This window comes from Pantoea sp. F_5 (genome assembly GCF_008631595.1).
GTDB lineage: Bacteria > Pseudomonadota > Gammaproteobacteria > Enterobacterales > Enterobacteriaceae > Pantoea > Pantoea gossypiicola.
The window spans coordinates 113,418-169,962 of the sequence record NZ_VWUO01000007.1; the positions used below are offsets into that span (position 1 = coordinate 113,418).

Here is a 56,545-nt window from a genome sequence, read left to right on the forward strand (position 1 = left end):
TTGAATTTTTACCCGGCTTTACAGCCGGGTATTTTTTTGAAATCGATTTCAGCGGTTAGCTTCATAGGCGCGATAGTCACAGATGTCGATTTCAAACGCTTCCGCCAGTTCGGTATACGAGTGAAAAATCTGGCCTTCAACTTCAAGCCGTGGCATCTGGCCCTGCTCCATATACTCCCGTATCTCTCCTGACGTTTTCGCCTGTATCGCCGCCAGTAAACCTTCAACATCCACCTTCAAATCGGACGCTGGCATATCGGTGTGCTGCTTTTCGTCTGTCATTTTCTGACTCCTGAGAGCAAACAGAATAATCAGTATAGAACGCGGGGCAGAAAGAGGGGATTGGGCAGATCGCAGATAAAAAAAAGCCCGCGCTGCGCGGGCAAAATCCTTGTTACTTTAGGTTGTGGCTGCACCTATGGGGGTGGTGCAGTGGAGGAAGTGTAAAGGCCAGGCGCGTAAGAAGTCTTGCGGTGAAATGTTAAGAAATTGCAAAAATGGTCCTTACTCAGATTTACCTGACTTTGCCCCTGAACAAAGCAGATTCGGCTATAGTTGATGATAAAGCTGATTTTATTCAATACCTAAAGGAATGGTTATGGACATCTTAAGAATTATTATCGCAATTCTGCTGCCACCGCTGGGCGTGTTTATGCAGGTCGGTTTTGGGGGGGCTTTCTGGCTGAATATTTTGCTGACGATCTGTGGTTACATCCCTGGTATCGTTCATGCCGTCTGGGTCATTGCCCGCCGCTAACGCGCTGCATCGTGCCGGTTCTTCGTTTAGACTGTACGCAGTAAATAATCAGGAGAACCGAAATGAAGGTAAATGATCGCGTCAGCGTCAAAACCGATGGCGGCCCGCGTCGCGTGGGTACCATTCTGGCTATGGAGCCATTTAATGAAGGCACCATGTTTCTGGTCGCGCTGGAAGATTATCCACTAGGCATCTGGTTTTTTAATGAAACGCAGCAGCCGGATGGCATTTTCGTCGAGCCTTACCACGACGCCTGAGCCTGACGTGCATAAAAAAGCCCCGTTACGTTAACGTAACGGGGCTTTTTTGCATTCAGTGCCGCTGTCGTCGACAACAGCCGCTGACGGTTACCTGGAGGGCGTCAGAAGGTTTCCCAGTTATCACTACCGGTGGCCAGCGCGGGGAGCGGTGTCAGAGCGGATGTTTTGGCTGGTGATGTGACGCGCGCGGCCACACTTTTCGTGGCAGGCGAATCCTGCAGACGGAATGCCGCCACCGCCTGTGTCAGTTTGCCCGCCTGATCTTCCAGCGAGGCTGCTGCCGCTGAGGCTTCTTCCACCAGCGAGGCGTTCTGCTGAGTGACGTTGTCCATCTCAGTGACCGCCTGGCTCACCTGCTGAATACCCCGACTCTGTTCGTCCGATGCCGCGGCGATCTCCGACATAATATCGGTGACGCGGCGTACCGCCTCGACAATCTCACCCATGGTGCTGCCCGCTGCGCCAACCTGATGCGAACCGTCATTAATCAGCGTGACCGACTCAGCAATCAGGGATTCAATCTCTTTGGCCGCCTGCGCACTGCGCTGGGCCAGATTGCGCACTTCGCTTGCCACCACCGCAAAGCCGCGACCCTGTTCTCCGGCGCGCGCTGCTTCAACTGCTGCGTTCAGCGCCAGGATGTTGGTCTGAAACGCGATGCTGTTAATGACGTTAGTGATCTCAGCGATTTTCTTCGAGCTGCCGGAAATGTTGGTCATGGTTTTCACCACGCTATCGACAAGATCACCCCCGCTGCGCGCCTTGCCAGAAGCATCCGCGGCCAGCTGGCTGGCGTGATGGGCATTCTCGGCATTCTGTTTTACCGTGGCGGTGAGCTGTTCCATGCTGGCAGCGGTCTGCTCCAGTGCTGCCGCCTGCTGCTCGGTGCGTGAAGAGAGGTCGGTGTTACCGGCGGAGATTTCGCTGGAGCCCTGATAAATCGCAACGGCACCTTCACGTACTGTCCCGACGGTGGTCACCAGCGCCTGCTGCATCAGTTGCAGATTGTGGATCAATGTACCAATCTCACTGCGGCCATAGGGCAGGGGAGCAGAGGTCAGATCGCCCTGCGCAATGCGTTCAATGCGCAGCACAGACTGACGCAGCGGGTTAATTACCACGCGACGCAGGAAGACAAAGGTCATCAGTACCAGCACCAGTGCGGCACTAAACGCCACGGCCATGGAGATAAAGCCAATGCGCGACTGATGATCGGCTTCGGCAGTAATGGCATTCGCGCGGTCAGTACGGATTTTGATCGCCTTCAGTAACACCGCGTTATAGTCATCATCCAGTCTGCGGGTAACGTCTGTTTCCTGCGCGATGATGCCCTCAAAGCTGCCCTGTTTACCGGCATTAATCATCGGTATCAGGCCTTTATTAATGTAATTATTGAAGCGTGCCTGTAGCGTAGCATCCAGTTCAGTGTCAGCCGGAGACTTCACTTTGCGCGCTTCATAAACTGCAAAGCCATCTTTAGCCTGCTGAATACGTTTTTCAGCAGCCGCCACGTTGGCGCGAAACTCATCCATTTCACCAATACGCGCGGCGGCACCGGCCTGGATAATGGTCAGGCGTGCCGTACGCAGGTGATTGGAGCTGTTAGCAAGGCCCATACGAACCTGGATTTCGTCCGTAGCATCATCGAGGGAGTGGTTGCTTGAAATAAGAAAGTAACTGGCGACACCAATACAGAGTGCGAACAGCAGCAAAATGCCGCCGAAGATCAGGCTAAACAGCGGCACCAGGCGGAGATTCTGCCAGATGCCAGCGCTTTTCTGTCCATCATTATCTAATGCAGTGTTCATATCCTTGCTCTCTTGAGGCTGTTGTTATAAGGCTTAACATCGGCAAAAGAGCGTAAAGGCTTAGCAGCAAGAGTGAGACCTGGCTCCCAATTCAGCGCAAAAAAAACCGGCCATTAAGGCCGGTTCTTCAGGTCTGACGATCAGCGAATATTAACGTAAATACCCGAGGTTACATTATCGGTTAAACGCACCACATGATAAATAACCTGTTTATTATGGGTTTTGATTTTGCGTTTAATATTACCTTTGTGTGACGATACCGTTTTGGCCTTAATTTGCATTTTATCTGAGATCTGAATGGTGTCATGACCTGACATCCACATCTTCAGCATGTTTGACTCAGTCTGGCTCAGCGTCAGCGGGTGAACATCCATGCCCGAAGAGATGCGCGCAGACTGGTTAAGCTTCTTCTGCAAATAGGTGCTGAGTAAGGAATCCAGGGTCGATGTCTTCATCGATTTTGATGTAATAATCAGGTTCTTACGAACGTAGAGATATTCCTCAAAATGGATATTGCTAATCGCCATGAATATAAAGAACAGCGTATCAGGATGCTGCGTAATAATACTGCGGATACGTTCGCTGGAATCTGACTCATGAATGAAACAATCTTCATTAATAAAGACGACACCAGGATTTAATTGCTCACATTTTTGCTGTAGTTGCTCAATATCGGAGACAGAAGAGATATTTTTCTTCTTAACTCCTTTTAAAGACATGTAGTCTGATAATCCCAGGCGTGTGTAGTTGCAGGAATCCATAATAATAGTTGGCATAATAGCGACCCTCACCAATTTGTTATCCGTTTAAATCAACGATGAATACGCGTTGCGGTACGAGAGAGATTTCTTAGGTACTTTTTTATTCTGCTCGTGCAGTGTGGCAACAGGCAAACGCCCGTAAAAGTCTTCATCCCTGACCCGTTCTGCAAAAAATTTGTGCTGCCATGACGTCACACATTCTCCGGCAATGGCGGGGAATGCCAGTGAAGTGCCGGAGATTCAGTAAAGCTCATTTTTTGAGAACTATGTCACTATCCCTGAAAACAGGAAGTTTTCTGATAGGACAATTCTCAAAAACATTTGTTTTACGAAAGTGTGAAGTCTCAGCGTGCGATGACAATGCCGGAAAAAACATTTTTTAACAAGAAAAATCACTTAAAGTTTTTTTCCTTGTAAATTCAGTCCATTGCCGGTTTTGCCTGCACATTCACAGTCTGACCGCTTCTGTGAACCACCCAACTAAAATACGCGAAGCCCGGTTTAATAAGAATTATTTTCAGACTCTCAGCACATTTATCAGAATTTCCTTAGTTGCATTCTGGAAAACATGGTTCGGAAAATGCAGGGATGGTTTTGCGATACTTAAGTGTCGCTGAGCAAAGGTAGTTAGAAACTTAATGTTCAGGGGCGGGATAGTTCTGTCAGGAACAGGGCCAGTAAATCAAATATTTCACTGAACAAATGCTCACAGAACGGGGCCAGCAGGGGCATCAGCAGGCTGATGGTTAAAATTCCGACTGATAAGGTAATCGGGAAGCCAATTGCGAAGATTGATAACTGTGGTGAAACGCGGTTTAACAAACCCAGTACCAGATTTACCATGAGTAACAAAACGATTAAGGGCAGCGCTAACATCATGCCATTAAGGAAAATTAATCCGCCGGATTTCACCAGCGCCATAAATGCGTTGGCATTCAGGGGGTGACCGCCAATCGGCAGCGTATGAAAACTGTCCGCCAGCAGTGAGATCAGCCAAAGATGTCCGTTAAAGGTCAGGAACAGCAACATGGCCAGCATGTCGAGAAAACGGGCCAGCACCGGCATATTAAGACGGCTGCCAGGGTCAAAAAAGGTGGCGAACGAAATGCCCATCTGCAAACCAATGACTTCCCCGGCAAGACGCACAGCTGCAAACGCAAACTGCATGGTAAAGCCCAGCGCGATACCAATCAGCATCTGCTGAATCAGCAGCCAGAAACCAGCAGGGGAAAACAGAGTCACATTGACAGCAGGCAACATCGGCATCAGCAGCCAGGTGATCATCACCGTCAGTCCGATTTTGACACGTTTGCTGACGGATCGTTCACTGAGGATCGGCGCAGTGGCAAACAACGCCATGATGCGCACCAGTGGCCAGAAGAACTGGCTGACCCACTGAACCAGCTGGCTGCTGTCGAGAGTAATCATCAGCCGATGATATAAGGCAGGTTGGTAAAGACGGTGCGGATATAGTCCAGCAGCAGATTCAGCATCCATGGGCCGGCAATGATACCAGTGGTGGCAACCGCCAGGATCTTAGGAATAAAGGATAAGGTCTGTTCGTTGACCTGGGTCGCCGCCTGGATCAGGCTGATCAGCAGACCGCTGACCAGAGCTGCCAGCAGCAGCGGGGCGGCCAGCATCAGGGCGACGCGCATCGCTTCCTGTCCCATTACCATTACTGATTCGGGTGTCATGTCGTGCTCCGGTAAGAAAAGGGGATCAGGAGTAGAAGCTTTGCGCCAGTGAACCGACCAGCAGTTGCCAGCCATCGACCAGAACAAACAGCATCAATTTAAACGGCAGCGCAATGGACGCTGGCGGAACCATCATCATCCCCAGCGCCATCAGCACGCTGGCGACGACCAGGTCAATGATCAGGAACGGGATAAATACGGTAAAGCCAATCTGGAACGCGGTCTTCAGTTCGCTGGTCACATAGGCGGGCAGCAGAATACGCATGGGCACCGCTTCAGGACCGGCAATCGGCGCGGTATTCGCCAGACGGGCAAACAGGGCTAAATCTGCTTCACGGGTCTGACGCAGCATAAACTCGCGCAGCGGCTGGGCTCCTTTATCAATCGCCACTTCCATGCTGATCTTGTCCTGGCTGAACGGCAGGTAAGCATCCTGATAAATCTTGTCGAAGGTCGGTGCCATAATAAAGAAAGTCAGAAACAGCGACAGTCCGAGCAGCACCTGGTTAGGCGGCGCAGAGGGCGTGCCCAGCGCGTTACGCAGTAAACCAAACACAATGATGATACGGGTGAAGCTGGTCATCATCAGCAGCACGGCCGGAATAAAGGTCAGCGCAGTGATAAAGACCAGCGTCTGTACCGGCAGTGACCAGCTCTGACCGCCATTCGGCAGTGAGTGACTCACCAGGCCCGGCAACTGGGCATGGGCAACCGGTGCCAGTAACAGCAGTGGCAATAAAGGAAGCAGTCGACGCATCATTGTGGTTTTCCGGGACGTTTAACCAGATTCTGTAACAGCTGACGAAAATCCTGTGGCGCACGGTCAGCCGGCGTCACAGAGACCGGCTCACCCGGCGGCAGCGTATGCAGATGAGTAATCTGCTGGGCAGTGACGCCCAGCACCAGACGCGCGTCAGCAGTATCGACAATCACCACCCGCTCACGCTGGCCCACTGAGACGCTGGCCGTGAGTTTCAGCTCCTGACCACTGACCTTTTTCGGCGCAAAGCCGGCACGGCGTGCCAGCCAGGCGCAGGCCAGAATCAATAAAATAATCACTGCTAACACGCTGCTGACCTGTGCCAGCATAGAACCGGTCGAAATCGCCTGTGCGTGCGGTGCGGCCGGTTGCAGCGTTTGATTCTGGCTATTCATAATGTGACTCTTAGCGACTCAGACGACGCATACGTTCAGACGGGGTGATGATGTCAGTGATACGAACGCCATATTTGTCGTTCACAACTACTACTTCACCCTGTGCAATCAGGTAACCGTTGATCAGGATATCCAGCGGCTCACCTGCCAGTCCGTCCAGTGCTACCACCGAACCCTGCGTCAGACGCAACAGCTCTTTGATGGTCATCTTAGTGCGGCCCAGTTCGACGGTGAGTTTCACCGGGATATCCATAATCAGATCGATATCCTGCAACGAGCCCGCGACATTGCCGCTGTCGAATGACTTAAAGACGTCATCGGTCTGCGGCGCACTGCTGCTGCCGACCTGCTCGTTCATCGCTTCAGCCCACAGATCGTCCGCAGAGATATCGTCAGACGGTTTATTACTGTCAGTCATGGGGCTGTTCCTCGTTAAGCGAATTCAAAATCGGGTTAATCAGGTGTTCGACACGGAGCGCATATTGCCCATTCATCGTGCCATATTGGCTGGTTAAGACCGGGACGCTATCGACATGGGCGATAATGCGTTCCGGCTTCTCAATCGGCAGCACATCACCGGGTTTCAGCTGCAGAATCCGTGACAGACGCAGTGACGTTTCGGCAAAGTGAGCAATCAGTTCCAGCTCAGAGTGCTGCACCTGTTTGACCAGGTTATCGCGCCAGTGGTTATCTTCCTGGCGGGAGTTTTCGAGCGGTGGGTTCACCAGCAGCTCGCGCAGCGGTTCAATCATTGAAAACGGGATGCAGATGTTAAACTCACCCACCAGGTTGCCAATCTCCACCTGGAACGGCGTGTTAACCACGATGTCGTTCGGTGAAGTGGTGATGTTGGTGAACTTCACCTGCATCTCTGAACGTACGTACTCGACGTCCAGGGGATAAATCGCCTTCCATGCATCGCTGTAACCATCCAGCGCCAGCTTCAGCATGCGGCGGATAACGCGCTGCTCGGTATGGGTAAACTCACGGCCTTCGACTTTCGTCGGGAAACGTCCGTCACCACCAAACAGGTTGTCGACGGCGATAAACACCAGGCTGGGTGAGAACACCACCAGCGCCGTGCCGCGCAGCGGTTTCAGGTGGATCAGATTCAGGTTGGTTGGCACCGGCAGATTGCGGGCAAACTCATGATACGGCTGAATCTTGATCGTCCCGACGCTGATATCCGGGCTACGGCGCAACAGGTTAAACAGCGCCATACGGAAACTACGGGCAAAACGCTCGTTAATAATCTCCAGCGCCTGCAAACGCTCGCGCACCACGCGGCGCTGGGTATTCGGGTCGTAAGGCCGAATATCGCCCTCCGGCCCGTTTTGTTTCTTTTCTTCTTCCGCGCTGCCGCTGTCGCCGTTTAAAAGGGCGTCAATTTCAGCCTGGGAGAGAATGCTATCGCCCATTGATTCACCTCAAAATGAAGGCAGTAAACAGCACGTCGTTTACAGCCTGCGGAGGTTGACCTTTTACCAGCGGGGGTGTCAGCGCCTGTTTGATTTGTTCAACAAGCGCCTGTTTTCCTTGCTCTGTCGCCAGCGCCGCAGCGCTCTGACGCGAGAGCAGCAGCAGCAGACGGCTGCGCACCTCAGGCAGATAGTCATTCATCCGACTCCGGGACTCCTCATCGGCCAGACGCAGGGTAAAGCCTACGTAAAGCACGCGGTCAGGATCGTTGTCGGGATTGACCAGGTTAACCGTAAATGTATCAAGTGCAAAAAAGACCGGAGCGGGAGGCGGTTCAACTTTCGCCACCTCAGGCTTATCGCCCTCGTGTTTATTCATCATTCGCCAGACTGCATAGCCTGCCACGCTGCAAGCGGCCAGCGTCAGAATGATCAACACTGGTATTAAGAGTTTACGTTTGCTGCCTTTTGCTTTCGCGTTATCAGACATGGTGCAGTTACTTCCTGTGAATTATGGGCAAGCCTCTCGGCTCACGGGACAGATTATCCGCGTCTTAAGTCAAACCAATGGGTAGAAAAGACGCGGGTTTTACGCTTACCTTCAGCGTTTGCCGCTGTCAGGCGAAAGTGTCGACGGCGCTGTTGCCGCTAACGCGAGCCTGAAGGGCAGCGGGAACGGCAATCGGCGTAATGTCGGTGTCACTGTCCTGGGTGAGGGAGAAGCGGCCATGCTGTCCATCGCGGCGCGCCTCCTGCTGTTGCTGGAATTGCTGGCCCTGCGTGGAACTGTCACTGCTCACCTGACTCTCGCCCAGGTTTATACCGCTCTCTGCCAGCGCGCTGCGAAGCTGCGGTATCGCGGCTTCCAGTGCCGATCTGACGTGGCTATGGCTGGAAACCAGATTAATTTGTGCCTGATCGTTATCCAGTTTCAGGCTGATCTGGATAGCGCCAAGGTCTTCCGGATGTAAACGCAACTCCGCGTTCTGCTGGCCGTTGCGGCTGAACATCACAATCTGCTGACTCAGCGCCTGCTGCCACTCGTCGCTGCCCAGCTGTGAATTCAGCATCGGGGTGGACGGGGTGCTGCTGGTCGCGGAGGCGGTCACCGGCGCGGGCAGGCTGCTGGCGCTGGCGAACGGCGTGGCGCTGATCGCGTTGTCGCTGGTACTGGCTTTGATCGCACCCTGATCATCCTGCTTCACCATAGTGCTCAGCGCCTGCTGGAAACTGCTGTCGAGTGTCAGGCTGCTGTTGGTCGCACTTTGCGCGGCAGGCTGATTCTGACTGGCGGTGCTGTTCACGACAGGTGAGTTCAGTGCGGCACCTTTAGCGTCATGCTTCTCATCTTTACCCGGCACAGGGTTATCCGGTGCGTGGCTCTGCTGCGCACTGTTCAGCAGTTGCGTCAGCGAGGTCTGACTTTTCCGGCCGGTGTCGGTCTGGGCAATCAACTCACCTGCTTCACTGCTGACCGGCGTCGAAGGCGTCGCTGTCGGCGTCACCGCAACCGGTAACATGGCGAACAGTGCCTGCACATTCTGCATGTCACTGGCGCTTAAGGTTGCGGCCTCCGGCTTGTCTTTATCATCGGCTGATTTTATACCAGCTTTAATATTTTCCGGTTTAAACAGGGCGGTCAGTTCAGCAGGATTATCCAGCGCGGCCATCAGCGCATTCAGCGGCGCTTTTGGTCGGGCGTCATCGGCAGTTTCTGCTTTAACGTCAGCGGATTGCGCCGCTTTTCCCTGCTGTTTCGCCAGGCCTGCCAGCTGGTTTCCCAGCGTGGTCAGAAAGTCCTGCGGCAGGGCATCAGCCCCTGCTGCAAGGTCCGTCGCGCCTGATGGTTCCGCGTCGGTTTTAGCCGCCGCTTTTATGCCAATGTGTGGCAGCGTAATCATTCGCCTCTCCTCGATGCGGCCCGTTGGGCAAATTCATCCATCCGTTTCTGGTCGAGACGGTTTTCCTGTCGTAAAGCATTTTCCGCTGCCCGTGTTATCAGAGTCTGATAGGCGTTCAGCCGCTGTTGTTTGTCGCGCCAGTTGATTAGCGCCTGCTCCAGTCGCTGATTCCAGTTATTAAGCTGGTTGCGATGCTGCTCAATCGCTTTTTCCAGCGTCTGAATAAACTGGTGATAGTTCGTCCAGCGGGTGCTGGCGATGCCGGACGACATGTCATCGTTGAGCTTGTTGCGATACTCGTCCTGATAATCGAGCAGCATCGTCAGCTGCTCGTTAGCGGCGTGCTGGCCGCGGCGCATATCGCCTAAATAGATGGCGGCACGTTCGAGATCCTGCTCCGCTAAGTCGCGCAGCGTATCAATGGCATTTGCAGTTTTCATTGCCGTTACCTCGCGTTAATCACTGTGACGAGCCGAACAGCGCATGCAGATGCAGGCTGGCGTCGTCATAATCGCTGCGCTCAAAGATGCCCTGTTGCAGGAAGGCTTCCATCTGCGGATAGAGCCTGATGGCTTTATCGAGCATCGGATCGCTTCCGGCGGCGTAGGCACCGACGCTGACCAGATCGCGGTTACGCTGGAAGCTGGAGAGCAACTGCTTAAACTGGCGCACCTGCGCATAGTGGTTCTCATCGATCAGCGAGGTCATCGCACGGCTGATCGAAGCTTCGATATCAATAGCCGGATAGTGACCCGCTTCCCCGAGCCGGCGCGACAGCACGATGTGGCCATCGAGGATGGCGCGCGCGGAGTCTGCGATCGGATCCTGCTGATCGTCGCCTTCGGTCAGGACGGTATAGAAGGCGGTGATCGAACCGCCGCCGTCGATGCCGTTACCGGCACGCTCAACCAGCGCAGGCAGTTTGGCGAACACGGAAGGCGGGTAGCCTTTGGTTGCCGGTGGCTCACCAATCGCCAGGGCGATCTCACGCTGCGCCATGGCGTAGCGGGTCAGGGAGTCCATAATCAGCAGCACATGCTTGCCGCGATCGCGAAAATCTTCAGCGATACGGGTGGCGTAAGCGGCACCCTGCATACGCAGCAGCGGCGAAACATCTGCCGGGGCAGCTATTACCACCGAACGGGCTCGGCCTTCAGCACCCAGAATGTTCTCAATAAAATCTTTCACTTCGCGGCCACGTTCGCCAATCAGACCGACCACGATAACGTCCGCTTTGGTGTAGCGCGCCATCATCCCGAGCAGCACGCTTTTCCCCACGCCTGAACCGGCAAACAGACCCATACGCTGCCCGCGACCCACCGTCAGCAGGGCATTAATGGCCCGCACGCCGGTATCCAGCACATCGGTAATCGGCGTACGCTGCAGCGGGTTAAACGGCGGGGTGATCAGCGGTGCGCGATAGCCAGTATCCGGTGACGGCAGACCGTCCAGCGGTCGGCCGCTACCGTCGAGCACGCGGCCCAGCAGTTCCGGTCCCAGCATCAGCTGTTTGCCCGCCTGCGGGTTGTCACCATTCTGGCGCGCATAGACCCGCGCACCCGGTAAAATGCCGTCGACTTCTTCCAGTGGCATCATCAGCAATTTCTGACCGTTGAATCCCACCACTTCGCTTTCGATTTCGCTGATGGTTTTGCCATCGTTGCGTTCGATGATGCAGGTCGCACCCAGCGGCAGCTGTAAACCCGTCGCTTCCAGCACCAGACCGGTCGCGCGGGTCAGGCGGCCATAACGGCGCACCGCCTGCACCTGGTTGATGCGTTTTTCAAAGACGTCGAGCGAGCCCAGCCAGCGATTCAGACGGGTGGTCATCAGATTTCTCCCGGCGCGGCAAGGCGGCAGAGTTCCTGCCAGCGCGTTGCGACGCTGGCATCCAGATCGCCATCTTCAGCGCTGAGTTTGCAGCCGCCAGGGTGCAGGGTGCTGTCTGCGATCAGCCGCCAGCCGTGCAGATCCAGCGTCGGACCTAAAGTCTGCTCAATACGCTGTAAGTCGTCCGGGTGAACACGCAGCTGCGGTTTGCCGCTGAACATCGGTTCCTGCTGCAGCAGACCCTGAATCTGGCGGAGCAGGGCGGTACCATCCACCGTAGTGGCCTGACCAATAACCGAGCGAGCCGCTTCCAGCGCCAGCTGCATCAGACGGGCAGCAATTACGCTATCCAGTGACTCCAGCGTGTTCTGGAACTCCGTTACGAGCTGCTGCATCCGCGCCTGAAGCGGTGCCTGCTGCTGCCGGGCATCCGCCAGCCCCTGCTGAAAACCGGCGTCGTAGCCCGCTTTCTGGCCTTCGGTCATACCCTGCTGATAGCCTTCGTTGTAACCCTGACCCTGCGCCTCTTTGCGCATCTGCTGCTGCAGACGTTCGAGCTGCTGTTGCTGCTCATCCACGCCCTCTTCAGCTTCGTAAATTTCTGGCTGCAGCTCCGGTTCAGGCTCATCAAAACGGCCTAAATCAGTGGGCTGCCACAGCTGCCAGGGACGGGCAGAAAATGCATCAGACATAAGTTTCCTCGCCACCACCAATCACCATCTCGCCCGATTCGGCCAGGCGACGGACCACCAGCAGGATCGCTTTCTGTTCGTTCTCTACTGCGGACATACGCACCGGACCCCGGTTGGCCAGATCGTCGCGCAGGATATCGGCCGCTCGGGATGACATGTTTTTGAGGAACTTCTCGCGCAGTGGCTGTTCGGCACCTTTCAGTGCAACCAGCAACTGTTCGGACTCCACTTCCTGCAACAGACGCTGGATGCTGCGGTCGTCCACTTCCACCAGGTTTTCGAACAGGAACATCTCGTCGATAATTTTCTGCGCCAGTTCGCCATCGAAGTCGCGTACCGCTTCGATAACGGCCTCTTCCTGCTGCGTTTTCATCAGGTTGATGATCTCGGCTGCGGTTCTCACGCCGCCCATCTTCGCGCGCTTGAGGTTGGTGCCATCCAGCAGGCCATTCAGCACTTCGGTCAGTTCGGCCAGCGCAGCTGGCTGCACACCACCGAAGGTGGCGATACGCAGCATCACATCGTGACGCAGACGTTCGTCGAACAGCGCCACAATATCGGCGGCCTGACCACGCTTGAGGTGGACCAGGATGGTGGCGATGATCTGTGGATGCTCGTCGCGGATAAGGTCGGCGGCAGCCTGCGGCTCCATAAAGTTGAGCGTTTCCATCCCGCTGGTGGTTTCGCGCGTTTCGAGAATGTCTTCCAGCAGGCTGGAGGCGCGCTCTTCGCCGAGCGCCCGGGTCAGCACCGAACGCAGGTATTCGTTGGAGTTCAGGCTCAATGCAGCAAACTGCTCAGCATCGGTTTCAAACTCACGCAATATTTCAGTCAGCTGCTTGTGTGACACCTGACGCATGTTGGCCATCGCCGCGCTCAGGTGCTGTACTTCGCGCTGGTTCAGATGTTTGAAAACTTCCGCAGCGCGCTCTTCGCCGATGGTCATCATCAGGATGGCGCTTTTTTCGGTTCCGGTCAGACTCATAGCTCTTTACTCATCCATTCGCGAATCACCAGCGCAACAACGCGCGGATCGTTTTCTGACATGTCGCGGATGCGTTGACTCATCACTTCTGCGCTCATGCGGTTGTTAGACTTACGTTCCTGCTCCAGCTCGTCTTTGCTGAGCTGCACACTAAAGGCTTCTTCTTCTGGCTGTTCAGCGGCACGAGCGGCAATGGCTTCTGCAGCGGCTTTCTCTGCGGCCTGCTTACGAACCAGGTGCGGACGAACCAGTTTGCGGTAGAGGATAAAGGCTACCAGGGCAATCAACAGCCACTTACCGGCGTTCATCAGCTGATCAAAGAAGGACTGCTGTTGCCAGAAGGGCAGATCGGCGGTCACTGCTTCAGTGGTGTTGAACTGCGAGTTCACGACGTTGACGCTATCGCCACGCGTCTGGGAGTAGCCCATCGCTTCGCGGGTCAGGTCTTCAATCTGCTTAAGTTGCTGTTCGTTCAGCGCAACGGCTTTGCCTTTGTCATCTGCACGGAAGTTAACCACGACTGCCACCGACAGACGCTGTACGTCGCCGACGTTGAGTTTGGTATGACGAATGGTACGGTCCAGCTCGTAGTTCACCGTGTCATCACGACGTGAGTTGGTCGGCGTCGCGCTGGCTGTGGCAGTGCTGGTGGTCTGACCGGCGTTATTCTGTCCGTTAGCATTCTGTCCATTGGCATTCTGACCATTGGCCGCATTATTGTTTGGCGTCGTGACCGGCGCGGTATTGGCTGGCGCAGGCTGGTTAGAGAGCGCGCCTGGCACGCCACCCGGATAAGGGCTGCCCGACTGGTCGCTGGTGCTGGTCTGACGCGAACGGATCGCCGTGTTAGACGGGTTGGCGTTAGGCTGATATTTCTCGTCGGTCTGCTCACTGGTGTCGAAGTTAATCTGCGCGGTTACCTGCGCATGCACATTGCCCTGACCAAGAATCGGATTCAGGATCGCTTCGATACGTTGCTGGTAGCGCGCTTCCACTTCAGACGAGTACTTCAGCTGCGCGTCGTTCAGATCGCGACCGGCGTTATCAGAACGGGTCAGCAGGCGACCAGTCTGATCGACCACGGTGACATTGCCCGGCGGTAAACCGGCGACGCTGCTTGAAACCATGTGGGCGATGGCCTGAATCTGGCCTTCATCCAGCGCACGGCCAGGCTGCAGAGTTAAGGTGACAGAGGCGGATGGTGCTTTCTGCTCACGTACAAATAAGGTGGGTTTTGGCATCGCCAGATGAACGCGGGCGCTTTTGACCGGACCCAGTGATTCAATGGTGCGGGCCAGTTCGCCTTCCAGCGCGCGCTGGTAGTTAACCTGCTCGCTGAACTGGCTGATACCGAACTTCTCTTTATCCAGCAGTTCAAAGCCCACCGAGCCGCCTTTTGGCAGACCCTGCTGAGCCAGACGCAGACGCAGCTCATGCACATTCGCTTCCGGCACCATCAGTGCGCCGCCATTTTCGGCGAAGCGGTAGGGGATGTTCATCTGCGTCAGCTGGGTGACGATGGCGCCGCCATCTTCATCAGTGAGGTTGTTATAAAGGACGCTATAGCTGGGCTGCTTTGCCCACAGCACCATCGCGATCACGATCGCCACCACGGCAGCCGCCGCGACGATTAAAGGAATACGCGGATTTGCGCGCAGGCGAGCGAGCAGGTCACCGAAGCCTTTCTTTTCTTGTTCTGTTGTGGCGGCTGTGCTCGCATTCATGACCGATTCCTGCCTGACGTAATTGACCGGGTAAGTTGAGATGGCAAAACAGACTCCCTGACCTGCGTAGATAAAATTTCCACTTCAATGCCAGGCATTATTAGGTGATAAGCAAAATTCGATGGCTGGATAAGGTAGGTTTTTTGCTGTCATTTAGCGGCTTTGTCTCATTGACAACGTGCTAACTTTTCCTCACATCAAAAATGTCATCCTCTTTAATAAGGTATCGTTCATGTCTATTCAGGCAATTGACGGCGTACTGCAGCAGCTTCAGGCGACCTCACTGCAGGCCAGTAACCGCAGCAGTGAAGCCACTAATCAGATCGATTTCGGCGCGACCATGAAAGCGGCGCTGGATAAGATCAGCGAGACGCAGACCACCGCCCGCACCCAGGCGCAGGATTTTGAAATGGGGAAACCCGGCATCGCGCTGAATGATGTGATGGTCGATCTGCAGAAATCATCCATCTCTATGCAGATGGGGATTCAGGTCAGGAACAAGCTGGTGTCGGCTTATAGTGAAATTATGAATATGCAGGTTTAGGCGGGTAACTGTCTGAAGATGCTGAAGTTTATCATACTGCCACTTTGGTGAAGCACGTATGTAGCACAAGATCGCTCATTTTCGTGTTGATGAGTGATAGCTGGTCGGTATTGTTCTCTGACATCCAGGCGCCATAAACCCGGTACACCATCTGCGCATCGGAGTGACCCATTTGCGATGCAACGTAGTTCGGGTTTGCGCCTGCTGACAGAGCCCAGCATGCGAACGTATGACGCGACTGATAGGCTTTCCGGTGACGGAGGCCTGCACGCCTCAGTGCGCCGGTCCATATCTGCCCGAATGATTCAGTTGTTGAAATGGCGCTAGTTTAAGTAAATTTATTTTTGGCAACCGTCGCTGGCGGGTTATCAATCCACTTCCCTATAGCCTTCCTGTCGCGAATTCAGAGCAGCACGATACCAATAAAAAAAGCGAACCTGGAGTGAGCTCGCCGCTTGAGATGTTGCGGATATTCTTCATCACTTCTTTATCGCCGTTGACCCAACCTTCTTCATAATCCATCTCTCCTTTTTAACAATGACGGCACACTCAACAACCATGATCCAGTTCATGCTGATTGCCGCCTGGAAACACGTCACTCAGAGTGCGAGAGTGGGAAGGTTACTTCAGTGTCCGCTATGAGTCATTTCTCATTATTGAGTTATATCATACCGATGGAAAAAAGCCCCGTAAGGGGCTTTCTGTTATTTTACGCATCCAATGCTTTGGACATACCCTGAGGGCAACCTTATATACCAGTCTGCAGAAGGCAATATTTTTATCCGACTAAAGCCTGTCCCTTCATCGCTGGCACTGCATAAGGCATTGGTATAAATATAGTCCAGCGGTATACGACGCTTATCCTGTGAGCTTTCAAACGTGTTTTTTAGTCCACAAGCGTAAACGATGATTAATAATAAAACGACAACATATCTGAACCGTCTTTTTTTAAACTGGCCCAGGCAAACTGCAATTAGCACGGATGAGATGATGTTTATTCCCATAAAATAGCGATCGGGATATGTCGAGTTGTAACCGTTGAGCAGGCCCGTAATACCAGATCTGCCTGCTGCCGTAGCGGCATCATAGATGATCAACATGAAAAAGAGCAGCAATATTGAAATGCGTACCTGTGGTTCAGCTTTGATATAAGCGACAAGAATCAGGAGAAAATAACCAAGCGTCAGTATAATTGCAGATGCATTGCCTAATTTATCATAGAAACTAAAGACAAAAGGAAAAAGTATCGACCTGGCAGTTAACATCTCAATAAGATTGCTGCTATTAAATGCCCCTAAAATACCCCCGCTTCCATTCATTCTGGGAACAATAACGATAAAAAGAACCAACATTGCAACTAGCAGGGGGGCAAATCCGATGAGTAACTTCTTTTTATCTTCTGTGCAGAAAAACTTAATGAAGAGATATGAGCCTGTAACGGCAAAATTTACCGGGTTCGTAGCCGCCATCAGGAAGATAAGAATGTCACAGACGGCCCTGCGTTTTTTGCATGATGAGCTGTCACGATAAAGATGGGCGCATATCGACAAAACGGGCATATAGAAGCCAATCTGAACTAACGTTCCAATGGATTCTGCCTGCGAGACGCCAAGCGGTACCAATACAGACATCATGAAAGCAAGCACTGCCATCATATTATTGGCGTAGCGGCGAACAGTAAAATATATGATGACTGAAGTCAGAGCATAAAAAGCATAAGAAATAAGCGCAATACAAAGAGGCAGAAGCATGAGTACGCTGCCGCTAAACACCTTACTAAGGAGTGCAGATGAAAACAGAAAAAATATATTGAAGAAAACAAAGTAGTCAGGACGGGCATGAAGGAAAGTGTATAGCCATCCATTTGACAATGCAGAGCCAATCCAGACTCCGTCCTCAGCATATATCGTGGGGGTGATAACAGGCTGGGGAAATCTGGCAAAAAATATCAGGAATGAGATTACGAAAGTAATCATGGCTACTTTCGAATGGCTTAAAGTTTTAATAGGAACCTCCATAATGCTAAATCAATGTAGCGTAAAAGCGAATATCAGGATGAATGGTATGCTCGGGCATTTAACACATATGACAGATAACGGGCTGTGGATACGTAACTAAACATCTCATTTCACTAACCTTCTTTTATCGTTAGACGATTTTCTGTATGAGCGACTTACCAGTGGATATGCAGGCTGAATGACTATCATTCTTTTCTCGCCATTCATTGCCTGTGGTGTAATCCCTGAGACATGTTAGCAATGACGTTCATGTGCCGTCCCTGAATTATGTATGTTGGCAAATATCACTACTAAAGTGATTTAATCATAAAATTCAGGATGTTATTCATCTCCAGAGCAGGTTGTCAGCTCAGTTGCATCTTATACTAAGTCAGAAGAGCAGGCATAAAAATCTTCATTTTTGTTGTGTTCAACATTCCTGGTGAGCAAAAAGCCGGCCCGAGCTAATGCACATCCATGCCGGATAAAGCTTAATGGATGCCTACAGTGAGATCATTATCTCGTTAACCCGCAGCCTAAAAGAGCGGACAGAAAGATCGGGGACATGTTAGCAGAGTCTGGCACGCTCAACGGTAAAACGGATGCGAGAGTGTGATGTCATATGTAATCGATTAGCCGTCAGCATGGCGTTAATGTCTGTTTGCACAATCCCGAAAATCCGGTCAGAACTTACTGATTCCAGCGTGCTGTAAGATTCATATCCCTGACACTGAGTAGGCAATGCTGGAGCCATCATTAGCTATACTGCAATGCATCCTGAGCCTCGAGTGAGTAGAATATATTCAGCGGATACGATTCTGTACGACACCATTTATCAGCAGGACGACACCTTCATGCTAAAAATAATTATTCTGATAACATCATTAATCAGCCTGTCAGCCCCAGCTTTTGCCGCCACACAGTGCGGGCCGTTCTACCTTAGAGCCGATAAGAGTGGCTGGTTCTCAGTCAACGGAGAACGCGCAAAAACGCAGAAAGTCACGTTTTCAAAAGAGAAGGGTGATTACGACAACGCCACGATAAAGTTGCTGGTTAAAAACAGCAAAGCACCGGGGATGATAGACATGGAGCTGACGAATCCAGAGGGCAAAGGAATGTTAAGGGCGCAAATCGTCCGCACCAGTCAGAGTCAGATCCGCATACGGGGACTCTATGATTGCGAATCCGTTAAATAGCCGGATCTGCGACCAGCCCGGCGATGCCGCTAACGCAATGTTTTGCACGCTGTAATCATCGCTGAAACCAGTGCGTTGATATCCGGCGCTTTAGGATCGTAGTAAAATGTCGCGCTGGTCTGATGATGGCTGAACTTTGCAATTTCAACCCAGGCTACGGTTTCATTATCCTTTTCGAGGTTATATCGCTTCGTGCCATCTGGCAGAGGATCATCCTGCTCCAGGTAAGCCCGCTGATTCTGCGCCATTTCGATAAGGCAGGACTCAACCTGATAAGGATGACCGTCGAACCAGGCGGTCTTCGTTTCCGGGTGCAATCCAACCCGACCCATATCCACGCATCCGCTCAGCAGGCTTACGCTCAGAGCGATGATTAATCTATTCATGGCATCCACTCTCATTATTTATCCGGCTAATCTGCGCCTTTAAGGCATGGTCATGGACCTGTGATTAAGTCAGTCAGAGCAGATGGTACAACACTCAGCGTCACCAATTCATGAACACAATACTTATCCGCCTCACTTTGAGTTAACGGAGGGCGGATGGAAGGATCAATTTATGGGTAATGTACGAAAAATTCGTAAAGCGCTGCTCCAGAATGAACCTTCAGGGTTTAATGAGCAGTCTGTCAGGAGAAGTTGCCGCACATAAGCAGGAAGGTGGCGAAACGGTGAGAAACACGATTACGCAGAAAATTTTTTGCCCTTAAGGCCTGGCGTCCCCATTGCCGAAAGCATTCTTAAGCAACGATAACGGGCGCGCCCGCCGGGCGCGCCTTATGCACATCAACTTGCTTTGTAGGGATCTTTCTTATCATCCTGGCTGTCATCATTTTTGCGCGGTACTTCGCCATGATCTTTCGGCGCGTCAGTGGCAGGATGATCATCTTCTTCATAGGCATTGCCCGCGTTTGGCGCAGCTTCAGGCAGGCTTTTGCTGACATCACCTTCTTTCTTACGTTCTTCATTCGTATTGTGTTTAAACATAACTCACTCCTTTTTTTCCAGTGCCTTAAGTCTAGACCAGCCCTGACATCCCGCATTTACATCGGGATCAGGAGAGCAAAAAAAGCCCGCCAGAGGCGGGCTAATCGGAGTTTCTCTCATACTGAACACGTCATTTTTCGATGTTCGGGTGTGTGCAGCACAACCATGCTAACGGTAAAGGCCTGATGCAGAAATGGACAAACCTGTCATATCACCTGCGGCAGGTCACATTCCCGACGATAAACATCGATTAATAAATTCGATTGAAGAGATTAATAAAAAGCATATAGTGATCTGCGTTACCAGGAGATAGACATTATGTTACGAGACTATTTAAAGATTGAAGCGGAAGACCAGCTAATTGAACAGCGCACACTGAGCCTGAGAAATCGTGGTCAGGAAGAGGTGACGGAATGGATTATTGTCAGCCGTCAGGGTGTCAAAAAAGGTGGCGTGACCCTGTTCGATAAATTCAGCACCCGCCGCTCATGGCCAGTCAACTATCGCATTATGCAGACCGACCTGCAGGGCAAGGTAGTAGTGGATCAACTGGTCGACGCCCTGTAGTTGCAGGGCTATGACTCTGGCTACTGTTTTCCGCTGAAACGTTAACCCGCACCCGGCGGGTTTTTTTATGGCTGCCGAAAGCGGCGCAATTCTACCAGTGTTCCTATCAGCTTCAGGCTGTCGCGGCCTGAATGCAGCTCGGGGAAGTTGATATTGACCGGTGCCAGTTCAAACTGCGCAACACCATTTTCACTGCCGCGCTGACGCCAGGTGCGCAGCAGGGCATTCTGTTGCTGCATTGCCAGCACGCAGTCACCAGGCTGAGGTGCCAGACAGGGATCGATAATCACCACATCCTCCCGCAGAATGGCGGGTGACATGGCCTGTTCTTCCACCCGGAAGGCAAAACTCTGTTGCGACAGCGCCATGTCGTTGTGCATCAGTTTCTCATAGCGGACAGAGCGGGTGTCACTCAGCCATTGCGCCAGATCGCGTTGTGCCAGAAGCGGGACCTGATGCAGGCCAGCCCAGCTAATTTCGCTGAAAACAGGACCATCCCCATCTATCAGATAAGACGGCGCGCAGCCCAGCGCTTCGGCAAGCCGCAGCAGGTTCTCACCGCGCGGCAGCGTCTCCTCTTTTTCCCATTGCGAAATCGCTACATGAGAGACTTTTACCTGTTGCGCCAATTGCTTCTGCGTTAATTGCAGTGATTTACGTCGGAGTCGGATGCGGTCACCCAGCGTTTCGTTTTTCATTAGCTTGACTTTTTGGTTGAGAGTGGCTTAAGTATACTTAACTCTGGTATTTAAGCAATCTTAAATTCAGGGTGGAGGTCGTGGTTGTTCTGCACGCGGTGTGTTCCAGAGACCTTACCGGAAAAAGGGGTGTGGCATGGAAAGTAGTCTGATTACCAGTATGGGTGCGTTAGTTCTGGGTGGGGGGGCTGCAGCACTGTTCTGGAAACCGTTATTGGCGGGTATTGCGTCAATCGTAACCAGTAATCGAGCCGGCGGCGAAATTATTACCAGCTACAAAGAGCAGGTGGAGTTGTTGAAAGAGAGCAACCTGATAATACGGGAGGAGAACGATGAGTTACGTGAACGTCACGACAGAAATCTGCGACGTATCGCGACACTCGAAACAGATCTGCGGTTAATCAAAAATGCCGTAGGCATTTTACTGGCAATGACCGAAACCGGTCAGAACGATAAATTTCGTAATGAAATTGATCGGCTGATCTCAACTCTGGAGGATCGCAGCGATGGCAACGATTAACAGCCTTAAGGCACCTATGTCATACCGGCGCAAAGTTATTCTCGGCTGCATTCTGCTGAGCTGTTCGATGATTTGCATTCTGATGACAATTATTTTTCTTTACGTCAGTAACACGGCAAATAAGCGGGTTGAGGAGATCCGGGCAGATTATCGGATCATTGCAGCGCGGCGTGATGACCGTGTGGATTTGCTGACCAGTCAGGTGTCAGCGTTACAGCATAAGCTTGATGTGATACCGGATCGCATCGCTGACAAAACGATCACAAAAGTAAAAGAAGTCGTGATTGAGAAGGAGGTGCCATCCGCGAAACCCACGGAGAAACCGTAACTTCCGATTATTCTTAGTGCGGCTTCGCTATCATCGACTAGTTTTAAATCTCCGGACGACATTTTGTATCTGAACTGACGTCCGCTGATTGGCCGGTTGATGAACCGCTAAGCCTAATCACTTTTGATAATTGACCAGAAGGAAATTTAGCATGAGCGATTCAACAGAAACCAAAACCAAAAACGACTATCTGCGCGATGTGACTTCGCAGCTGAAGGAGATGCGCCACTACGCGCAGACCAACACCGAAACCCTTTCCAGCCATTGGTTAGCGTTTGATGCCGGTGAATATAAAGATAAGACAAACGCCGATCGTATCGATGGGTTGCTGAATAAGCAGGGTAAACTGCTGGAAGATCTGGATGCCGCTATTCAGGACATCGAGATTGAAATTAATCACAGTGAGCAGGAGAGCTGATTCATCTCCCGCTGACTGATACGGTGGCCGCTAATGGATTAGTCGGCTACCAGCCACATTTCCGCTTCGTCGAACATCTCTTCAACAATACGCGCAACTGTCGCCTTATCGTTCTTACTCAAATCAGTATCAATCGCGTTACGTTCCATCGGCTTAACCTTAACTTCGATGTCAGGAAACACCCGATGCACCCGCTTTTCCAGCTCCTCACGAATCATCTCGCGAGCACCCGGTAAACCGGCAACGTTGCGCTTGTCATAAATCAACTCAACAAACATGATGGCAATCCATTCAGGGCAAAATCGCTGATATATAATACTGTAAATAAAAACAGTAGCAAGGCAGTACGCCTGATTTCGCGTAAATTTTTATCTCGCCCAGACCTCAATCTTCGGCTAGCAAAATGCGCACGCATCACGACATAATGTCGGCTTACTTTTCAGGAGGTCCGCGATGCGACAACTGGTAATTGATATTCTGCTGAAGCTGGCAAAGATGGACGTCGACGCAAAAGAGCTGACGGCGCAGCTTGAAGCGCAATCCCTGCTGGTTGCAGCGCTGCTGGTGCAGGCGAAACAGGACAACTCGCTGACTATTACAGAAACGGTGCAGGATGCCATCATTACCGCTTCGCAATCGTCGACTGAGTTTCTGCAGTCGGATGTTGATCTGCTCCTGACACACATCAATCGTCTGCTGGCGGTTGCAAGCTATGTAGAAGTGAAAGGCAAAGCCACGGAAGAGCGGGAGTAGGGCCATTTATCAATATGCCTCCAGAGAGGGAAGCCCGGCAATCTCTCCGGAGGCAGTGCAGTTGCTTTGCCCACAAGGGCAATCATGACCTGCGGCATGACGCGAAGGTCTCGCGTTTTTGCTTTACTGCTTTATCCGATGCTGCACGACAGGCTGAGAGGTGTAACTTATACCTCTTCAGTGGATTGAACATTACAGCTCGTTTTTGATGCAAAACTCTTCCCAGCTCATCCCCAGAGACTCAGCATGAGATTTGAGATAGGTCTCGATAGCCTCAGCCGCTACCGCTTTATCCGGCTCAGCGAGCTGAATAGAAAAAATCATCCCATCCAGATTCTTCTGCCGTAAAAAGGCTGCATAGATGCGTTCGGCGTGCCATTCACGCAGCTGTCGCAGTGACAGATTAGCGGCACGAGCATCGCTCTCCGTTAACTCATCCAGTGCAGACTGAAAGTCGGGATGCGCGGTAAAAAACATTTCACGTGCCTGAGCATAATAGGCTTCTGGCGTTTTCATATTTATATTCCTGAAAGGCTGATGCAGCGCGTCAGTGTATCGGGTTGTCTTCCGCTTGTCAGGCGTGCCAGAGCCCATTCAGACTGCCAGTTGCCGATCAAAAAGCTGACCGGTCTCCTGGCTCAAGGGTAAATTCTGCTGTAAACAGTCGCTCGCGGGTGTCTGAACAGCCAGATACCTTGCGCTACGCGGTAGAAAAATTATAACGTAGCCGCCATTGACGCGATCTTAGGGATTAAACATGAAAAAGTGGATGCTGATTGCCGCGCTGGCACTGAGTGGCTGTGCGCAAATCAACGATTATGAAAATGCGGTACAGACGCCGGCACCCGCTGATCTGCAGGGGAACTGGCAAACCGTTGGACCACAGAGCAGTCTGATCAGCGGACAGGCAATAGCCAGTCTGATTATCAATGCGGATGGCAGCACGCTGGATTGCCGTCAGTGGATGCGTGTGATTGCGAAGCCGGGCAAACTCACCCGTCTGAACGGTGACTATGTCAACGTCACGCGCAAGATTCGGGTGATGCCGCTGGTCGTTGATAACAGCGAACTTAACTATGACGGGCTGACTCTGCGCAAGGTGGCGCGGCCGACAACAGAGTGTCAGCAGGCACTGGAAGAAGTGGCAAAACAGCCGAAAGCTGCTGTCATTCAGAACATTGAACCGCAGCTATTGCGCACGCCTATTACTGACCATAACGCGCAGTCGTAACCGCAGCCCATAAAAAACGCCCCGGTAGCGCACGCACGCGTCTGCCGGGGCGGTTTTACGTTTACTCAGTCACTTATTCTGCTACAACCCAGACGCTGACGCTGCCACCGTTACAGACAAAGACGGCTGTGCCGTGCTCGTCGGCGGTAATGGTCTCTTCACGGTTGCCCAGATGATCGCGCCAGACCTTACCGGCAAAGCCTTCGCCCATCGGCACACTTTTCTCGCCCGCATCGCCGTTCGACATGATCACCACACAGCCAGGTTGCGTTTCGGTGCCGCTTCGGCTGAACGCCACGCAGTTGGGATGATCAAAATAGTCGGTCTGCACGCCCCAGCCATACTGCTGACGCGCCCGGATTAATCCTTCGAGTTCAGGAATGACCGGCATCTCGATTTTGTGCGCCTCGCCGTCGCCGCCCTCATCTTCATACGTCGCCCCGAACAGGTCAGGATAGAAAATGGTCGGTACGCCCTGCTCACGCAGCAGGATCAGCGCATAGGCCAGCGGTTTGAACCAGGCTTCAACCGGCGCTTCCAGCGACTGCAGCGGCTGGGTGTCATGGTTAGCCACGATCGTTACGGCATGCCACGGATCCGCCACCACCAGCGAGTTAGCGAAAATCTGGCTCATGTCGTAGGCGCTGCCTGCGGTTGAGGCTTGATGGAAGTTCATATGCAGTGGCGCATCAAACAGCATGGTTTTGCCTTCCACCTGATGCACATACTCCTGCAGTTTCTCGGTTTCAAACGACCAGTATTCCGCGACGATAAACATCGGCTCTTCAGCGACTTCCTGAATATGATCGATCCACTCTTTATAGAACCAGGCCGGGATATGTTTTACCGCATCCAGACGGAAGCCGGTGCAGGGCACCTGTTCCATCACCCAGCGCGCCCAGTATTTCAGCTCTTCCCTGACCGCATTGTTGCGAAAATCGATGTTGGCACCCATCAGATAGTCGAAGTTGCCCAGCTCGTTATCAACCTGATCGTTCCAGCCTTCGGCGGTGTAGTCGTTGATGATTTTGAATACGCCGTTTTCGTCCGGGTTTTCGATGTGGTCTACGCCGCTAAAGCATTTGTGGTCCCAGACAAATTTCGAATACTCACCGGCGCGTGCCGGAAAGGTGAATTTCGTCCAGGCTTCACATTCGACGACCTCGTCATAAATTTCATCGCGGTTGTCCGGATTGACGCGATTGACGCTGATCGCCTCTTTCTCGTCCGCGCCCATTTTGTGGTTCAGCACCACATCCAGCAGCACCCCAACGTTGTGGCTGCGCAGGGCTTCCATGGCAGCCAGTAACTGCGTTTTGTCGCCATATTTGGTGGCAACGCCCCCTTTCTGATCAAATTCCCCCAGGTCGAACAGATCGTAGCTGTCGTAACCCACTGAATAGCCGCCCGAACCCCCTTTGTAGCAGGGTGGCAGCCATGCCATAGTGATACCAACTTCGCTGAGCCAGGCCGCGCGATCGGCGACTTCGGGCCACAGTCTGCTGCCATCCGGGTAATACCAATGGAAAAACTGTAATAACGTTGGGTTTTGCATATACCACACTCCAGGGGATGATGAAAATCAAGTATGGAGTAAGCGGCAGAAAAGAGACGCCGCGCAGAAAAATAAATCTGGCGGCGTAGCAGAGCAGGGGTCAGGAGAGGGTTTCGCGCGGCACCATCACAATGCCGCCCTGGCTGGCATAGGCGGACATCACCGATTTCTGACGGCTGTTCTGACCGACCAGCGAGGCCAGCTCATCCATCCGCGCCTGCAGCAGGCGTTTCACTTCGCTTTCGTTATCGAGGATACGGCGCAGCACCGGACGTAACTGCTCCTGCGTCTGGGATGAAGGCGATACCGCCTCTGTCGACTGGGCTAAGTTCTGCACCGCATTGACATACTCCATCTCCCGGCTGATCAATTCATCCCATTCGCCCTGTGCGGCATGACGCAGCATTCCCTGGCTGAGATCGAGTAACTGTTGGTAAACGGTAATCAGATGCGGTGCAGTAGTCATTAAACGGCGTCCTGAATCAGGTTAGGTTGAACCACTTCTTTCCACGCGTCCGCGATGTTGCGCAGCAGGCCTTCGACCTCTTCAACCGCTGCAACATCATTGTGCAGGTTGGCCTGCAACAGGCGACGCGTCATATAGTTGTAAAGATCCAGCAGATTGTCTGCCAGCTCATCACCCCGGTTTTCAGCCAGACCCTCTTTCAGGCCCGCTTCGATAATATTGATGGCTTTGGAAATGGAACTGCCTTTGCCTTCAATATTGCCATCCTGCATAAACAGACGGGCGCGGATTATCGCGCTTAGTGCGCCGTCGAACAGCATCACGACCAGCTGTTGCTGGCTGGCGCTCATCACGGCGCTTTCTACGCCAATTTTTGCATAGGCTTTGGTGCCTGTAGCGGTGTACATGGTCACTCCTATGATTTGTCAGAAGAACTTGACGTATCAAACTGCTGCGTCAGATATGTACTGGTTGAGTTAAGTTTACTGATGGCCAGATCCAGCTGGGTAAACTGTGTTTTGTAGCGTGCGATATCCGCATCAATGCGATCGCTGGTGGTGTTGTAGAGGGTGGTTAAGTTATTCAGCGTTTTGCTGACACCATCAGTAGCCGCCTGAACAATCCCTTTAGTTGCAAGCCAGTCAGTCAGTTTGCTGTCGATTTTCGCGGTAATGCCTGTTTTACCGTCACCCACGATCATCTCTTTCACGCCCGCAGCATCTTTATCCAGGGCGGCGCTCAGCTTGGTCGAATCCAGTTTTAATGAACCGGTAGTAGGATCGGTGGTCACACCAATCTGACCCAGTGATTTATAAGAAGATGAGCTTTGCGCGTTGGTGAGCATGCTTTTCAGCTGAGTCTCAATGGTGCGTAACGTGCTGTCACCCAGCAGGGCACCATTACTGGAGTCCTGTTCGTCACTGTTAGTGTCGACTTTGGTATATTTGGTCAGCGTATTGAACTGATCCAGCAACGTATTGTAGGCATCCACCCAGGCGCTGATAGCACTGGAGGCTTTCGACGTATCTTTGGTGATCGTCAGAGTTTGATCACCAACCGTCTGCGCGGTCAGATTTAAGGTTATCCCTTCCAGTGCATCACTAATCTGGTTGCTGCTGTTCTCAATCGCAACGTTGTTCACAGTAAGTTTGGCATTCTGCGCCGCGACGCTCTGGGTCATTACATTGCTGCTGGCGGATGCGTCAAAGCCTACGATTCCCTGCAGCGTGTCGTCGCCGGTAACGGCAATCGTTGCCACCGCATTGTCACTGCCGGTTTTATTGGCGCTCATGGAAAGACGGAAACTGCCGTCTGACACCTTAATGATACTGGCGGTGATACCCGCATTCGCGCCATTAATAGCGTCACGCATACCGGTCAGCGAGGTCTGATCGGCCGAGAGCGTCACGCTTTTGCTGGTACCATCTTTTAAGGTAATCGCGATGCTACGGCTGGCCACTGAACTGTCACCCAGTGCGGTAGTGCTACTGCTCTGCACTGCTGAGGTCAGAACCTGCGCCTGTGCCAGCTGCGTGACGTTAATCGCATATTTACCGGCGACGGTGCTGCTGCCCGAAGTAGTGGCACTGAACGCCGAAGAGCTACTGGTCGCGGTGGTGGCGGTGAACAGGTCGGCACTGTTCAGCTTGGTGTTGGCGGTCTGAAACGTCGTCAGTGAACTTTTCAGGGTGGCATAGGCACTGAGCTTGGCCGTATAAGCTGACTGTTGTTTTGAAATCGGTGTGAGTGCAGCTTTTTCAGCGGTGGTCAGACTGTCAAGCATGGTACTGAGGGGCAGGCCGGAACCTACACCCAGGTTACTTATACTAGCCATGTTAATTCCTTTATAAGGTCGACAGGGAAATTGATACCTGGGTTATCGGCCTTGAATAAGGAAAGTTTAACGTTATTTGCCTTAGGGTAATGAGGTAAATAAGCCCTATAGAGAAGGGTAATTCAGTGACTAGAAAATTAATGAATCAGGTCTAAAGAAGTTCGGCAGGGTGGCGATAACTTAAAACGTGACAGGCTGAAGCAGAAAAATTCGCCTGGTACTAAAAAAATTCTAAAGGTTGTTAAACGGCAGACGATAACAACTTTGACGGCGCTGAAGCCGGCGGGTTGAAGCCCACACCTTAACCGAAAGACTTGATTAACAGGAAAATTTATCATGGCCCAAGTCATTAATACCAACAGCCTCTCGCTGATCACTCAGAACAACATCAACAAGAACCAGTCAGCTCTGTCTACTTCAATGGAGCGTCTGTCTTCTGGTTTACGTATCAACAGCGCGAAAGATGACGCTGCTGGTCAGGCGATTGCCAACCGTTTCACCTCTAACATCAAGGGCCTGACTCAGGCTGCTCGTAACGCTAACGACGGTATCTCTGCTGCGCAGACTACTGAAGGCGCGCTGTCAGAAATCAACAACAACTTACAGCGTATCCGTGAGCTGACTGTACAGGCTTCAAGCGGTACTAACTCAGATTCTGACAAATCTTCAATCCAGGACGAAATCAAATCACGTCTGGACGAGATTGACCGCGTATCGGGTCAGACTCAGTTCAACGGCGTGAACGTGCTGGCTAAAGACGGCAAAATGAACATCCAGGTTGGCGCTAACGATGGCGAAACCATCACTATCGACCTGAAAAAAATCGACTCCAAGACCCTGGGTCTGGATAGCTTCAACGTGAACGGTCCTGCGGGTACCCCAACTGCAGCTGGCGCAACAGAATTTAAAGCTGCTTACGGTTCTACTACCAACGTAACTGGCGCAACTGTTGCTGAATCAACTGCTGATGCCCTGTCTACCCGTCTGGGTGTGGCAACTTCAGGTGTGACTGTTGACACCGGTACTGTGTACAAAGATGACAACGGCAAAATGTTTGCTAAAGTCACTGTTGCATCAGCAAGCGCTGCTGAAACCAACAACCTGAAAGCAAATGGCTTTGATATCGCCAGCGGCGCGTCTCAGTCCTTCTTCGTCGCAGTTGACCCACAGTCAGCCGATACTGCAACGACTGCAGGCACCGCAGCGTTCAAGCTGGACACCTCTAACATGAGCCTGTCAAGCCTGACCACTGGCGCATCATCAAGCCCACTGGCTAAACTGGATGAAGCGATTGCAAGCGTGGATAAGTTCCGTTCTTCACTGGGTGCGATTCAGAACCGTCTGAACTCAGCCGTGACTAACCTGAGCAACACCACGACCAACCTGTCAGCTGCACAGTCTCGTATCCAGGATGCTGACTACGCAACTGAAGTTTCAAACATGTCTAAAGCGCAGATCGTACAGCAGGCTGGTAACTCCGTGCTGGCGAAAGCTAACCAGGTTCCACAGCAGGTTCTGTCTCTGCTGCAGGGCTAATCGATTCCCTCAGAATCCACGCAAAAACCCCGCCTCGGCGGGGTTTTTTTATGGCTGAAGAATAGTCCTGCGTTGTTGTTCTGGCAGATTAGGCCCTCTTTGCTGTTTTACTTCTCCGATTGAACCCAGGCACAAAGATTATGCTAAAGCAAAATGTGCGCTGCTCTCAGTCGGTCATGACTCAGAGGAATCAGTGAGAGAGAGTAAAATGCATCAACATGATCTTGTCAGCATCATCATTACCTCAGGCGCTTCAGCCTGGTTTACAAACGCACTCGACAGTGTGCTCAGCCAGGATTACCCGCATACTGAAATCATTGTGGCTGATTACAGTGACGCGCCTTTTATTCATAAGAAGCTACAGGGTTATCTTGTCCGATACGGCCATCTTCTTCGCTATTTAAAAATAGATGATGGGACACCGGTTTATCAGGCTGCCGTCAGCGCAGCGCGCGGAAAATATATTAAATTCCTGTCAGATGCCGATCTCCTGAAACCTGCCTGCGTCTCCACACTAGTCTCAGGCCTGATGGCACAGCCTGCGTGCCGTGTGGCTGCCTCCCCTCGGGAACGGGTAGGTCCACAGGGTGAAGTGCTGCCCGAGCTTATCTCAACATCGGCTTTGTACAGTGAAAACAGCATTATCAACGGCCAGGATTTGCTGCGTAATCAGACACTGAAAGCGTACAGTCTGCCGGGAGAAATGACCGCCGCCCTGTTTTACCGCGAAGATCTCACCAGCAGCCTTATCGATCATTCACTGCTCACCTCCGGCGATCCGGCATTGCAGGCGGTTCCGGCACTGGTTATTTTTCACCATTTATTAAGGCACAGCCACCTTCTCTGGTTTGCTACGCCGTTGTGTAGCATTCGTGCTTCAGATGTGGAATTTCAGCCTCATCAGCGTGAAAGTAACGATATTTTCAGAGACGGGCGAGAGGCGTTATATGAAAAGATCCGTAACGAAAGCTGGTTTAATGATGTCGACCATGAGCCACATCTCACGCGCGTTGCTTCCACGGATCGACCTGATCTGTTTGGCCTCAAAAATCTTTCTGAAGAGCAGCAGAAGAACTTTACCTTAGACACGCTTGCGACGTGGAGAGCTTCACGCACCCTGAATCCATTGCAGCATAATATGTTGGTGGATCTTGCCGCGACGCACACGCATCCCGTCAGCGTGCTGGTCGTGATTACGGTTACAGAAGAGACCGTCACCGGTCTGGATACACTTTTAAAATCGATCGGCCAGACAGCGACAGTGGGCATCCGGTTTGAACCGGTTATCGTTGCCATCGACGTAACGCCTGACACGGACGCTGAATGCTATGCCGCAACAGAGCAGAGCCGAATCAGTGTCATCAATCAAATCATCCATGAACGTGAAGACCATTGGGTCATGTTTCTTGAGGCGACCACGATTCTGCACGCATCCGGTATGATCGCATTGAGCAAAATGCTCCTCGTTCAAAACCATTATTTAGCACTCTATGCGGATGAATTTTTTTATATCGATAATGCACCACTTGGTGCCGCTTTCAGGCCCGATTTTAATCTTGACTTACTGCTCAGTTCGCCCAAAACGATGGCGCAACACTGGTTATTCCGGCGAGAGCTGCTGTTAGCGGCGGAAGGACTGGATGCCGATTATCCCGCTTCAGCAGAGTTTGATCTCATTGTTAAGCTGATTGAATCTCAGGGGTTTGAGGGTATCGGTCACCTCGCTGAGCCGTTGTTAACAGGTCATCTGAAAAGCAGAGATATCCTTGAAGATGTGGCGATCATTGAGCGGCATTTGCATAATCGCGGCTACCCCGATGGACGAGCGGCATTAGATAAATTCTTCAATTACCGTTTACGATACAACCATCCCGATAAGCCGGTTGTCTCAATCATCATTCTGGCTAACTGGGATCTCGCTTCGCTGATTAGTTGCGTCACGACCGTGCTGGAAAAAACCACCTGGCACCACTACGAGATGATCATCATCTCTGATAACCAGGGTACGACTGAGCGGGATAAATGGTTGTCAGATATTGCAAAAGTTGATCCTGTCCGCATAAAAACGGCAAGCTTTAACGGCGCATTCAGCCACAGTGCGATGGCTAATCTCGCCGCTGAACAGGCCACAGGAGACTATCTGCTGTTCATGCATTGTGAAATGGCGGTCACGGACGGTGAATGGCTCGATAATCTCCTGAATCATGGACTACGACCCGAAGTCTTTGCTGTGGGTGGAAAGCATCTCTCATCTGACAATAAGATCAGGCATGCAGGTTACGTCCTGGGGGTAAACGGTGCAGTGGGTGAAGTCTTCAGAGGGAATGACGACAAAGACGCCAACTATCTGGGACGCATGAATGTCGATCAGAACTACAGTGCCGTTTCGGGTGATCTGATGCTGATGCGCAAATCGGTATTCGACGAGCTGGGAGGATTTGATCAGGATAAGCGCTTATATGCTGACGTTGATCTGTGCCTGAAGGCACGGGAGCAGGGCTATCTGACGGTCTGGACACCTTATGCCCGTCTGCATCGTCCCGCAGCACGCACCAGCCCGTTCCCGGATGAAAGCGTGCAGGCGTCCAGTAAATTAAAACAGCTGGAAGAAGACAAAATTTATGCTGAATGGATGCCGGTTGTGGCCAGTGACCCTGCGTATAACCCAAACCTTTCAATGCGAAGTCGTCACTTCGAATTACGAAATGACGATGTTAACTGGCTGCCGGTCAGAGCAGAAAATCTGCCCACCTTCCTTGCGCATAATGCCGATATTTACGGTTGCGGACATTACCGTATCACTCAACCGCTTGAGGCGATGATAGCGGAAGGCGTTGCTCAGGGGAAAAGCGGTATGACACTGCTGACTTTGAGTGAAATGGGGCAGTTCAGCCCCGATAGTCTGATTATCCAGCGCCGGTATGCACCAGCATTTCATAACTGGATGGAGCGAGTCAGTAAACTTCACAACGTATTTAAGGTGTTTGAACTGGACGATTACATCATTAATCTGCCCATGAAACATCATGGCCGTCACGCTTATAAGCAGGAGACGACAAAATTAATACGTAAAAGCCTGAGCTTTTTTGACCGCTTTGTGGTCTCTACCGCACCACTGGCCGACGCGATGCGTGATATGCACCCGGACATCGTTGTGATGAAAAATCGCCTTCCTTCAGAGGCCTGGGGCAGCCTTCGTTCACTGCGTCAGCAGGGTAAGAAACCCCGTGTGGGCTGGGCCGGCGGTGTCAGCCATCGGGGCGATCTTGAAATGATTTTCGACATTGTCCGGGAATTTTCGAAAGACGTTGAATGGATCTTTATGGGTATGTGTCCGGATAAACTCCGTCCCTACGTGCATGAAATACACAATGGCGTTGATCTCACACTTTATCCTGCAGCGCTCGCGTCGCTCAATCTCGATCTGGCGCTGGCACCGGTTGAAGACAATATCTTTAACGCCTGTAAAAGTAACCTGAGGTTACTGGAGTACGGTGCCTGCGGGGTGCCCGTTATTTGCAGTAACGTTGCCTGTTATCGGGACGATAATCTGCCGGTTACCCGTGTTAATAACCGTTTCATTGACTGGCGCGAGGCTATCCGGATGCATCTGGCTGACCCGGATGCCAGCGCAAAAATGGGGATGGAATTGCAGGCTGAGATTCGACGTAACTGGATGCTGACCGGTGAGACCCTGCGCCTGTGGGCAAAAGCCTGGCAGCCCTGATTTCTTTCGGCAGCTGTTAACCTTTCAGGCTATCTGATCAAAATTTCAGATGGCCTGAAACAGCGCAGCGCACAGAACGGTTAAGTGATTTCATCAACCTGGCGGGCGGAGTTGCAATGTCTGAATTCAAACATCCTTATTATATATTTTCACCTGATTATCGGGAGTCATCCGGCGGTATTCAGGCTTTGCACAAACTCTGTCATCAAATCAATCTGCATGGCGGCAATGCATGGATGGTAAATAGCGATGTCACCAATCCTGCCTGGACTACGCCTAAGCTGGATGTTGAAATTTATGATCAGCATAAAAAATTGGCGCTGATCCCCATCGCTGTTTATCCTGAAATTTATTCTGGTAATCCAATTAAAGCTGACGTCTGCGTGCGCTACATGTTAAATCATGAAGCGCTGCTCAATGGTAATCGTCTTAATGAAACAGAAGAGGATCTCTTTTTCTGGTATAGCTCACAGCTGATTGTGAAAGAACCTGACGTTGATTTTTTAACGATGGTAGGCCCGGATTTAGAGATGTTCTCGGATGACGGTAGAGTAAAAACGACAAAACTTCTCTATCTGAATCGGGTACCTGAAGAGAAAGTCGATTTTACTGCTTTACCCGACGATATCACGATTATATCGGTTAAAAATCCTCGTCCTCTGGCAGAGCTGGCAGAAATTTTAAAGTCGGCCACGGTGATGTACACCTTTGAATGGTCCGGAACCTGTAACCTGGCTGCGTTGTGTGGGGTGCCGGTGGTTTCTCTGGTCGCCCCGGGTTATGAAAAACTCGCCATCTCCGACGCTTCGATTCGCGATATGGGCGGGGCGGGTGTCTGCTTTAGTGACGATCCCGCGGAACTGGAGAGCACGCGTGCCGGGCTTTTTAACGTTCGCGACCACATGCGAAAATTTGAAGCAAATTTCTCGCAGCAGTTAACGCACTTTTTTAGTAAAACGCAGAAGGCTGCAGAAAAGAAAAGTGAAGAGAGGTTTGTCTCAACGGAAAACTGGCTGGCCCATTATCCCGTGCCTGAAAAATCTCTGGCTGAAGCGAGTGCCGGTCTGTCCCTCAGCGTGGTGGTGCTGGATAACAATCTATCGCAGCAGGCACTCGATATTACACTCACCTCACTTCATACGTTGTGCGTGGATATTAACATCTACGCCACTGTGGAAATGAGTAAAAAGGATCCAAAACCGGATCACTTCAGCCGCTGGTTAAGCCAAATCCTGGCTGAAGACCAGAATGAATGGATACTGTTTCTCCATTCTGGCGACAGAATTTTCCCCAATATATTCAACAGTCTCTCACTTTTCAGCGAAAAAATTACGACATCGCTGGCATTTTATACAGACCGTATCTGGCTGGATCCGGATGGGGAAACTTCGTCACTTTTTCTGCCCGATTTTGATCCTGATTACTTTTTAGCGAAGCCAGAGTGCTTTGCCAGGGGAGCTTTCTTCAGACGTGAATTGTGTATGGAGATAATTAAATCACGTGACATTTCACCCCGGACGGTTGAAATCGATTTTTTATTCCCACTGCTCAATGCGCGAATGATGGCTGATATTCAGCATATCCCGCTGCCTGTGTTAGAGGTGTTATCAGCAGACAATAATAATGACGAGTTAACGCAGGCTTTACTGGCAGAGCACCTGACGCTAAGAGGGTACAGCTATGCTTCAATTGAAAAAAATAAGAACGTGTTTGCTATACATTACAATACGTCAGCAATTAAAAAGCTTACCGTCGTTCTTATCGTAGACAATGAAATTGATCAGGTTAAGCGGACGCTGTCGACGTTTGTCGACACCGTCACTGATACAGACTATGAAATCATTTTTATCGATAATCTGTCAGAAGACGAGAGCGTCAGAGCATGGCTATCTTCACTCTCAGAAATAAATGAAGATATCTTCAGAGTCTATTTCGTTGATGAGAAAATCAGCAGCGTCAGTGCGCTGAATTATGCTCTCTCTGTGGCGCGCGGTGAATTTACACTTTATCTTTCCTGTGGCATTTATTTTAACAATGTAGCGTGGCTTAACGCCTTGTTGAATCATTGCGGGCGTTCTGAACTCCTCGCCTGCGCGCCATTTTTAACAGATAAACGTAACCATCTCTATTCACCTGGCGTGATTGAGGGAGCAGTGCGCTATCACTACGATCCGTCATACACAGGGCATTCATCGAACGGGGTGAACGCCCTGGAACTGATCGTTCCACGACAATATTTACTGCTCAGCAGTGACTGTATCATGCTAAGAACCGTATCCTGCCAGCAGGCGGGGGGCCTGGATGAAGCGTTCCCGACGATAAATGCGGCGATTAGCGACCTGCTGCTAAGGGCTTCTGATCAAGAAACGTTGATGTTAGCCGTGCCTCAGTCACGGGTGTGTTGCGATGACATCCTTTCTGACGCAGAACGCATCCCTGCCACCTCTCTCTTTTATGATAAATGGATTGACCGGTTAGCCCGAGATCCTGCTGTTAATCCTAACCTCTCCTGGAATGGGGAGCATGTAGTCCGCGAGAATAATCGTTCGCTGATAGCCGCACGGCAGGGCTTAAAACCCGATGCGGTATTTTTGTTTAATGCCGAAGACTCTGCGGAAACACAGCGCGCAAAAGAACGCTTCCTGTCAGTTTCACACGCCGGCAATGGCATACATACGTTAATGTCTCAGCGTTTATCTGCTGCTGAACTTTACAGGATAAAGCCGGAGTGTATTGTGCTGAGCGATGTGATGGCTCACAGAAACTTGCTGCTGTTCAAAAAAAGACACCTTTTCCCTGGCACCCGTTTTATTGTTGAGGCGACCAAAGCATCATTCATCATGAACAGTCTTCAGTCTGATCATGATGAGATCCTGCAGAACACCGATCTGCTGGTGGTGAGAAATGACGCTGCCCGGAAACTTTTCAGCCATAAAAACATCGTCCTGCAGGCTGACAAACTCGGCACAGACTGGCAGCAACTTATCCAGCCCCGTCCGTTTCTATCCGTCAATCATGATAAGCCCAGAGTGGGCATCGTGCTGACGGATTTGCACCCGGAAGACTGGCGGCACATTGAGGTGCTTATCAGGGAGATGTGTGAAGATGTCTGCTGGATTATTTACGGAGCCTGTCCTGACGCATGGAAAGCCTTTATCCATGAATATCATCGTAAAGTGCCGCAAAACAGGCTTGCGCAGTTGTTTCAGTCCTTAAATTTAAACCTTGCGCTTGCACCTCTCTCAGATTCGTTACTCAACCAGGCGGAAGGGCATCGTGTTATCGCGCAGTTAGGTGCCTGCGGTTACCCGGTGCTGGCCAGCGATCACGATGCTTATAAAGAGATAATGAGCGTTGAGCGTATTAAAAATAAAACGTCGCAGTGGCGATTTATGATTAACAAAATGATCCGCAATCCGTTTTTAATGCAAAGCCTCGGTGAAAACCTCTATCAGGAAGTTAACAGACGCTGGATTTACCAGCCCGGAGAACTGCCGGTATGGCTTGCCCGTAAAGATCGCTGATACCGGGAAGATGGGTACGTATACGTACCCATTCTGTGCATGGATTTCCACAGCCTGGCACAGTCAGCCAGATAATGACGATCATCCCGTCCGTTACAGTTCCCCTCCAGCCTGCCGATAACTCTCCACAGAACAACATCATTTTTGATTTTAACTTTGTGGAGTGTCTATGCGCTTCAATTATGACCTTTTACCGGGCGAGCGGCTGACCTTCGACGAGATCGCCCGGCGTTATGCGCTGCAATATCCTGATGATAAAGAGCTGACGGCGCGTGCCTTGCTGAGCCCGTCTACCGGCCTGCGCACGCTGAAAATCCGTGCGGTGTTCGCAAGTGAAGAGAGCAACAGTCCGCTGGAAGATTTGCTGTTCATCTCCCATGACAATGAGCGTAAAAATTATCTGCGCCGTTTTGAGCACTACCTTAAGCAGAATCTCTCTTTCCTCTATTTTCGTCGCAGCGACAACGATAAGCGCGACAACCTGTGGAAAGTGATGGGCAGCAGTCAGGTCTTCGCAATGATTGATCCACAATCGGCCACGGCACAGAATCTGTTAAACAGTCGCGGCTACAAACTGGTGCTGATGCATCAGGATGATGAAGACATCTATTGGCAACTCTTTAATCCGCAGGCGGACCCCTGTTTTCCCCAATCGCAGCGTATTCAGTTCATCGTGGTGCTCAGTACGCCGCAGCACAAAGTCCCTGCGGCGGTAATGCCTGGAACTGAAGTCGGACGTCGCGTTAAAGCACGGGTGCTGCAGCGTGCCAGCCAGGCGGAATTCAGCGCAGGTGTCAAAGCGCGCTATGGTGCCTGCGTGATGACCGGCACCGAGCTTACTGAACGGCACAACTGGCCGTGGGTGGAAGCCTGTCATATCGACACGCAGGTGGGCGATGACGGCGTTCTGGCAGACAACAGTATTGATAACGGCCTGTTTTTACGCAGCGATCTGCAGCGGCTATTTATTAACCGACTGATTAGCATTGATGCTGAATCAGGCGCGATCCAGGTGCATCCCGGCGAGGAGGCGCGGCAGCACATTGCGCCCTGGTATCAGGAGCTGGAAGGGCGTATCTGCAGTTTGTGGGCCGAGGTGCCGCCCGCCACGCGGCAACGGCTGCGCGCCCGTCGTTAATTTCAGGAGGCGTGCAGAAATAACTGCACGCTGACTTAACAAAAATCAAATAGCCTCGTTTTACCCCGCCTATTCAGCCAATCAAAAACGCTACAGAATTGGATAATCATGCCGATAACTTCATTAACGCAGGGTAGTCAACGTGAACGATTTCTATACCGCCGAAGGCGTGATGGACAAGCATTCGCTCTGGCAGCGCTACGTGCCGCTGGTGCGCCATGAAGCGTTGCGTCTGCAGGTTCGCCTGCCAGCCAGCGTTGAGCTTGACGACTTGCTGCAGGCAGGTGGGATAGGGCTGTTAAATGCCGTAGAGCGTTATGACGCGCTCCAGGGCACAGCTTTTACCACCTACGCCGTGCAGCGTATTCGTGGCGCAATGCTCGACGAGCTTCGCAGTCGGGACTGGGCACCACGCAGCGTGCGTCGTAACGCACGTGAAGTGGCGGGCGCAATGCACAGAGTGGAACAGTCGCTGGGGCGATCTGCTTCCGAGCAGGAAGTGGCGCAGCAGCTGAATGTTTCCATGGAGGAGTACCGGCAGATCCTGCTGGACACCAACAATAGTCAACTTTTCTCCTACGACGAGTATCGGGAAGAGCACGGCGACAGCGCGGAGCTGGTGACGGAAGGCCATGAAGAGGCTAATCCGCTTCACCAGTTGCTGGAAGGGAGTCTGCGTGAGCGCGTCATTGAAGCGATCGAAGCGTTACCCGATCGTGAAAAGATGGTGCTGACACTGTACTACCAGGAAGAACTGAACCTGAAAGAGATTGGCGCGGTACTTGATGTGGGTGAATCCCGTGTCAGCCAGCTGCACAGTCAGGCGATTAAACGCCTGCGGGCCCGACTTGCGGGAGCGCGCTAGCAGTATCAGTTCCTGGCGATTCAAAATTATAAGAAACCGGGGACTCAGTAATGGGAGCCAAGACCAAGGCCAGACCGTTAAGTCGTTATCTTAAAGACTATAAACACAGCCAGAGCAACTGTTCACACTGTGGCAAGGTATTAGATCGAATGGCGCTCGTTTTTCGTGGCCAGATCATCAATAAAGAGGCCATCGCACGGATGGACCAGATGATTGATGAACAGCTGTGGCTGAAACTTCAGCCCGAACTGACCGCGCTTTGTCGTTTTTGTAGTGATATTTTTTGTAATACCCATCCTAATTACTTCGACATTATGGCGTTTAAACAATATTTGTTTGAACAGACAGAGATGAGCCCAAGCACGATTCGTGAATATGTGGTGCGTCTGCGTCGACTGGATGAGATGCTGAAAGCCAAAAATTTCCCGGCTGAAAAGCTTAAAGGAAATAGCTGGCATCAGTGCCTGGAAAGCGATCTGCCCGATGCCGGTAATAACAATTACCGTATCGCGCTGCGCAAGTACGATCAGTTTTTAGGCTGGCAGCAGGCGTAAGCCTGTTCTGCACCGATTGCTCCCCCGCGTGCCTGCGGCACGTTCTCCCTTACCTGCCAGCCAGGTAAAAGGGAAGGGGGAGCACGGCGCTTCTTTCTTCTCGCCTCTTTATTACCGCATCTGCGGACACCTGAATCAGGGTGATCCTTTGCGCATCTTCTGCAACACTGTAAGGATAATTTTCATGCCCGACCGGAGGCAGTCTTGTCTTTACATCTGTTACATCAATTCCCGCGTCTTGAACTGCTTGGCGCACCGACGCCGTTAGAACATCTGCCACGGCTTTCCGACTATCTGGGTCGCGATATTTTCATCAAACGTGATGACTTCACACCGGTGGCGATGGGCGGCAACAAGCTGCGCAAACTCGAATTCCTGGCAGCCGATGCGCTGCGCGAAGGCGCAGACGTGCTGCTGACAGCGGGCGCGATCCAGTCTAACCATGTGCGACAGACGGCGGCCGTCGCGGCCCGGCTTGGCCTGAAGTGTGTGGCGCTGCTGGAAAACCCGATTGGCACCCACGCTGAAAACTACCTGAGCAACGGCAATCGTCTGTTACTGGACCTGATGGACGCGGAAGTGATAAGGGTCGATGCACTGCACAATCCCGCAGAGCAGCTGGCTGAAGAGGCTACGCGTCTGGAAGCTCAGGGCTTCCGTCCTTACATCGTGCCGGTAGGCGGCTCAAATGCGCTGGGTGCACTAGGCTATGTAGAGTGCGCGCAGGAGATCGCCCATCAGAGCGAAGGCGTGGTCGATTTCGCCGCCGTGGTTGTCGCTTCGGGCAGTGCTGGCACGCATGCCGGACTGGCGGTAGGCCTGGAACATCTGCTGCCGGAAACTGAGCTGGTCGGCGTCACCGTTTCACGCCAGGTCGATGCGCAGTTGCCGCTGGTAGAGCGTTTGCGTCAGTCGCTGGCGGAGACGCTGGAAGTGCAGGCCACGGCACCGATTACCTTGTGGGATGACTATTTTGCGCCACGCTACGGTGAACCCAATGATGAAGGCATGGCGGCGGTGAAACTGCTGGCGCAACTGGAAGGCATCCTGCTTGACCCGGTGTATACCGGCAAGGCAATGGCTGGATTGCTGGATGGCATCAGTCAGAATCGCTTCCGTCGTGAAGGTCCGCTGCTGTTTATTCATACGGGCGGCGCACCGGCGTTATTTGCTTATCATCCTTCGGTCTGAGACAAGCGAATAAAACAGTTTATACTCCGTGCGTTATCATTCTGGACTGGCAGCAACTCGCGGTGCTGCCCTTATAAAAACACACACACAATACTGTCAATAATGGGGTGAATATGTCCTTTTCTCGTGCAGGTCGTCAGATGGTGATGGGCGTCATGGCGGTGGCGCTGATCGCAGGCGTTAACGTTAAAACATTTGCAGCCGAAAACCTGCTGAACAAAATTAAAGAGCGTGGCACGCTGCTGGTGGGGCTGGAAGGCACCTATCCGCCATTCAGTTTCCAGGATGAAAAGGGCAAGCTGACCGGCTTTGAAGTGGAGTTCGCGGAACAGCTGGCGCAGCACATGGGCGTTAAAGCGAGCCTGAAACCGACCAAATGGGACGGCATGCTGGCCTCACTCGACGCGAAGCGTATCGATGTCGTCATCAACCAGGTCACCATCTCTGATGAGCGTAAGAAGAAGTATGACTTCTCCACGCCATACACGGTCTCTGGCATTCAGGCGCTGACGATGAAAGCCAACGCGAATACCATCACTAAACCGGCCGATCTGGCGGGCAAGAAAGTGGGCGTGGGGCTGGGCACCAACTACGAGCAGTGGCTGCGTGAGAACGTGAAGGACGTGGACATCCGGACCTATGATGATGACCCGACAAAATATCAGGATCTGCGCTCTGGTCGTCTGAATGCCATTCTGGTTGACCGTCTGGCCGCGCTGGATCTGGTCAAGAAAACCGGGGATACCATGGCGGTTGCGGGTGGTGCCTTCTCCCGTCAGGAGTCGGGCGTTGCAGTGCGTAAAGGCAACGACGATCTGCTGAAAGCGATCGACCAGGCCATTGCTGATATGCAGAAAGATGGCTCGCTGAGCAAGCTGTCTCAGAAATGGTTTGGCGCGGACGTGACGAAATAATGCAGGAAAGTCTTCAACTGGTGCTGGATTCAGCACCTTTTTTATTAAAAGGCGCGCTGTTTACGCTACAGCTCAGCATCGGCGGCATGTTCTTCGGCCTGCTGCTGGGCTTTATTCTGGCACTGATGCGTCTGTCGCGCTTCTGGCCGGTTCGCTGGCTGGCGCGGATCTATGTCTCGATTTTCCGTGGGACCCCGTTGATCGCCCAGCTGTTTATGATCTACTACGGCCTGCCGCAGTTTGGCATTGAGCTGGATCCGATCCCCTCCGCGATGATTGGTCTTTCCCTGAATACCGCCGCGTATGCTTCAGAGTCACTGCGCGGCGCGATTGCATCGATTGAGCGCGGACAGTGGGAAGCGGCAGCGAGTATCGGCATGACCCGCTGGCAGACCCTGCGCCGGGTGATCCTGCCGCAGGCGGCCCGCACCGCGTTGCCTCCGCTGGGCAACAGCTTTATCAGCCTGGTGAAGGATACCTCGCTGGCGGCGACCATTCAGGTGCCGGAACTGTTCCGTCAGGCGCAGTTGATCACCTCGCGCACGCTGGAAGTCTTTACTATGTATCTGGCGGCCTCGCTGATTTACTGGGTAATGGCAACGGTGTTGTCTGCGTTGCAGAACCGGCTGGAACAGCATGTTAATCGTCAGGATTCGGAGTCGAAATGAGCGCCATCGAAGTCAGAAAGCTGGTGAAATCTTTTAACGGCCAGAGGGTGCTGCACGACATCGACCTTGATGTGGCTGCCGGTGAAGTGGTGGCGATTATCGGCCCCAGCGGCTCGGGTAAAACCACGCTGCTGCGCAGTATCAACCTGCTGGAAGTACCGGACAGCGGCACTATCCGCGTCGGAGAGATTACCGTGGATGCGGCGCTGGCCCAGAGTAAGCAGAAAGAGCAGGTGCGTCGTCTGCGTCAGCAGGTCGGGTTTGTCTTCCAGAACTTCAATCTGTTTCCGCACCGTTCGGTGATGGAGAACATCATTGAAGGGCCGGTTATCGTCAAAGGTGAAGCGAAAGCGGATGCGATAGCCCGCGCCCGCACGCTGCTGGAGAAGGTCGGGCTGCACGGCAAAGAGGAGAGCTATCCGCGTCGTCTGTCGGGTGGACAGCAGCAGCGCGTGGCGATTGCGCGTGCACTGGCAATGCGACCTGAAGTGATCCTGTTTGATGAACCAACCTCGGCGCTGGATCCGGAGCTGGTGGGTGAGGTGCTCAGCACTATTCGCGCGCTGGCCGAAGAGAAACGCACCATGGTTATCGTGACGCATGAGATGAGCTTTGCCCGCGACGTCGCTGACCGCGCTATTTTTATGGATCAGGGGCGCATTGTGGAGCAGGGCGAGGCGAAAGCGTTATTCAGTAATCCTCAGCAGCCGCGTACCCGTCAGTTCCTCGATAAGTTCCTCAGTCAGTAACCTCACTGCCTTCCCGGGGAAGGCAGTTTTAATCGCCCCACTGTTTAAACGATAACGGACGGCTGTCAGCATAATGCGTGCCGTGATATCACAACCCATTATTCAGCCGTTAAACCTTTTGCTGCATCTGACAAATCTTTTCCTTTCATCGGTTATTTAATGGTTTTTCCCGGTGCCGCTTTCTCTTATTTATATTTCCTGCACTATGAAAAATTCTTTCTCATTATTCCGGCTGTAACGCTGATAATTAGCCTGTTTTCATGATGATTAATAAGTGTAAGGAAACGTTCTGCTGAGTAAATAACTGTGGCATCAGGTCCACCCCGCGGCTTTTAAGAGTTTCGCTACATTCATCATCGGTTCAATGGCGAATAATCGCTGGATAATCATAAAAGCAATACTGATTTCCTCGCTTTTACTTTCCAGCATTCTGACCTACATAGCAGGAGTCATTGAATGAGCCAGACTAAGTCAGACCAGATATTGTGGGTAGATACCCTGAAGGGTGCCTGCATATTACTGGTGGTCCTGTACCACACGGTATTACCGGGTTTTGAAGGGACGATGAAATACCTCACTGCCGGGTGGATCCCCGCCGAAATATGGATACAGTTTAATACGGTCCTGTCGCCGCTGCGTATGCCCGCCTTTTTCTTTGTGTCGGGACTGCTGGCGACCAATGGTATTATTAACCGGCCCTGGAAACAGGTGTTTACCAGCCGCATCACCAATCTTTTTTATCTCTATATTTTGTGGGGGTTTATTCAGTGGTGGTCCATCACTGGCATCTCCACAGAAATTACCGGCCAGCGGATTTCGCAGAATCTGAATGCCGCCTATGCCGGTTCGCTGTTTGAATTTCTCAAGCTGACCTTTATGGCCATGAGTACCTCGTGGTATCTCTATGGGCTGGGACTCTATTTCCTCTGCGCCAAAGTTTTTCGCCAATATAAGCTGGCCCTGGTAGCGGTGGCGATTCTGCTGAATTATCTGGCTGTCGAAAAAGTAATCCCGTTCTGGGGGCCGCAGAGTCTGGCGCAATATTTCCTGTTCTTCCTGCTAGGGACGTTCTGGAGCCAGACCATGCTGCGCCTGAGTGAATGGCGGCGAGAGAATCTGATGCCCTGGGCGCTGCTTGCTGCGGTCGCCGGTATTCATGTGATATTCGGTCTGGATAAGAGTCTGTTCCTGTGTGTGCTGGCGGTGTTGTTCAGTATTGCTGCATGCCGCTGGCTGAATCAGCATTTCAGCATGCGCTATCTCAACTGGGTGGGCCGCAATACGCTGCAGATTTACGTCATTCACCGTATATTCATCGAGTTCTTTGGGATGTCCGCGATTCTGTTCGCGCAGCGGCATCATCTGTTCGAGCAGGCATGGTTTTCGTTCCTGTGGGCCTGTTTCTATCCGGTGGCCATCGTGGGCCTTTGTTCGCTCTGTTCAGTGGCAATATGGTCGCTGACAAACCGTGGCGTCGGACAGTCGCTGTTTGTCTTTCCAACCTTAATGAAGCGGGTTGGATAGTGGCTCACCGGGTTACGCGTGGCAGCCAATGAATGCGCGCATCAGGCAGCCGGGGGAAGTCGGACTGACGCAGGGTGAAACGGTGCGGGCGGCGGGAAATAGTGTTCCCCCGTCACGTTCTGCCTGACGTACTCCTGACCCGCAACGCTGGATGCAACGTCGTTGTTTTGCCGGCCAGGGTAACCGGGAATTGACAGAGCTATGGCAAGGGGGGATTTCAGCGTATTCACGCTTTAATTCAGAAGCAGATAATTGCTAACGTATTAGCATGACTTTTTTGTTAATGATTTTTTAACAGTGTTGTCTTATTTGAAGCTATCGTAACGCTTATGTAATGTTTATTCTCAAACTGCCTCGCTTACTTATAAAACCTGTGGCCTTCTCAGCTTACTTTTTTAAAAAATCTGCTCAGGAAGGAGTCTGAAGCCTGAATAAAAGCCCCAGACTCCTTTTTATTTAGCCTTCGTACTCGCCGCCTTCGTACTCGCCGCCTTCGTACTCGCCGCCTTCGTACTCGCCGCCTTCGTGCTCGCCGCCTTCGTGCTCGCCGCCTTCGTACTCGCCACCTTCGTACTCGCCGCCTTCGTGCTCGCCGCCTTCGTACTCGCCGCCTTCGTATTCACCGCCTTCGTGGCCAACACGCAGGTCGCTTATCGGGTGGACGTTCGCGCGGCTATTCTGAACCGCAGCAAGAGCGGACTGTCCCGACTGAGCCATGACAAAGATACCGACGCCAATCCATAATTTTAAACGCATGTTTACTGTTCCTTCAGTGTTAGGATAAACATTCCTAAGGATTAATTGCAGAAGGGATTATACATGTTAGTTGTGATAACCAATTTACTTAATTCAAATGAAGCGGGTTTGCTTTGCGAAAAGATGCGTCATGCCGGTTATGTTGATGGTCGCGTTACTGCTGGACGAGAGGCACGCCCGGTGAAACGGAACCAACAAGTTGCTCGCACTGATCCAGCGTTGGCAGATATGCAGAAACTCGTCACAGATCGCCTGATGAGCAATGATTTGTTCCGTATGGCTGTGAGGCCCAAAATTATCCTTCCCCCGATGTTCAGCCGCTATGAATCGGGCATGGAGTATGGGAATCATGTTGATAACTCAATTATGAGAGGGGTGCGCACTGATGTTTCCGTAACCATTTTCCTTTCGGATCCAGACCAGTATGAAGGCGGTCAGTTGGTCATGGATTCTCCTGGCGGTGAGCGCGAGGTGAAGCTACCGGCCGGTTATGCCGTAACCTATCCCACAACATCCTTGCATCGTGTTGCGCCTGTCGTCTCTGGCGAGCGGTTAGCCGCGGTCACCTGGGTGCGCAGTTTTGTGCGGAATGCCGCTGATCGGGAGACGCTTTTTGATCTGGACACTGCCCGGCATCGACTCTTCGAGTTGTTAGGAAAGACACCAGAAATGGACCTGCTGGCAAAGACGCAGTCAAACCTGCTTCGGCGCTGGGTCGAGGATTAAGGTAAGTTGAAACGCAAACCCCGGCATATCCGTTAAAAGTCATTCTGACGCTAAATATCTCATCAGATTCCGGATGATAAAAACGGGACATGAAAATGTGTAGTGGCAGAGTTAATCTGTCCACTACACATTCATTCATCCGAACTGTTCATGATCGGGATTCAGTGCAAGACTGACAGCCAAAGCCCCTTACCCAATAGTCATCAGACTCGCATTACCGCCTGCCGCCGCGGTATTCACACTCAGCGAACGCTCAATCAGCAGACGCTCAAGCAGCAGATTGGTTTCGCCGCGGGCAAAGCCCTGCACCGAGACAATCGCGCCATCACGCGCTGCGATCTGTTCACACAGGGTACGCAGCTGATCGGCATCACCGTGATAGATCACCGCATCAAACTCTGCCGCTAACGGGTCATGTGCCAGCGTGATGCGCGCTTTCACGGCATCAGGCAGCGAGGCCCGCAGCGCGCGATGCAGCTCATCATCCTGCCACAGCGCTTTACTGCCGACACTGGTCACGGCAGCCAGCTGGATTAACGCATCCTGCTCGTTATCTGCCAGACAAAGCACCAGATCGCGCGGCAGTAGCGAGAAGGTGTTGCGCTCGCCAGTCGGACCAGGCAGCAGACGGACCACGCCTGCCTGCGCCAGCTCGCCATAGTGCTGGCAGAGTTGCGCCAGTTCCGGTTTATCTTTTGCCCAGTTGCTGAGTGCCTGATGCGGTGCCAGCAGTGCCTGACGCAGTGTGCTGTCTGCCGGGCGCTCGGCATCCTGACGATCAAAGGTCAGACGCAGCGCGCCATCCGGACGACTGGCTAGCAGGCGGTAGAGATAGAGCGGACCGCCGGCTTTCGGACCGGTTCCGGATAAGCCTTCGCCGCCAAACGGCTGGACGCCGACTACCGCGCCCACCATGTTGCGGTTAACGTAGAGGTTACCGACACGGGCATTGGCCGTAACCTGTGCGATGGTCTCGTCGATGCGGGTATGCACACCCAACGTCAGGCCATAGCCGGAGGCGTTGATCTGCTCTACCAGCTTCGGCAGGTTGTTGCGGGTGAAACGCACCACGTGCAGCACCGGTCCAAAAATCTCTTTATCCAGATCGCTGACCTGATTCAGCTCAATCAGCGTCGGTTTGACAAAGGTGCCGCTGGTCCACTCTTTGCTGTCCTGCGGATTATCCTGTACTGCCTGATAAACGGTGAAGCCCTTGTTGCGCATCGCCTGAATATGGCGATCGATATTGGCTTTTGCCTCGGCATCAATCACCGGGCCGATATCCGTTGAGAAGCGCTCCGGATTGCCCATGCGGCACTCCGCCATCGCGCCGCGCAACATCTTCAGCGTATGGTCGGCGACATCTTCCTGAATGCAGAGCAGACGCAGGGCAGAACAGCGCTGTCCTGCACTGTCGAAGGCGGATGCGACGATATCGATCACTACCTGCTCAGTCAGCGCGGAAGAGTCAACGATCATCGCATTCATCCCGCCAGTCTCCGCAATCAGCGGTACAGGACGACCGTTTTGATCAAGACGACCGGCCAGATTCCGCTGCAGCAGGCTCGCGACAGCGGTTGAACCGGTAAACATCACGCCACGGACCCGATTGTCGCCGGTCAGCTGTGCGCCCACGGTTTCACCCTGACCCGGCAGCAGTTGCAGTACGCCTGGTGGCACACCCGCATCCAGCAGAATCTGAACCGCCTGCGCGGCAATCAGCGGAGTCTGCTCAGCCGGTTTAGCCAGCACGCTGTTGCCAGCGGCCAGTGCAGCCGCAATCTGACCGGTGAAGATCGCCAGCGGGAAGTTCCATGGGCTGATGCAGACCACCGGACCCAACGGACGATGGGTTTCATTGTCGAAATCGTCGCGCACCATACCGGCGTAGTAATAGAGGAAATCCACCGCTTCGCGCACTTCCGCGATGGCGTTGTTATAGGTCTTGCCTGCTTCACGTACCAGGATGCCAAGCAGCTGCTGCATCTGGCCTTCCATAATCTGTGCGGCGCGTTCCAGAATCGCCGCACGTTCCTGCGGCGGGGTAGCAAACCAGATCGGTCCGCTGTTCACGGCGGCATCCAGCGCCACAGAGACGTCCTGCTCAGTGGCTTCACGCACCTGACCTACCCGATCGATTGGTGTAGCCGGGTTCAGAATGTCACGCAACTCACCCGCACCCGCTTCACCGTCGACCATCGGCTCGGCCAGGCAGGGCTGTGCGGCGCTGCTCAGCAGGGCGCTGGAGAGTGAGGCGAGACGGTGTTCGTTAGCCATGTCCAGACCCGCTGAGTTCACGCGGGTCTCGCCATACAGCTCGCGCGGCAGCGGGATTTTTGGATGCGGCAGACCAATAGCGCCTTCGCTGACACCCAGTTTCTCTACAGCAGTCACCGGATCGGCTACCAGCTCATCAATCGGCAGCGAGGTATCGGCAATGCGGTTAACAAAGGAGGTGTTGGCTCCGTTTTCCAGCAGTCGACGCACCAGATAGGCCAGCAGGGTTTCATGGGTGCCGACCGGCGCATAGATACGGCAGGGGCGATTCAGCTTACCGTCAGCGACTTTGCCAACCACCTGCTCATACAGCGGTTCACCCATGCCATGCAGACACTGAAACTCATACTGACCCGGATAGTAGTTATTTCCTGCCAGCTGATAAATCGCGGCCAGCGTGTGGGCGTTGTGGGTGGCAAACTGCGGATAGATCAGGCTGGGAACAGAGAGCAGTTTGCGAGCGCAGGCCAGGTAAGAGATATCGGTGTAAACCTTACGGGTGTAAACCGGGTAGCCTTCCAGGCCTTCCATCTGGGCGCGCTTAATTTCGCTGTCCCAGTATGCGCCTTTCACCAGACGTATCATCAGGCGACGGCGGCTGCGTTGCGCCAGATCGATCAGCTCATCGATCACAAACGGACAGCGTTTCATGTAAGCCTGAATCACGAAGCCGATGCCGTTCCAGCCTTCCAGCTCTGGCTCGAAACAGAGTTTTTCCAGTAAATCCAGCGACAGCTCCAGCCGGTCGGCTTCTTCTGCATCGATGTTGATGCCGATGTCATAAGAGCGGGCCAGCAGCGTCAGCGATTTCAAAATAGGGTAGAGCTCATCCATCACCCGCTCATACTGCGCGCGGCTATAGCGGGGATGCAGGGCTGAGAGCTTGATGGAGATGCCCGGACCTTCATAGATGCCACGACCATTTGATGCTTTACCAATGGCGTGAATCGCCTGCTGATAAGAGAGCAGATAGGCTTTGGCATCGCCTGCGGTCAGGGCCGCTTCACCCAGCATATCGTAAGAGTAACGGAAACCTTTCTCTTCCAGCTTGCGGGCGTTCGCCAGTGCTTCAGCAATGGTTTCACCGGTGACGAACTGCTCACCCATCAGACGCATCGCCATATCTACGCCTTTGCGGATCAGGGGCTCGCCGCCTTTACCGATAATGCGGTTGAGCGAGCTGGAAAGATTCGCCTCATTGTGGGTCGAGACCAGCCGGCCGGTAAACAACAGGCCCCAGGTCGCCGCATTGACAAACAGCGACGGACTGCGTCCCAGGTGAGACTGCCAGTTACCGTTGCTGATCTTGTCGCGGATTAACGCATCGCGTGTCGGCTTGTCAGGAATACGCAACAGCGCTTCCGCCAGACACATTAACGCCACACCTTCATGTGAAGAAAGAGAGAACTCCTGCAGCAGGCTTTGCACCATGCCAGCGCGTCCGGTTGCACCTTTCTGGTGCCGCAGCCTGTCGGCGAGCTGATAAGCCAGCTGATGCGTTTTCTCTGCCAGCGCCGCGGGTAACCGTGCCTGCTCCAGCATCATCGGGACCGCATCGGTCTCCGGGCGACGCCAGGCGGCAGTCACCGCTGAACGCGTCACGGACTGAGGTAAAATCTGCTCTGCGAAGTCAAGGAACGGCTGGTGCGTCTCCTCTGACTGGATGTCGTCCGATTCCGCGGCGGCCTGGGCAGAAAGCGGGATCTCCGGCACGGCGTCGCCGCTCTCCAGCTGGCTGAGATAGTTAAAGACCGCCTGTTTAATCAGCCAGTGTGGCGTGCGATCAATTCGCTGCGCAGCCAGTTTGATGCGCTCGCGTGTCGCGTCATCCAGTTTTACACCCATGGTGGTTGTAGCCATGACTCCAGAGCTCCTTAATAGTGGTTCGGTACGGCGTTGGCTGCACTATCACTTAAGTTGCAACTTTGTGCAACCGTGTTAAATGTGAGCCAGTTAACACCCTTCTGACATCAGCAATTGTTAAATCCCGCAATGCGGCACGGATATTGCTGCAAGATCCTCGCCAGGTCGGCTGGCCTGATAAAAAGCGGGTTTCCGGCCGGTTATACAGAGGTGCAACCAGATAACTGTGAGCGAGTGCAACCTATCAGCACGTTTTCACAAACGGTTAGTGAAATCACTGTAACGCCTGTGTTAAATCCATTGTGCGCGGAACGCCTTTCCGGCAGGATACCGCGCCGCTGGGAAATGACTGACGCCCTGACGAAGAAAATCGACCCGCTTTGCCCCGTTCCGGCAGGCGGGTAGCTGGCGATTTCCTTGGGATATCAAATAATAAGTGGAGAGACAGATGAGTGTAAGTACACCGATGCTGGTGACCTTTGTGGTTTATATTCTTGGGATGGTATTAATCGGTTTTGCGGCTTATCGCTCGACCAAAAACTTCGATGATTACATCCTCGGTGGCCGCAGTCTGGGTAGTGTGGTCACGGCACTCTCTGCCGGTGCATCCGATATGAGTGGCTGGTTGCTGATGGGCTTACCGGGTGCCATCTTCATTTCCGGCATCTCTGAGAGCTGGATTGCGATTGGTCTGACGATCGGTGCCTGGCTGAACTGGAAAATCGTGGCCGGTCGCCTGCGTGTTCAGACCGAGCATCATAACAATGCCCTGACGCTGCCGGACTTCTTTACCTGCCGCTTTGAAGACCACAGTAAAATCCTGCGCGTTATCTCCGCTATTGTGATTCTGGTGTTCTTCACCATCTATTGCGCCTCAGGTGTGGTAGCCGGTGCGCGTCTGTTTGAAAGCACCTTTGGGATGAGTTACGAGACTGCACTGTGGGCGGGTGCCGCGGCGACCATCCTCTATACCCTGGTGGGCGGTTTCCTGGCGGTGAGCTGGACCGATACCGTTCAGGCGAGCCTGATGATTTTTGCGCTGATCCTGACGCCGGTATTTGTGATTATCGCCGTCGGTGGCTGGTCCGATTCGATGGCGGTAATCGAGGCGAAGAGCCTTGAAAACCTCGATATGCTGAAAGGGCTGAATTTTGTCGCGGTCATCTCGCTGCTCGGCTGGGGTCTGGGCTACTTTGGACAGCCGCATATTCTGGCGCGCTTTATGGCGGCAGATTCGCATCGCTCTATCCGCACCGCACGCCGTATCGGTATGACGTGGATGGTGCTCTGTCTGGCGGGCGCGGTGGCCGTTGGCTTCTTCGGTATTGCCTGGTTCCAGAACAACCCGACCCTGGCAACCGGCGTCAATGATAACGCTGAGCGCGTCTTTATCGAGCTGGCGCGCATTCTCTTCAATCCGTGGATTGCCGGTATTCTGCTGTCTGCCATTCTGGCAGCTGTGATGTCAACGCTGAGCTGTCAGCTGCTGGTCTGCTCCAGCGCCCTGACCGAAGACCTCTATAAAGGCTTCCTGCGCAAAAATGCCAGTCAGAAAGAGCTGGTATGGGTAGGGCGTCTGATGGTGCTGCTGGTGGCGCTGATTGCGATTGCGCTGGCGTCGAACCCGGAAAACCGCGTGCTGGGCCTGGTAAGCTACGCCTGGGCGGGCTTTGGTGCGGCGTTTGGTCCGGTGGTGCTGTTTGGCGTCTGCTGGAAGCGTATGAACCGCAACGGTGCGCTGGCGGGGATGATTATCGGTGCCCTGACCGTGCTGGTATGGAAACAGTATGGCTGGCTGGGACTGTATGAAATCATCCCTGGCTTCATCTTCGCCAGCATCGCGATTGTGGTCTTCAGCCTGATGGGACGTGAACCCTCAGCCGAAGCGCAGCAGCGCTTTGCTGCCGCAGAAGCGGAGTTCCAGACCAAATAAGCGAAGCGTTAATCATCAAAGCCCGCCCCGCAAGGAGCGGGCTTTTTTTGTTACAAAGATAAATCACCCAAGGATGAAATTATCTCCGCCAGTAACTTGTTTTTTTCGCAGCGATAATGATAATCGGTATCGTTTACACTTTACCTGATTTTACTGTTCATTGACGCTGCTTAACATTCAAGAGGTTGGCGATGTTTGTTCCGTTTCTCATCATGCTGCGGGAAGGGCTTGAAGCCGCGCTGATAGTCAGCCTGATAGCCAGCTATCTCAAGCGCACCCAGCGCACCCAATGGTTTCCGGCGATGTGGGCAGGCGTGTTTATCGCCGCTGCGCTCTGTCTGGGCCTGGGTCTGTTTATCAATGCGACTACCGGTGAATTCCCGCAAAAAGAGCAGGAGCTGTTTGAAGGCATCGTGGCGGTGATTGCGGTGGTAATCCTTACCTCAATGGTGTTCTGGATGCGCAAAGTCGCCCGCAACATTCGGGTCGAGCTTGAGCAGGCGGTCGATCAGGCGCTGCAACGTTCAGGCCGGGGCGGTCTGGCGCTGGTGCTGATGGTGTTTCTTGCCGTGGCGCGTGAAGGGCTGGAGTCAGTGTTCTTCCTGCTGGCGGCCTTTACGCAGGATGTCGGTTATGCGCCGCCGATCGGCGCGGTGCTGGGTCTGGCAACCGCCGTGGTGCTGGGCATGCTGCTTTACTGGGGCGGTATCCGCCTGAACATGGCGCATTTCTTCCGCTGGACCAGCGTTTTCATCCTCTTTGTCGCGGCGGGCCTTGCAGCCAGTGCGATTCGCGCCTTCCACGAAGCGGGATTGTGGAATCGCTTTCAGGATGTGGCCTTTGATCTCAGCAATACCTTATCGACCCATTCGCTGTTCGGCACGCTGCTGGAAGGCATTCTGGGTTATCAGGAGACGCCAAGCGTCAGTGAAGTGACGATTTACTTCGTCTATCTGATCCCGGCGCTGATTCTGTTCTTTATGCCTGCGCGACCTGCTGCGTCGGCGACGGTGTAATCAGACATTTTTTAGGTGCGCCCGCCGCGCCTGCAACTTAACAGGGAATATCGAGATGACAATGCGTTTCCGCCGCAAGGCGCTGCTGCTTCCTCTGCTGGCAATCTCCGCATCGGCTACCGCAGCGGTTCCTCAGGTTACCGTAAGCGTCAATGACAAGCAGTGTGAGCCGATGAACCTGACGGTCAAGGCTGGCAAAACCCAGTTCCTGATTAAAAACAACAGCCAGAAAGCGCTGGAGTGGGAGATCCTTAAAGGCGTGCTGGTGGTGGAAGAGCGCGAAAACATTGCGCCGGGCTTCAGTCAGAAGCTGACTGCCAATCTGGAAGCGGGCGAATATGAGATGACCTGTGGCCTGCTGAGCAATCCGAAAGGCAAGCTGATTGTAAAGGGTGAGGGCGCAGCGACAGTCAGCTCTTCTCCACGTATGCAGCTGGAAGGGCCGATCACTGAATATAAAGCCTATGTGACGGAGCAGGTGAACCAGCTGGTGAGCAGCACCCAGGCGTTTACGGACGCAGTTAAAGCGGGCGATGTGGAAAAAGCCAAAGCGCTGTTTGCCCCGACCCGTCAGTACTATGAGCGTATTGAGCCCATTGCTGAGCTGTTCTCCGATCTCGACGGCAGCATTGATGCCCGCGAAGATGACTACGAGAAGAAATCAGCCGATCCGAAGTTCACCGGTTTCCACCGTCTGGAAAAAGCTTTGTTTGCTGATAACAGCACCAAAGACATGGCGGACTACGCGGATAAGCTGAGTAAAGATGTAAAAGATTTGCAGGTGCGCATCAGCGAACTGGCCTTCCCGCCAGCCAAAGTCGTCGGCGGCGCAGCCGGTCTGATTGAAGAAGTGGCTTCCAGCAAGATTTCCGGCGAGGAAGATCGCTACAGCCGCACTGACCTGTGGGATTTCCAGGCCAATGTCGATGGTGCACAGAAAATCGTTGAGCTGCTGCGACCGCTGGTGAGCAAAGCGAATCCGCAGCTGCTGGCCAAAGTTGACGCCAACTTCAAAAAAGTGGATGCGATCCTGAGCAAGTACCGCACCCAAACCGGTTTCGAATCCTATGAGAAGCTGACCAGCGCTGACCGTAACGCGCTGAAAGGGCCGATCACCGCGCTGGCGGAAGATCTTTCATTACTTCGTGGCACTCTGGGTCTGGATTAATCATGAGTCGTAAGGAAGATGACGCGCAACCTGCGCGTCGTCGTTTACTGAAAGGACTGGGTCTGCTTGGCGGGGCGGCGGCCATCGGCGGCGGCTGTCCGTTCCACACCGCTGCCGCTGACAGCTTTTCGCCAGGTACGGTGACGCCGCAGGCGCGACAACAGATGCAACCGTTTTATGGTCAGCATCAGGCGGGCATTACGACGCCTCAGCAGGCATCAATGATGCTGGTGGCGTTTGACCTGCTCAGCAGCGATAAAGCCGAACTGAAGCGTCTCTTTCAGCTGCTGACCCAGCGTATCGCCTTTCTCACGAAAGGCGGTCCGGCACCTGCGGTCACCAATCCGCAACTGCCGCCGATGGATTCCGGCATTCTGGGAGCGACGATCGCGCCGGATAATCTGACGATTACCGTATCTGTCGGGCACTCGCTCTTTGACGAACGCTTTGGTCTGGCGCCGCATAAACCAAAAAAATTGCAGCCGATGACGCGTTTCCCCAATGATTCGCTGGATGCCAGCCAGTGTCACGGCGATCTGCTGTTACAGCTCTGCGCCAACACCCAGGACACAGTGATTCATGCCCTGCGTGACATCATCAAGCATACGCCCGATCTGCTGGGTGTACGCTGGCGGCGCGAAGGCTTTATCTCCGACCACGCGGCACGCAGTCAGGGGCAGGAGACGCCGATCAATCTGCTGGGCTTTAAAGATGGCACCGCGAATCCGGATACTCACGATTCTGTGCTGATGAACCAACTGCTTTGGGTGACCGCGGACCAGGATGAACCTGCCTGGGCACGCAACGGCAGCTATCAGGCCGTGCGGCTTATCCGCTTTCACGTCGAAATGTGGGACCGCACGCCGCTGGGTGAGCAGCAGACCATCTTTGGACGCGAGAAGCTGAGCGGTGCGCCGCTGGGGATGAAGCATGAGCGTGACGTTCCGGATTACGCCCGTGACCCGGACGGCGACGTGATTGCACTGGATGCGCACATCCGTCTTGCCAACCCTCGCACACCTGAGACGGCCAGCAGCCTGATGCTGCGACGCGGCTACAGTTACTCGGCGGGTATCTCTGCATCCGGCCAGCTGGAGATGGGGCTGCTGTTCGTCTGCTACCAGCACGATCTGGAACGTGGGTTTCTGACCGTGCAGCAGCGCCTGAACGGGGAAGCGCTGGAAGAATATATCCGGCCTTTTGGCGGCGGTTACTTTTTCGTTTTACCCGGTGTCCCCGACGCCAGCCATTATTTAGCGCAGCCATTGCTTGAAGTCTGATTAAATTTTAACCATCCAGGCGGCCTGTCCCAGACCGCCTGCCTTTTCGGTTTCAGCGCTTTGCTTACTGAGTTTTCGCTGAGATTAAACCGTTCTCTGGCATATATAAAATATTCTAAGTTACTGTAATCTATTAATTTTACATTTCGCCTTAAAAGAAATAGTTACGTGTGATTAGCAATTCCTTTGCCAGCAGGTAAAATTACTATTGCAAAGGTCCAACGAAATGATGCACTTTATTCAACAGGCGTAATCGGATGTGTCGATGTATCACACTGGAGTTCGCGCATGGGTCGAGTCTTTTATGGAACGTTACTGTCACTGAATAAATTGCGCCTGACCGCGAGGGCAATTCTGCCTCGTTATTTCTCCCTTCCTTCAACCATTTCTTTTGTTTTAGCACAGCCTGTTTTATCCGGTGTTCAGCCACGCTATTGCGCTGCTGCATACCCACTATCCTGTCCTGTCATGGCTCAAAAGGAAGCCAACTGAAACCTCTAAAGCGTTCACGTAATCGCAACGGGCCACCGGCCTCGCGCGGGAAATGAAACCAACTGAAAGGTGCCACTATGGGAAGACAGAAAGCAGTGATCAAAGCGCGTCGTGAAGCGAGAAGAGTGCTTCGTAATGACTCCCGGAGTCATCGTCAGCGTGAAGAAGAGTCGGTCACTTCGCTGGTGCATATGAGCGGACTGGATGCAATTGGCATGGCGCGCGATACGCGTGACCGGCTACCGATTGAAGCCCGTAATGAAGCTCAGGCGCACTATCTTAATGCCATAGGAACGAAACAGCTGATCTTTGCAACCGGTGAGGCCGGATGTGGTAAAACCTGGATCAGTGCTGCAAAAGCAGCTGAGGCCCTGATTAATAAGGATATCGACAGGATTATTGTTACGCGCCCGGTACTTCAGGCAGATGAGGATTTGGGATTCCTGCCCGGTGATATTTCTGAGAAATTCGCCCCTTATTTCCGCCCGGTGTATGACATTCTGGTTAAACGTCTTGGCGCATCATTTATGCAATATTGTCTGCGTCCGGAAATTGCCAAGGTA

At 52.9% G+C, this 56,545-nt stretch carries 56 protein-coding genes and 1 pseudogene (1 of these 57 running past the window's edge); 27 read left to right on the forward strand and 30 right to left on the reverse strand.

Going from position 1 to position 56,545, the window contains the following annotated elements; translation table 11 throughout:
- Positions 1–48 precede the first annotated feature (48 nt).
- Positions 49–282: a DUF2525 domain-containing protein gene (locus tag F3I44_RS11250; RefSeq protein WP_013358295.1), complete on the reverse strand. Its 234-nt coding sequence runs from the start codon at positions 280–282 to the stop codon at positions 49–51.
- Positions 283–598: 316 nt separating this feature from the next.
- On the opposite strand from F3I44_RS11250, the gene F3I44_RS11255 reads away from it, so the two are divergent.
- Both F3I44_RS11255 and dsrB read left to right on the forward strand, forming a co-directional pair.
- Entirely contained in the window at positions 599–757 is a 159-nt protein-coding gene (locus tag F3I44_RS11255) for a YqaE/Pmp3 family membrane protein (protein WP_013358294.1), read from the forward strand.
- Between the two features lie 62 nt (positions 758–819).
- Positions 820–1,014, forward strand: a complete 195-nt coding sequence (dsrB, locus tag F3I44_RS11260) for a protein DsrB (protein WP_013358293.1) — start codon at positions 820–822, stop codon at positions 1,012–1,014.
- A gap of 104 nt (positions 1,015–1,118) precedes the next feature.
- On the opposite strand, the gene F3I44_RS11265 is transcribed toward dsrB, so the two are convergent.
- The 15 genes from F3I44_RS11265 to fliF form a co-directional block, all read right to left on the reverse strand.
- On the reverse strand, positions 1,119–2,825 hold the full coding sequence (locus F3I44_RS11265) for a methyl-accepting chemotaxis protein (RefSeq protein ID WP_150014842.1): 1,707 nt from the start codon (positions 2,823–2,825) through the stop codon (positions 1,119–1,121).
- Positions 2,826–2,965: 140 nt separating this feature from the next.
- Complete coding sequence (gene rcsA, locus F3I44_RS11270) at positions 2,966–3,601, reverse strand: transcriptional regulator RcsA (RefSeq protein ID WP_010247685.1); 636 nt, start codon at positions 3,599–3,601, stop codon at positions 2,966–2,968.
- A gap of 627 nt (positions 3,602–4,228) precedes the next feature.
- A complete protein-coding gene (gene fliR, locus F3I44_RS11275) occupies positions 4,229–5,014 on the reverse strand; it encodes a flagellar biosynthetic protein FliR (protein ID WP_150014844.1) in 786 nt (261 codons plus the stop codon).
- Complete coding sequence (fliQ, locus tag F3I44_RS11280; protein WP_003854466.1) at positions 5,014–5,283, reverse strand: flagellar biosynthesis protein FliQ; 270 nt, start codon at positions 5,281–5,283, stop codon at positions 5,014–5,016. Before fliQ ends, fliR begins: the two co-directional genes overlap by 1 nt.
- Before the next feature lie 25 nt (positions 5,284–5,308).
- Positions 5,309–6,040, reverse strand: a complete 732-nt coding sequence (gene fliP / locus F3I44_RS11285) for a flagellar type III secretion system pore protein FliP (RefSeq protein WP_010247675.1) — start codon at positions 6,038–6,040, stop codon at positions 5,309–5,311.
- Positions 6,040–6,438: a flagellar biosynthetic protein FliO gene (gene fliO, locus F3I44_RS11290; RefSeq protein WP_150014846.1), complete on the reverse strand. Its 399-nt coding sequence runs from the start codon at positions 6,436–6,438 to the stop codon at positions 6,040–6,042. Before fliO ends, fliP begins: the two co-directional genes overlap by 1 nt.
- A gap of 10 nt (positions 6,439–6,448) precedes the next feature.
- Positions 6,449–6,856 carry a flagellar motor switch protein FliN gene (fliN, locus tag F3I44_RS11295; RefSeq protein WP_013358288.1) on the reverse strand — a complete coding sequence of 136 codons (408 nt, stop codon included), beginning with the start codon at positions 6,854–6,856 and terminating at the stop codon, positions 6,449–6,451.
- Entirely contained in the window at positions 6,849–7,856 is a 1,008-nt protein-coding gene (gene fliM / locus F3I44_RS11300; RefSeq protein WP_150014848.1) for a flagellar motor switch protein FliM, read from the reverse strand. The genes fliN and fliM overlap by 8 nt, the downstream gene beginning before the upstream one ends.
- A 4-nt stretch (positions 7,857–7,860) precedes the next feature.
- A complete protein-coding gene (gene fliL / locus F3I44_RS11305) occupies positions 7,861–8,346 on the reverse strand; it encodes a flagellar basal body-associated protein FliL (protein ID WP_061062737.1) in 486 nt (161 codons plus the stop codon).
- A 127-nt stretch (positions 8,347–8,473) separates the two neighbouring features.
- Positions 8,474–9,757, reverse strand: a complete 1,284-nt coding sequence (locus F3I44_RS11310) for a flagellar hook-length control protein FliK (protein ID WP_150014850.1) — start codon at positions 9,755–9,757, stop codon at positions 8,474–8,476.
- On the reverse strand, positions 9,754–10,197 hold the full coding sequence (gene fliJ, locus F3I44_RS11315) for a flagellar export protein FliJ (protein WP_003854478.1): 444 nt from the start codon (positions 10,195–10,197) through the stop codon (positions 9,754–9,756). The genes F3I44_RS11310 and fliJ overlap by 4 nt, the downstream gene beginning before the upstream one ends.
- A gap of 19 nt (positions 10,198–10,216) precedes the next feature.
- Positions 10,217–11,587, reverse strand: coding sequence for a flagellar protein export ATPase FliI (gene fliI, locus F3I44_RS11320; protein WP_150014852.1), 1,371 nt, complete (start codon positions 11,585–11,587; stop codon positions 10,217–10,219).
- Positions 11,587–12,279, reverse strand: a complete 693-nt coding sequence (gene fliH, locus F3I44_RS11325) for a flagellar assembly protein FliH (protein ID WP_150014854.1) — start codon at positions 12,277–12,279, stop codon at positions 11,587–11,589. Before fliH ends, fliI begins: the two co-directional genes overlap by 1 nt.
- Positions 12,272–13,264, reverse strand: coding sequence for a flagellar motor switch protein FliG (fliG, locus tag F3I44_RS11330; protein WP_150014856.1), 993 nt, complete (start codon positions 13,262–13,264; stop codon positions 12,272–12,274). Before fliG ends, fliH begins: the two co-directional genes overlap by 8 nt.
- Positions 13,261–14,988, reverse strand: a complete 1,728-nt coding sequence (fliF, locus tag F3I44_RS11335; RefSeq protein ID WP_150014858.1) for a flagellar basal-body MS-ring/collar protein FliF — start codon at positions 14,986–14,988, stop codon at positions 13,261–13,263. Before fliF ends, fliG begins: the two co-directional genes overlap by 4 nt.
- Positions 14,989–15,220: 232 nt before the next feature.
- Between fliF and fliE the strand changes: the two genes are divergently transcribed.
- A complete protein-coding gene (gene fliE / locus F3I44_RS11340) occupies positions 15,221–15,532 on the forward strand; it encodes a flagellar hook-basal body complex protein FliE (RefSeq protein ID WP_013358280.1) in 312 nt (103 codons plus the stop codon).
- Between the two features lie 31 nt (positions 15,533–15,563).
- Here fliE and F3I44_RS11345 read toward each other — a convergent pair.
- The 3 genes and pseudogenes from F3I44_RS11345 to F3I44_RS11350 form a co-directional block, all read right to left on the reverse strand.
- Positions 15,564–15,839 (reverse strand): annotated as a pseudogene (locus F3I44_RS11345) (tyrosine-type recombinase/integrase); the annotation flags it as partial.
- Positions 15,840–15,913: 74 nt separating this feature from the next.
- Positions 15,914–16,054 (reverse strand): hypothetical protein, encoded by a 141-nt coding sequence (locus F3I44_RS23725; RefSeq protein ID WP_156085418.1) that lies wholly within the window; start codon positions 16,052–16,054, stop codon positions 15,914–15,916.
- Between the two features lie 182 nt (positions 16,055–16,236).
- Complete coding sequence (locus F3I44_RS11350; protein WP_150014860.1) at positions 16,237–17,550, reverse strand: hypothetical protein; 1,314 nt, start codon at positions 17,548–17,550, stop codon at positions 16,237–16,239.
- A gap of 767 nt (positions 17,551–18,317) precedes the next feature.
- Here F3I44_RS11350 and F3I44_RS11355 point away from each other — a divergent pair.
- A complete protein-coding gene (locus F3I44_RS11355; protein ID WP_223811668.1) occupies positions 18,318–18,725 on the forward strand; it encodes a hypothetical protein in 408 nt (135 codons plus the stop codon).
- Between the two features lie 29 nt (positions 18,726–18,754).
- Here F3I44_RS11355 and F3I44_RS11360 read toward each other — a convergent pair whose 3' ends face one another.
- Positions 18,755–19,111, reverse strand: coding sequence for a hypothetical protein (locus tag F3I44_RS11360; RefSeq protein ID WP_150014862.1), 357 nt, complete (start codon positions 19,109–19,111; stop codon positions 18,755–18,757).
- A 399-nt stretch (positions 19,112–19,510) separates the two neighbouring features.
- A complete protein-coding gene (locus F3I44_RS11365; protein ID WP_010247636.1) occupies positions 19,511–19,711 on the reverse strand; it encodes a hypothetical protein in 201 nt (66 codons plus the stop codon).
- 318 nt (positions 19,712–20,029) lie between these two features.
- Here F3I44_RS11365 and F3I44_RS11370 point away from each other — a divergent pair, with 318 nt between their 5' ends.
- Positions 20,030–20,278 (forward strand): hypothetical protein, encoded by a 249-nt coding sequence (locus F3I44_RS11370; protein WP_150014864.1) that lies wholly within the window; start codon positions 20,030–20,032, stop codon positions 20,276–20,278.
- A gap of 65 nt (positions 20,279–20,343) precedes the next feature.
- Here F3I44_RS11370 and F3I44_RS11375 read toward each other — a convergent pair whose 3' ends face one another.
- On the reverse strand, positions 20,344–20,976 hold the full coding sequence (locus F3I44_RS11375; RefSeq protein ID WP_150014866.1) for a helix-turn-helix domain-containing protein: 633 nt from the start codon (positions 20,974–20,976) through the stop codon (positions 20,344–20,346).
- A 136-nt stretch (positions 20,977–21,112) separates the two neighbouring features.
- Here F3I44_RS11375 and F3I44_RS11380 point away from each other — a divergent pair, with 136 nt between their 5' ends.
- The 3 genes from F3I44_RS11380 to F3I44_RS11390 all read left to right on the forward strand — a co-directional run bounded on the left by F3I44_RS11380 (position 21,113) and on the right by F3I44_RS11390 (position 22,242).
- A complete protein-coding gene (locus tag F3I44_RS11380) occupies positions 21,113–21,496 on the forward strand; it encodes a hypothetical protein (protein ID WP_150014868.1) in 384 nt (127 codons plus the stop codon).
- Positions 21,483–21,824, forward strand: a complete 342-nt coding sequence (locus tag F3I44_RS11385; protein WP_150014870.1) for a hypothetical protein — start codon at positions 21,483–21,485, stop codon at positions 21,822–21,824. The genes F3I44_RS11380 and F3I44_RS11385 overlap by 14 nt, the downstream gene beginning before the upstream one ends.
- 151 nt (positions 21,825–21,975) lie before the next feature.
- Positions 21,976–22,242: a hypothetical protein gene (locus F3I44_RS11390; protein WP_150014872.1), complete on the forward strand. Its 267-nt coding sequence runs from the start codon at positions 21,976–21,978 to the stop codon at positions 22,240–22,242.
- Between the two features lie 38 nt (positions 22,243–22,280).
- Here F3I44_RS11390 and F3I44_RS11395 read toward each other — a convergent pair whose 3' ends face one another.
- The gene (locus tag F3I44_RS11395) at positions 22,281–22,520 is read right to left on the reverse strand and encodes a DinI-like family protein (protein ID WP_003854508.1); all 240 of its coding nucleotides are present in this window, start codon (positions 22,518–22,520) and stop codon (positions 22,281–22,283) included.
- A 175-nt stretch (positions 22,521–22,695) separates the two neighbouring features.
- On the opposite strand from F3I44_RS11395, the gene iraP reads away from it, so the two are divergent.
- Positions 22,696–22,995, forward strand: coding sequence for an anti-adapter protein IraP (gene iraP, locus F3I44_RS11400; RefSeq protein WP_013358264.1), 300 nt, complete (start codon positions 22,696–22,698; stop codon positions 22,993–22,995).
- 192 nt (positions 22,996–23,187) lie between these two features.
- Here the strand turns inward: iraP and F3I44_RS11405 are convergent, their stop codons facing one another.
- Positions 23,188–23,511, reverse strand: coding sequence for a DUF6388 family protein (locus F3I44_RS11405; RefSeq protein WP_008926858.1), 324 nt, complete (start codon positions 23,509–23,511; stop codon positions 23,188–23,190).
- 241 nt (positions 23,512–23,752) lie between these two features.
- Between F3I44_RS11405 and yedD the strand changes: the two genes are divergently transcribed.
- Positions 23,753–24,226: a lipoprotein YedD gene (gene yedD, locus F3I44_RS11410; RefSeq protein WP_150014874.1), complete on the forward strand. Its 474-nt coding sequence runs from the start codon at positions 23,753–23,755 to the stop codon at positions 24,224–24,226.
- A 73-nt stretch (positions 24,227–24,299) separates the two neighbouring features.
- On the opposite strand, the gene amyA is transcribed toward yedD, so the two are convergent.
- From amyA to fliD, 4 genes are all read right to left on the reverse strand, one after another.
- A complete protein-coding gene (gene amyA, locus F3I44_RS11415) occupies positions 24,300–25,781 on the reverse strand; it encodes an alpha-amylase (RefSeq protein ID WP_150014876.1) in 1,482 nt (493 codons plus the stop codon).
- 100 nt (positions 25,782–25,881) lie between these two features.
- The gene (fliT, locus tag F3I44_RS11420; RefSeq protein WP_150014878.1) at positions 25,882–26,247 is read right to left on the reverse strand and encodes a flagella biosynthesis regulatory protein FliT; all 366 of its coding nucleotides are present in this window, start codon (positions 26,245–26,247) and stop codon (positions 25,882–25,884) included.
- A complete protein-coding gene (gene fliS, locus F3I44_RS11425) occupies positions 26,247–26,654 on the reverse strand; it encodes a flagellar export chaperone FliS (RefSeq protein WP_150019421.1) in 408 nt (135 codons plus the stop codon). The genes fliT and fliS overlap by 1 nt, the downstream gene beginning before the upstream one ends.
- Before the next feature lie 8 nt (positions 26,655–26,662).
- Positions 26,663–28,081 (reverse strand): flagellar filament capping protein FliD, encoded by a 1,419-nt coding sequence (gene fliD, locus F3I44_RS11430; protein ID WP_150014880.1) that lies wholly within the window; start codon positions 28,079–28,081, stop codon positions 26,663–26,665.
- A gap of 336 nt (positions 28,082–28,417) precedes the next feature.
- On the opposite strand from fliD, the gene F3I44_RS11435 reads away from it, so the two are divergent.
- The 11 genes from F3I44_RS11435 to F3I44_RS11485 all read left to right on the forward strand — a co-directional run bounded on the left by F3I44_RS11435 (position 28,418) and on the right by F3I44_RS11485 (position 44,471).
- Positions 28,418–29,617, forward strand: a complete 1,200-nt coding sequence (locus F3I44_RS11435; RefSeq protein WP_150014882.1) for a FliC/FljB family flagellin — start codon at positions 28,418–28,420, stop codon at positions 29,615–29,617.
- A gap of 208 nt (positions 29,618–29,825) precedes the next feature.
- The gene (locus F3I44_RS11440) at positions 29,826–33,344 is read left to right on the forward strand and encodes a glycosyltransferase (protein WP_150014884.1); all 3,519 of its coding nucleotides are present in this window, start codon (positions 29,826–29,828) and stop codon (positions 33,342–33,344) included.
- Positions 33,345–33,460: 116 nt separating this feature from the next.
- The gene (locus F3I44_RS11445; RefSeq protein WP_150014886.1) at positions 33,461–36,868 is read left to right on the forward strand and encodes a glycosyltransferase; all 3,408 of its coding nucleotides are present in this window, start codon (positions 33,461–33,463) and stop codon (positions 36,866–36,868) included.
- Between the two features lie 169 nt (positions 36,869–37,037).
- The gene (locus tag F3I44_RS11450; RefSeq protein ID WP_150014888.1) at positions 37,038–38,006 is read left to right on the forward strand and encodes an HNH endonuclease signature motif containing protein; all 969 of its coding nucleotides are present in this window, start codon (positions 37,038–37,040) and stop codon (positions 38,004–38,006) included.
- A gap of 142 nt (positions 38,007–38,148) precedes the next feature.
- Positions 38,149–38,871, forward strand: a complete 723-nt coding sequence (locus F3I44_RS11455; RefSeq protein WP_003854529.1) for an RNA polymerase sigma factor FliA — start codon at positions 38,149–38,151, stop codon at positions 38,869–38,871.
- Positions 38,872–38,921: 50 nt separating this feature from the next.
- Positions 38,922–39,425: a flagella biosynthesis regulatory protein FliZ gene (gene fliZ / locus F3I44_RS11460; RefSeq protein ID WP_008926851.1), complete on the forward strand. Its 504-nt coding sequence runs from the start codon at positions 38,922–38,924 to the stop codon at positions 39,423–39,425.
- 204 nt (positions 39,426–39,629) lie between these two features.
- Positions 39,630–40,616 carry a D-cysteine desulfhydrase gene (locus tag F3I44_RS11465; protein WP_150014890.1) on the forward strand — a complete coding sequence of 329 codons (987 nt, stop codon included), beginning with the start codon at positions 39,630–39,632 and terminating at the stop codon, positions 40,614–40,616.
- A gap of 113 nt (positions 40,617–40,729) precedes the next feature.
- Positions 40,730–41,530: a cystine ABC transporter substrate-binding protein gene (gene tcyJ / locus F3I44_RS11470; RefSeq protein ID WP_150014892.1), complete on the forward strand. Its 801-nt coding sequence runs from the start codon at positions 40,730–40,732 to the stop codon at positions 41,528–41,530.
- Positions 41,530–42,198: a cystine ABC transporter permease gene (tcyL, locus tag F3I44_RS11475; RefSeq protein WP_013358251.1), complete on the forward strand. Its 669-nt coding sequence runs from the start codon at positions 41,530–41,532 to the stop codon at positions 42,196–42,198. Before tcyJ ends, tcyL begins: the two co-directional genes overlap by 1 nt.
- Complete coding sequence (tcyN, locus tag F3I44_RS11480; protein ID WP_150014894.1) at positions 42,195–42,947, forward strand: L-cystine ABC transporter ATP-binding protein TcyN; 753 nt, start codon at positions 42,195–42,197, stop codon at positions 42,945–42,947. The genes tcyL and tcyN overlap by 4 nt, the downstream gene beginning before the upstream one ends.
- A 456-nt stretch (positions 42,948–43,403) precedes the next feature.
- Positions 43,404–44,471, forward strand: a complete 1,068-nt coding sequence (locus F3I44_RS11485; RefSeq protein WP_150014896.1) for an acyltransferase family protein — start codon at positions 43,404–43,406, stop codon at positions 44,469–44,471.
- Between the two features lie 456 nt (positions 44,472–44,927).
- Here the strand turns inward: F3I44_RS11485 and F3I44_RS11490 are convergent, their stop codons facing one another.
- Entirely contained in the window at positions 44,928–45,227 is a 300-nt protein-coding gene (locus F3I44_RS11490; RefSeq protein WP_150019422.1) for a hypothetical protein, read from the reverse strand.
- A 63-nt stretch (positions 45,228–45,290) separates the two neighbouring features.
- On the opposite strand from F3I44_RS11490, the gene F3I44_RS11495 reads away from it, so the two are divergent.
- The gene (locus tag F3I44_RS11495) at positions 45,291–45,953 is read left to right on the forward strand and encodes a Fe2+-dependent dioxygenase (RefSeq protein WP_150014900.1); all 663 of its coding nucleotides are present in this window, start codon (positions 45,291–45,293) and stop codon (positions 45,951–45,953) included.
- 189 nt (positions 45,954–46,142) lie between these two features.
- On the opposite strand, the gene putA is transcribed toward F3I44_RS11495, so the two are convergent.
- The gene (gene putA, locus F3I44_RS11500) at positions 46,143–50,090 is read right to left on the reverse strand and encodes a trifunctional transcriptional regulator/proline dehydrogenase/L-glutamate gamma-semialdehyde dehydrogenase (RefSeq protein ID WP_150014902.1); all 3,948 of its coding nucleotides are present in this window, start codon (positions 50,088–50,090) and stop codon (positions 46,143–46,145) included.
- A 451-nt stretch (positions 50,091–50,541) separates the two neighbouring features.
- On the opposite strand from putA, the gene putP reads away from it, so the two are divergent.
- The 5 genes from putP to phoH all read left to right on the forward strand — a co-directional run.
- Positions 50,542–52,026 (forward strand): sodium/proline symporter PutP, encoded by a 1,485-nt coding sequence (gene putP, locus F3I44_RS11505; RefSeq protein WP_150014905.1) that lies wholly within the window; start codon positions 50,542–50,544, stop codon positions 52,024–52,026.
- Between the two features lie 191 nt (positions 52,027–52,217).
- The gene (gene efeU / locus F3I44_RS11510) at positions 52,218–53,042 is read left to right on the forward strand and encodes an iron uptake transporter permease EfeU (protein ID WP_150014908.1); all 825 of its coding nucleotides are present in this window, start codon (positions 52,218–52,220) and stop codon (positions 53,040–53,042) included.
- Positions 53,043–53,097: 55 nt separating this feature from the next.
- Positions 53,098–54,210 (forward strand): iron uptake system protein EfeO, encoded by a 1,113-nt coding sequence (efeO, locus tag F3I44_RS11515; RefSeq protein ID WP_150014911.1) that lies wholly within the window; start codon positions 53,098–53,100, stop codon positions 54,208–54,210.
- Between the two features lie 2 nt (positions 54,211–54,212).
- On the forward strand, positions 54,213–55,490 hold the full coding sequence (gene efeB, locus F3I44_RS11520) for an iron uptake transporter deferrochelatase/peroxidase subunit (RefSeq protein WP_150014914.1): 1,278 nt from the start codon (positions 54,213–54,215) through the stop codon (positions 55,488–55,490).
- 569 nt (positions 55,491–56,059) lie between these two features.
- A protein-coding gene (gene phoH / locus F3I44_RS11525; RefSeq protein ID WP_190285949.1) for a phosphate starvation-inducible protein PhoH crosses the window boundary here: on the forward strand, positions 56,060–56,545 show its 5' portion. Its footprint extends 303 nt past the window's final position; only the first 486 of its 789 coding nucleotides appear in the window; it begins with the start codon at positions 56,060–56,062; its stop codon lies beyond the right edge, outside the window.

Bases quoted from the DNA above. Each gene is read 5' to 3' on its own strand.
- F3I44_RS11250 (WP_013358295.1), bottom strand. From the start codon at position 282: ATGACAGACGAAAAGCAGCACACCGATATGCCAGCGTCCGATTTGAAG.
- F3I44_RS11255 (WP_013358294.1), top strand. From the start codon at position 599: ATGGACATCTTAAGAATTATTATCGCAATTCTGCTGCCACCGCTGGGC.
- dsrB (WP_013358293.1), top strand. From the start codon at position 820: ATGAAGGTAAATGATCGCGTCAGCGTCAAAACCGATGGCGGCCCGCGT.
- F3I44_RS11265 (WP_150014842.1), bottom strand. From the start codon at position 2,825: ATGAACACTGCATTAGATAATGATGGACAGAAAAGCGCTGGCATCTGG.
- rcsA (WP_010247685.1), bottom strand. From the start codon at position 3,601: ATGCCAACTATTATTATGGATTCCTGCAACTACACACGCCTGGGATTA.
- fliR (WP_150014844.1), bottom strand. From the start codon at position 5,014: ATGATTACTCTCGACAGCAGCCAGCTGGTTCAGTGGGTCAGCCAGTTC.
- fliQ (WP_003854466.1), bottom strand. From the start codon at position 5,283: ATGACACCCGAATCAGTAATGGTAATGGGACAGGAAGCGATGCGCGTC.
- fliP (WP_010247675.1), bottom strand. From the start codon at position 6,040: ATGCGTCGACTGCTTCCTTTATTGCCACTGCTGTTACTGGCACCGGTT.
- fliO (WP_150014846.1), bottom strand. From the start codon at position 6,438: ATGAATAGCCAGAATCAAACGCTGCAACCGGCCGCACCGCACGCACAG.
- fliN (WP_013358288.1), bottom strand. From the start codon at position 6,856: ATGACTGACAGTAATAAACCGTCTGACGATATCTCTGCGGACGATCTG.
- fliM (WP_150014848.1), bottom strand. From the start codon at position 7,856: ATGGGCGATAGCATTCTCTCCCAGGCTGAAATTGACGCCCTTTTAAAC.
- fliL (WP_061062737.1), bottom strand. From the start codon at position 8,346: ATGTCTGATAACGCGAAAGCAAAAGGCAGCAAACGTAAACTCTTAATA.
- F3I44_RS11310 (WP_150014850.1), bottom strand. From the start codon at position 9,757: ATGATTACGCTGCCACACATTGGCATAAAAGCGGCGGCTAAAACCGAC.
- fliJ (WP_003854478.1), bottom strand. From the start codon at position 10,197: ATGAAAACTGCAAATGCCATTGATACGCTGCGCGACTTAGCGGAGCAG.
- fliI (WP_150014852.1), bottom strand. From the start codon at position 11,587: ATGACCACCCGTCTGAATCGCTGGCTGGGCTCGCTCGACGTCTTTGAA.
- fliH (WP_150014854.1), bottom strand. From the start codon at position 12,279: ATGTCTGATGCATTTTCTGCCCGTCCCTGGCAGCTGTGGCAGCCCACT.
- fliG (WP_150014856.1), bottom strand. From the start codon at position 13,264: ATGAGTCTGACCGGAACCGAAAAAAGCGCCATCCTGATGATGACCATC.
- fliF (WP_150014858.1), bottom strand. From the start codon at position 14,988: ATGAATGCGAGCACAGCCGCCACAACAGAACAAGAAAAGAAAGGCTTC.
- fliE (WP_013358280.1), top strand. From the start codon at position 15,221: ATGTCTATTCAGGCAATTGACGGCGTACTGCAGCAGCTTCAGGCGACC.
- F3I44_RS23725 (WP_156085418.1), bottom strand. From the start codon at position 16,054: ATGGATTATGAAGAAGGTTGGGTCAACGGCGATAAAGAAGTGATGAAG.
- F3I44_RS11350 (WP_150014860.1), bottom strand. From the start codon at position 17,550: ATGGAGGTTCCTATTAAAACTTTAAGCCATTCGAAAGTAGCCATGATT.
- F3I44_RS11360 (WP_150014862.1), bottom strand. From the start codon at position 19,111: ATGAATAGATTAATCATCGCTCTGAGCGTAAGCCTGCTGAGCGGATGC.
- F3I44_RS11365 (WP_010247636.1), bottom strand. From the start codon at position 19,711: ATGTTTAAACACAATACGAATGAAGAACGTAAGAAAGAAGGTGATGTC.
- F3I44_RS11370 (WP_150014864.1), top strand. From the start codon at position 20,030: ATGTTACGAGACTATTTAAAGATTGAAGCGGAAGACCAGCTAATTGAA.
- F3I44_RS11375 (WP_150014866.1), bottom strand. From the start codon at position 20,976: ATGAAAAACGAAACGCTGGGTGACCGCATCCGACTCCGACGTAAATCA.
- F3I44_RS11380 (WP_150014868.1), top strand. From the start codon at position 21,113: ATGGAAAGTAGTCTGATTACCAGTATGGGTGCGTTAGTTCTGGGTGGG.
- F3I44_RS11385 (WP_150014870.1), top strand. From the start codon at position 21,483: ATGGCAACGATTAACAGCCTTAAGGCACCTATGTCATACCGGCGCAAA.
- F3I44_RS11390 (WP_150014872.1), top strand. From the start codon at position 21,976: ATGAGCGATTCAACAGAAACCAAAACCAAAAACGACTATCTGCGCGAT.
- F3I44_RS11395 (WP_003854508.1), bottom strand. From the start codon at position 22,520: ATGTTTGTTGAGTTGATTTATGACAAGCGCAACGTTGCCGGTTTACCG.
- iraP (WP_013358264.1), top strand. From the start codon at position 22,696: ATGCGACAACTGGTAATTGATATTCTGCTGAAGCTGGCAAAGATGGAC.
- F3I44_RS11405 (WP_008926858.1), bottom strand. From the start codon at position 23,511: ATGAAAACGCCAGAAGCCTATTATGCTCAGGCACGTGAAATGTTTTTT.
- yedD (WP_150014874.1), top strand. From the start codon at position 23,753: ATGAAAAAGTGGATGCTGATTGCCGCGCTGGCACTGAGTGGCTGTGCG.
- amyA (WP_150014876.1), bottom strand. From the start codon at position 25,781: ATGCAAAACCCAACGTTATTACAGTTTTTCCATTGGTATTACCCGGAT.
- fliT (WP_150014878.1), bottom strand. From the start codon at position 26,247: ATGACTACTGCACCGCATCTGATTACCGTTTACCAACAGTTACTCGAT.
- fliS (WP_150019421.1), bottom strand. From the start codon at position 26,654: ATGTACACCGCTACAGGCACCAAAGCCTATGCAAAAATTGGCGTAGAA.
- fliD (WP_150014880.1), bottom strand. From the start codon at position 28,081: ATGGCTAGTATAAGTAACCTGGGTGTAGGTTCCGGCCTGCCCCTCAGT.
- F3I44_RS11435 (WP_150014882.1), top strand. From the start codon at position 28,418: ATGGCCCAAGTCATTAATACCAACAGCCTCTCGCTGATCACTCAGAAC.
- F3I44_RS11440 (WP_150014884.1), top strand. From the start codon at position 29,826: ATGCATCAACATGATCTTGTCAGCATCATCATTACCTCAGGCGCTTCA.
- F3I44_RS11445 (WP_150014886.1), top strand. From the start codon at position 33,461: ATGTCTGAATTCAAACATCCTTATTATATATTTTCACCTGATTATCGG.
- F3I44_RS11450 (WP_150014888.1), top strand. From the start codon at position 37,038: ATGCGCTTCAATTATGACCTTTTACCGGGCGAGCGGCTGACCTTCGAC.
- fliZ (WP_008926851.1), top strand. From the start codon at position 38,922: ATGGGAGCCAAGACCAAGGCCAGACCGTTAAGTCGTTATCTTAAAGAC.
- tcyJ (WP_150014892.1), top strand. From the start codon at position 40,730: ATGTCCTTTTCTCGTGCAGGTCGTCAGATGGTGATGGGCGTCATGGCG.
- tcyL (WP_013358251.1), top strand. From the start codon at position 41,530: ATGCAGGAAAGTCTTCAACTGGTGCTGGATTCAGCACCTTTTTTATTA.
- tcyN (WP_150014894.1), top strand. From the start codon at position 42,195: ATGAGCGCCATCGAAGTCAGAAAGCTGGTGAAATCTTTTAACGGCCAG.
- F3I44_RS11485 (WP_150014896.1), top strand. From the start codon at position 43,404: ATGAGCCAGACTAAGTCAGACCAGATATTGTGGGTAGATACCCTGAAG.
- F3I44_RS11490 (WP_150019422.1), bottom strand. From the start codon at position 45,227: ATGCGTTTAAAATTATGGATTGGCGTCGGTATCTTTGTCATGGCTCAG.
- F3I44_RS11495 (WP_150014900.1), top strand. From the start codon at position 45,291: ATGTTAGTTGTGATAACCAATTTACTTAATTCAAATGAAGCGGGTTTG.
- putA (WP_150014902.1), bottom strand. From the start codon at position 50,090: ATGGCTACAACCACCATGGGTGTAAAACTGGATGACGCGACACGCGAG.
- putP (WP_150014905.1), top strand. From the start codon at position 50,542: ATGAGTGTAAGTACACCGATGCTGGTGACCTTTGTGGTTTATATTCTT.
- efeU (WP_150014908.1), top strand. From the start codon at position 52,218: ATGTTTGTTCCGTTTCTCATCATGCTGCGGGAAGGGCTTGAAGCCGCG.
- efeO (WP_150014911.1), top strand. From the start codon at position 53,098: ATGACAATGCGTTTCCGCCGCAAGGCGCTGCTGCTTCCTCTGCTGGCA.
- efeB (WP_150014914.1), top strand. From the start codon at position 54,213: ATGAGTCGTAAGGAAGATGACGCGCAACCTGCGCGTCGTCGTTTACTG.